The following is a 57671-nucleotide window of genomic DNA, read 5'->3' as shown; positions in this document are numbered from 1 at the left end:
GGAGCGCAGCTATCTTTCCGCCCTGGGCGATGCGCTAAAAATCCCGCAGGATGTGCGTGACGGCATTCAGCAGGATATCCTGCAGCAGAAAGCGGGCTAACCGCACAGGGCCAGCGATATGGCCCTGCACAACCTCACATTACCTTCACTTTACTTGGCATCTCTTTACATTAGTGCCACGCTTAGTGTTCATTACATTCAGCGGGACGGATGACATGAAAGCACCGAGCGCAAAAAAAATCCCTTACGAATTATCGCTGCATGGCGAAACGCGCATCGACAATTATTACTGGCTACGTGACGACAGGCGTGAAAACAGCGAGGTGCTGGACTATTTACGCGCTGAGAACAATTACGGCCAGAAAATCATGGGCTCACAACAGCCCTTACAGAATCGCATTCTGCATGAGATTATCGATCGCCTGCCGCCGCAGGACCACTCAGTACCCTATGTGAAAAATGGTTATCGCTATCAAAGCCGGTATGAAAGCGGCAATGAATATGCCGCCTATTACCGACAGCCCGCTGACAGCGATGAGAGCGACCCGTGGACACTGCTGCTGGATGCGAATCAGCGCGCATCACACAGTGATTTTTATACTATGGGCGCACTGCACATCAGCCCGGATAACCGGGTGCTGGCAGTGGCAGAGGACTTCCTTTCCCGGCGGCAGTACGGCATTCGTTTTCGCAATCTGGACAGTGGGAGTTGGTATCCGGAAGTGCTTAACGATGCCTCGTCCAGCTTTGCGTGGGCGAATGATTCACGCACCCTCTATTACGTTCGTAAACATCCGCAAACCCTGTTGCCTTATCAGCTATGGCGGCATGAGTTGGGTACGCCCCAGCACGACGATCGGCTCGTGTACGAAGAAAAAGACGATACCTATCACCTCAGCATTCATAAAACCACGTCGAAACAGTTCATCCTGATCGTGCTATACAGCACCAGCAGCAGCGAGATTCAGCTGATCGATGCGGATTTCCCGGACGCCCTTCCGCAGGTTTTTTTGCCCCGGCGGCGCGATCATGAATACAGTCTTGATCATTATGATCACACGTTCTTCATCCGCTCGAATCGCGAGGGTAAAAATTTCGGACTCTACCGTAGCCATTATCTGGATGAAGCGCGCTGGCAAACCGTGATCCCCGCGCGCGACCATATCGTAATGGAGGATTTCCAGCTTTTTCGTGACTGGCTGGTGGTAGAGGAGCGCCAGCGTGGGCTGACCAGCCTGCGGCAAATCAACTGGGAGACGGGAGAAACCAGCGGCATTGCGTTTGACGATCCCACTTACGTTACCTGGCTGGCTTACAATCCTACGCCGCGCACCAGTAAGCTGCGCTATGGCTATTCGTCCATGACCACGCCCGCCACGCTGTTTGAACTGGATATGGATACGGGGGAACGTCGCATCTTAAAACAAAGTGCGGTCAAAGACTTCAATCCGGATGAGTACAAAAGCGAGCACCATTGGATCACCGTTTCTGACGGCACAGAAGTGCCGGTCTCGCTGGTGTACCACCGCACCCATTTTCAGAAAGGGCAGAACCCCATGCTGGTGTATGGCTATGGCGCCTATGGCAGTAGCATGGACGCTGACTTTAGCGTCAGTCGGCTCAGCCTGCTGGACCGCGGGTTCATCTATGCGCTGGTGCATGTGCGAGGCGGCGGGGAGATGGGGCAGCAGTGGTATGACGGTGGCCGCCTGCTCAATAAGATGAACAGCTTCACCGATTTTATCGACGTGACAAACGGGCTCGTGGCGCGTGGATTCGGGCACCCGGACCGGCTCTATGCGATGGGAGGAAGTGCAGGGGGATTGCTGATGGGCGCAGTCATGAATCTGGCGCCCACGCGCTATCACGGTGTGGTTGCGCAGGTGCCTTTTGTTGATGTGCTCACCACGATGCTTGATGAGTCTATTCCACTGACGACCGGGGAATATGACGAGTGGGGTAATCCGAATGACGCGGAGTACTATCGCTATATCCGGCAATACAGCCCATATGACAACGTTGCGGCGAAAACCTGCCCCCACCTGCTGGTGACAACCGGCCTGCATGATTCACAGGTACAATACTGGGAACCGGCAAAATGGGTGGCTAAGCTGCGTGAATATAAAACCGATGATAACCTGCTGCTGCTCTGCACCGATATGGACTCGGGGCATGGCGGTAAGTCTGGGCGCTACAAGGCCTATGAAGGCGTTGCCCTGGAGCTCACCTTCATCATCGCCCTTGCTCAGGGCAGTTTGCCTCCGGCCGCGCTTACGGAAGCTGACTAAGACACTTGCGCAGCGCCTGCCGTAACGGTGGGCGCAAATCTTTCACGTTATCCAGCATCCATTTCAGGTAACCCGGATCTTTTCGGGCCACCACGGCCAGCGCCTGACCACGATATTTACCAAACGGCAGCACATCATCACGCTGCGCGGCAGGCTGCGAGCGCAGACTCATTTCGTCCGCACGCCAGCCGGACAGTTCCATAATTCGAATGAGCAGCGCGGCCGTCACGTAGCAGTCGTACAGCGCCCGGTGAGCATGCAAATCCGCTGGCGGCGTCACATCCAGCTTGAGGCTGTGCCGGAGCGCCTGATTACCGTATTTAATGCCGGGCCATAGCTGACGAGCCAGCGTCATGGTACAGATCCACTCGCCGTGCATTTCCGGCAACATCCGGCGGTCAAAGCTGGCGTTGTGGGCCACGTAAAAGGGACTGCCGTGGTAGCGCAGGATGGCCTCTTCAATGGGCGGTTTGCCCATCACCATGGCTTCAGTAATGCGGTGCACGGCCATGGCCTGACGACTGATGGGGCGATCGGGTGAGACAAGATCGCTCATTGGATTGACGATTTGGCCGTCGATCACATCTACCGATGCAACCTCAACCACGCCGCCCTGCAGTCCGCAGGTTTCCGTATCGATAACGCGTAGCATCATTATTTCTGTTTAGGCTCGTAGGGCAGGCGTGACAGGTTGAGAGAGGCCTGGCGGTAATGCATTAAACGCTGACGAAACCAGTCCCGCAGGGCTTCAGGTTGTTCGTTGGCGACCATTTCTGCCACGACAGGCATGTTGTAGCGCTCTTTAAAAGCAACGCCTGCTGCAGCCAGATCGACATTGACTTTGTCTTTCTCTTCCTGCGACAGCAAGGCAAGGTTGTGACTCATGATATTCTCCCGATAAGCGTGACCAAAAGTAATGTTTTCCTCCTCCTGGCGCAAGGGACAGGATAGCATTGCTGGCCTCGACAGTTAAATTTCAGCGGCGTATTCTTGCGCCACGTTCGTGGCCTTTGCCGCCGTTAACAGGATGAAGAGATGAAAAAAACCGCGATTTCACGTGGGGTGCTGGCTCTGATCGCCACCGGCACAATGGTGTTTAGTCAGCTTGCACTGGCGCACGCCCATTTAGCGTCGTCGGTGCCGGCAGCCAACGCGGCGGTAACGCCTACGCCGCAACACATTACGCTGAGCTTCACCGAAGACGTTGAAGCCGCATTCAGTGGCGTTGACGTCATGAATGCACAGCATAAAGCCGTGGGTGAAAAGGCCCGGCTGGATGGCAAGCAGCACGACCGCCTGCGGGTTGATTTTGCCCAGCCGCTGGCGCAGGGCGCTTATCAGGTAAACTGGCACGTGCTGTCCGTTGACGGGCACAAAACGCACGGAAGCTATATCTTCACCGTGAAATAAAACCGTGACCCTGTTGTGGCTGGTGCTGCGCGCACTGCATTTCACGGCATTAATGTTGCTGGTTGGCAGTGCCTTTTACAGCAGGTTGCTGGCACCGGTTGCCTTTCGAACCTCGCTGGCCGCGCGATTATTTCCGCTAATGAAGTGGAGTACATGGCTGGCCCTGCTGTCGGCACTGGCGATGCTGGCCACACAAAATGTGTTGATGAGTGGTGACTGGCACAATTTGTCAGAGACGGCTGTGTGGCTGGCGGTATTTTCAACCCGCTGGGGCTCCGTGTGGCAATGGCAGCTCCTCTTTTCGCTGTGTAGCGTGGCTGCGATTGTCATGCGTGACCGCCCCCGTCAGCAGGTTTGGCTGTTAACTGGCCTGCTACAGACAGGCTGTCTGGCGCTAACGGGCCATGCCGCCATGCGCGAGGGTATCGCCGGGCTCCTGCAACAAAGTAACCAGGCCTTACATCTTCTCTCCGCCGCCTTTTGGGCGGGCGGGTTAGTGCCTGTGTTGGTGTTGATGCGCATGGCGCGTAACATCGAATACCGGACAGCCGCAATCCGCACCATGATGCGTTTTTCCCGTTATGGTCACGTTGCCGTCGCCTTAACGATAATTACCGGTATCGTTAACAGCCTGCTGATTGCCGGGGCGCCAGCAAACTGGCATCTCAACGATTATGTTGTACTGTTGTTGTGCAAGGCAGGGCTGGTCATGCTTATGGTGCTGATTGCGCTCTGGAATCGTTACTGGCTGGTGCCGCGCTTTCACATCGCGGGCCTTGCCGCACAACGACTGTTTATTCGCATGACCCAGCTGGAAATTGTGCTGGCATGCGGCGTAGTGGGGTTGGTCAGCGTGTTTGCTACGTTGTCACCAACCTGAATGATGAAAACCCCATAAAGGTAAGTTATGTTGCTGAAGAAAGCGATCCCCACACTGCTGTTATTAACGCTGGCTGGTCAGGCAGCAGCGGCACAAATCATCACCGTCAGCCGTTTCGAAATTGGTAAAGACAAGTGGCCGTTTAATCGTGAAGAGGTGATGCTGACCTGTGAGAAAGATGGATCGCTGTTTGCCATCAATCCCAGCACGCTGATGCAGTACCCGCTTAATGAGAAGGCGGAGGCTCAGGTCAACGCTAAGCGGGTGAAGGCACAGCCCATCAGCGTGATTCAGGCGCCGGATAAAGCGCATCCGGATCGGATGATGAGTCTGCAACCTGTCGTGGACCGTGCACAGGCGCTGTGCACAAAATAAGACGACGCAGGCAAGAGTGCGCAAATTTGTCTTACGGGTCACAAACCTGTCGGGTTTATGGTCTGAGCCGCGGCGCTGGCTGGAAAATCTGGCGCGTTGTCCTACGCTTTAGAAGCAAGGCGAAAGCCTCTATTAATGCCAACTTTTAGCGCACGGCTCCTTGAGAGCCATTTCCCTGGACCGAATACAGGAATCGTGTTCGGTCTTTTTTTGCCTTTCAACGCTCACCATGACGGCCCAGACAGCGGGGATGGTGTTCACCAGGCCGCACGCTACTGGCCCGGCTCACGCAACAGGATGGCAGAAACGAAACCGGCGCGATCGCGTTTCTCCCTCCTGTGCGAAAGGGCGTTTACACCCGGAACGCTTCTACCATACCGCGCAGCGCGTGTGCCTGCTCAGAAAGGGATTGTGAAGCGGACGATGATTCCTCAACCAGTGCGGCGTTGTTCTGAGTAACGCTGTCCATCTGGCCCACGGCGACGCTCACCTGAGAAATCCCCTGCATCTGTTCGGAAGAGGCCAGCGAGATCTCATCCATAGCCGTTGCCAGTTCACCCACCATGTTAACGATTTTCAGTATACTTTGACCGGTTCCACTCGCGACGGTTACGCCGGTTTCAACCTGCTGAACGGCCTGTTCAATCAAGGTTTTAATTTCCTTCGCGGCGGTAGCACTGCGCTGGGCCAGATTTCTGACTTCGCCAGCCACCACGGCAAACCCGCGCCCTTGCTCACCAGCACGCGCGGCCTCAACGGCAGCATTGAGCGCCAGAATGTTGGTCTGAAAAGCAATGCCTTCAATCACGCCGGTTATATCACGAATCTTCGCAGCACTGTCTGAAATGTCTTTCATGGTTGCCGACATCCGCTGCATATCTGCTTCGCCGCGTTGAGCCAGATTGGCCGTTTCGCGAGCTGATGTGGCTGTATGCTGTGCCCCGGAGGCATTACTCTTCACCGTCGCGGTTAACTGTTCCATGCTGGCAGCGGTTTCCTGAAGCGCGGCAGCCTGCTCTTCAGTACGGGACGATAATTCGGTATTTCCTTGCGCGATTTCATCGGCGGCAAGCGCAACGTTAGCTGAAGAATCTTTGATTTCGACAACCAGGCCGCGAAGTTTAGCCTGCATTCCGTCAAGGGATGCCAGCAGACTTGACGTATCCTTAGGACGCAGGTGCACCGCCGAGGTCAGATCGCCGTTAGCAATGGCCGCCGCAATGGTTTGGGCCTGAGCAGGCTCGCCCCCTAACTGGCGCATCAGTAAACGGGTAATCATCCATCCGGTGGCGACAGAAAAAACGACGGAAAGCAGGCCCAGGATAACCAAAACGAGTGTTGAGGTTCGGGTTGAACGATTATTTTCTTCCACCGCGTTGCGACTGTTATTCAACTGAACGTTGGTCATTTCACCAAGTGAACTGAGTAACGCACGCTGAGCAGGTCGCACCGTCACCATCAGATAATTTGTGGCTTCCTGAGGACGGTTATCCAGGCCAAACTGACCGGCCTTTTCCAGACCGGAAATCACCTGCGCTTCATTGGCTTGAAGTTTTTCCAGCGCAGCACGTCCGGCGGGCGTGGAATCCTTACGCATGATTGTTTCAAGCGCTTCACGATTTTTTAAGTAAGCTGCTTTTTGCAGTTTCAGCCTCTCCCACTCTGGCTGCATGGCTTTCGCATCGCTGAGAAGCGCGAGGTTTCTCGCGGCAATCGCCATGTCTCTCAGTTCATCTCGCATATCAACGGCGAGCTGATATTTTCGCATCTTAACATTGACCGCATCATCCATACCGGTGCTGGCGGAATGCAGTGCTTTAAAAGAAATAGTAATACAGATAATAAAAAGCAGAATTAACAGGCCAAAACCGATTGCCAGACGCGTGGAGATTTTCATCTTAGAATTCCTGAAAGTTAAGTTCAGCGTTCTTATCGGCAAAAGACGTGTAAAAAATTAATAAAATAGACATATTTCTGAAACAGTAAATTCCGCAAGCAGGGTGGAAGTTTCCAGAGTAATGGTCCTTTAAAAGGACTTATAAGTTCAATTAATCAATTGAGTGCAGGTAATCAGGAGAGGGTAATTGATATTTAAAATGCTTTTAGTAAACACAGCAGCGCGCTGGCGCGATATATGAACGGCGAGGGCAGCACTGCGCTGACCTTGATTTGAAATAATTCTTGTCATTTTCCTAATGTGTGGCGTTTTTCGTAAATGCACAGATAAGACGACACGTTCACCTGTCCCCAATAAATATAGCCCCCTGCTGCAGGGTGTGAGCCAGATTCACTCTCACGCAAGGCACCTGTGATTCGAACGGGCGATTATATTACACCTGAGAGGCGCTCTGGCGCATTGATGAAGCGTACTGACATCTCTGATCACTCAACCCGTGCGTCGTAAATGGTAGTTAACCTGATAATCGTGGGTGTTTCTGTACATCACGGCGTAGTTGATAAATGAGCCCGTATTGCTGTATGAAAGCGAATCGACTCTGAGTAGGAGGGTTTTTTCAGCGATATCCATCAGGTGCGACAGGCGCTTATCGGATAAAACCGGTCTTAATGACTCATAATTGCCCTCTAAAACAATGCCACACTCCTGCTCGATATAGTCAAATTTAGATTTTTCCAAATGGGCCAGGCTAAGGTCAGGGAATATTTTCACTGGCATATAACTTTCTTCGAGCATCAGCAGCTTTTCATCAACATAACGTAACCGACGTGAGAAAAAGAGGCGTTCACCACTGTTTATGCGTAACTGATCGGCTATGGCGGGAGGCGCGGCGATTAACTCGAACGCCAGTACCTTACTGATCACCTCTTTTCCCTGCAGACGTAAGACTTCTGCCAGCCCGGTGAGCGAACTGGTTTCATGACTGATATCCTTTGCGGACACGTAGGTTCCGCTGCCATGCCGTCGCTCCAGCAACCCCTCTCTGACCAGTAAATCTATTGCCTTACGCAAGGTCATTCTCGCCACGCCAAACTCTGTGGCGAGCACTTTTTCAGCCGGAATAGCACTCCCGACCGCGACAAAGGGCGAATTTAGCCGGAGACGCAGTTTGTCAGCGATAAATTTATAGATCACTTTTGTACCTCCTGAGAGGGAGACATAACCGTCAACAGGCCTGGCATAAAGTTAATGCGTGCAGGGGGATAAATAAATAGATTTTTTATTTCCTATAGCCGCGCTGTGAGATGTCTAGTTATTGCCATGAAAATAGACGTCATGATGAAAATTAAAACCATGAGGGCGCTCACGAAGTCGTTAATGTCTCACTCTGCCAGAGGCGTGACTGCCTTATTTTGGCTGCGTTTACATTGACTTTAACGATATATCCTTATAATCGTTACGTGAGGAACTTAAATGCTCAGTCAAATACAGCGCTTTGGCGGCGCCATGTTTACGCCGGTATTATTATTTCCCTTCGCCGGTATCATCGTTGGTCTTTCCATTATGTTACGCAACCCTTTATTTGTAGGGGAAGCATTAACGCATCCAGAGAGTTTATTTAATCAAATTGTCTTCATTATTGAAGAGGGCGGATGGACGGTTTTTAGAAACATGCCGTTAATATTCGCGGTTGGCCTCCCGGTGGGGTTGGCAAAACAGGCTCAGGGGCGAGCATGTCTGGCCGTTGTCGTCAGTTTTTTAACCTGGAATTATTTAATTAATGCCATGGGCAGCACCTGGGGCGATTTTTTTGCCGTCGATTTTTCCAAAGGAACAGAAGCCGGAAGCGGACTGGCCATGATCGCGGGGATAAAAACACTGGATACCAGCATCATCGGTGCCATCGTCATTGCCGGTCTGGTGACGGCTCTGCACAATCGTTATTTTGAAAAACCGCTTCCGGTTTTTCTGGGTATTTTTCAGGGCTCATCTTTTGTCGTCATTGTTGCCTTCTTAGCGATGATCCCCTGTGCCTGGTTAACGCTGTTTGGCTGGCCCAAAATTCAAATGGGCATCGAGTCGCTTCAACAGTTTTTACGCGATGCGGGCGCGGTTGGCGTGTGGGTTTATACCTTTCTGGAACGTATCCTGATCCCGACAGGACTGCACCACTTTATTTATGGGCCTTTTATCTTTGGCCCGGCAGTGGTTGAAGGCGGCATCCAGGTTTACTGGGCAGAGCATCTGCAGGCCTTCAGCCAGAGTACGCAACCACTCAAACAACTGTTTCCTGAGGGCGGTTTCGCGCTTCATGGCAACGCAAAAGTCTTCGGCGCAGTGGGGATTGCGTTGGCGCTCTATTCGACAGCCTCAGCGCGTCACCGGGTCAAAGTCGCAGGGTTGTTAATTCCGGCCACGTTGACAGCCGTTCTGGTCGGCATCACTGAACCCCTGGAGTTTACCTTCCTGTTTATTTCGCCTCTGCTGTTTGCGGTGCACGCTGTGCTGGCCGCCAGCATGGCGACAGCAATGTATATGTGCGGTGTGGTGGGGAACTACGGTGGCGGCTTACTGGACCAGTTTCTGCCGCAAAACTGGATCCCAATGTTCCCTAACCATGCCGGCATGATCTTTACCCAAATCGGTATAGGCCTGGTTTTCACGGGGCTCTACTTCGTGGTTTTTCACCAACTCATCCTGCGGCTGAACCTGAAAACACCCGGTCGGGAGGACAGTGACGTCAGGCTTTACAACAAGGCCGACTATCGGGCAGCGCGAGCAGCGCCAGCTTCCCCGGGCGGGCATAACCCGCAACGCGATCAGGCTTGGGGTTTTCTGAATGCGCTGGGTGGGGCCAGCAATATAGCCAGCATCAACAACTGCGCCACGCGCCTGCGGATAACACTGGTCGATGAGGCCAAAACGCAGAACGATGCCGCGTTTATGGCGCTGGGCGCCCACGGTGTCGTCCGGCGTGGCAACAGTATTCAGGTCATTGTGGGCTTACAGGTCCCCCAGGTGCGCGAGCAACTTGAAAGCCAAATGAAAGACCCGGCCCGGTCTGAAGCAACACTTACCATGGAGAAACCTTTATGAAGACATTCTCAGTTTTAATTGCGGGCGGCGGTAGCACCTTTACGCCGGGTATTGTGCTAATGCTCCTGGCGAACCGGCACCGCTTTCCTTTACGCCAGCTGAAGTTTTACGACAATGACGCGGCCCGTCAGGAAACCATTGCCCGGGCCTGTAAGATTATCTTGCAGGAACAGGCAGCTGACATTGTGTTCAGCTATACCACCGATCCGCAGGAAGCATTCAGTGACGTCGATTTTGTCATGGCGCATATTCGGGTGGGTAAATATCCCATGCGTGAGCAAGATGAAAAAATCCCCTTGCGTCATGGTGTTCTGGGCCAGGAAACCTGTGGGCCGGGTGGTATTGCCTATGGCATGCGCTCAATCGGCGGCGTCCTTGAGCTTGTCGATTATATGCAACAGTACTCACCCGACGCCTGGATGCTGAATTATTCCAACCCGGCCGCCATCGTGGCTGAGGCAACGCGACGCCTGCGACCTGAGGCTAAAATCCTGAATATTTGTGACATGCCGATTGGTATTGAAAGTCGGATGGCAAAAATTGTCGGTCTGCAAGACCGCAAGCAAATGCGGGTGCGCTACTACGGGCTCAATCATTTTGGCTGGTGGACCGCTGTTGAAGATTTGAAGGGGAATGATTTAATGCCACAGCTGCGTGAGTACGTGGCAAAGTACGGCTATGTTCCGCCCTCTGGATCGTCATCAGTGGAGTCCAGCTGGAAGGATACTTTCCTGAAGGCGCGCGATGTGCAAGCGCTGGATCCCCAGACGTTGCCCAATACCTATCTGAAATATTATTTGTTCCCAGATTATGTGGTCGCGCATTCCAACCCTGAACGCACCCGCGCTAATGAGGTCATGGAGCATCGTGAAAAGCAGGTGTTCAGCGCCTGCAGGGCAATCACCGATGCCGGGCATTCATCCGCCGGAGAGTTGGAAATAGACGAACATGCTTCCTATATTGTCGATCTGGCGACCGCGATCGCCTTCAATACCCAAGAGCGTATGCTGCTCATTGTGCCTAATCAGGGCGCTATCCCCAACTTTGATGCGGACGCTATGGTGGAAATTCCCTGTCTGGTTGGGCGCAACGGTGCGGAACCCCTTCAGGTTGGCGACATTCCGACTTTCCAGAAGGGGTTAATGAGTCAGCAGGTTGCGGTCGAAAAGCTCGTGGTGGAGGCATGGGACCAGCGCTCCCGGCATAAGTTATGGCAGGCCATTACCTTATCTAAAACGGTACCAAGTGCCACCGTTGCAAAAGCGATTCTCGACGATCTTATCGAGGCAAATAAAGCCTTCTGGCCGCCGTTGAGCTAGAGCGCCCGTCAGCCAGCCTGGGTTCGCGTTCAAGCTGGCTGTCTTTAGCGCAGACAGGGCAAACCAGGAGAATCGAATGCCGTGAGGGATAACCCTGTGGATCGCGCGAGAGAGTCGTCAATATTCTAGTGTGCACTGCCGCGTCATGCCTCTCCACCGTTGCGCGTGCTTGATTTTCAGCGCGCATCCCGCCACATTAGCTCCTCGTATCCTGCCGCTTGCAAAGGAGATGATCGTGTCGACTGTACCCCCACTGACCTTACTGAAGCGTATTGATGAACGCTACCGATCGCTCACCGGACATGGGCTTTACTGTCCTCATGATATCGATGACCGTTATCAGTGGCTGCATGAACAGGCGCCGTTCAGCATTCTTGCCCACAGTACCGCAGCCGATCCCGTGTTTGTCTATGCCAATCGTTGTGCTCTGAACTGCTTCAAATACAGTGCGGAAGAGATACGGCAACTGCCGTCACGACTCAGTGCCGGGCCTTTCGACAGGGAAGCACGACAGCGCCTGCTGGATATTGTCAGACGCGATGGCATTGCCACCGGCTACAGCGGACCGCGTGTCGATAAGCAGGGCAAAAGCTTCATTATCTACGATGGCGAAGTCTGGCAGTCAGACGGACGCGATGAGGCGGGATGGGGCCAGGCCGCACTGTTCTGGCCCAGCCCCCGTCACGCGTTGGCAGCGTTCTGATCGGCGCGACGACGCCTTTCTGCCGTGTGCTGACAGGCTTATACCCGGAACGCTTCTACCATGCCGCGTAATGCGTGCGCCTGTTCAGAAAGAGACTGAGAAGCAGAGGATGACTCTTCAACCAGCGCCGCGTTGTTCTGGGTGACGCTGTCCATCTGGCTGACGGCGACGCTCACCTGAGAAATGCCCTGCATTTGTTCGGAGGAGGCCAGTGAGATCTCATCCATCGCGCTGGCCAGGTCGCCGACCATGCTGACGATTTTGAGGATGCTTTCACCTGTACCGTTGGCGACTTTGACGCCGCTGCCAACCTGTTCAACCGCTTGCTCAATCAGCGACTTAATCTCTTTTGCTGCGGTCGCGCTGCGCTGGGCCAGGGTGCGGACTTCACCTGCGACAACGGCAAAACCCCGGCCCTGTTCGCCAGCACGCGCGGCCTCTACTGCGGCATTGAGGGCCAGGATATTGGTCTGGAAGGCGATGCCCTCAATAACGCCGGTGATATCGCGAATTTTAGACGCGCTCAGCGAAATGTCGTTCATGGTTTCCGACATCCGGTGTACGTCGCTTTCGCCACTGCGCGCCAGCACGGCGGTCTCACGGGCAGTTGATGCAGTGCTTTGCGCACCGGCGGCGTTACTTTTCACCGTGGCGGTGAGCTGTTCCATGCTGGCTGCGGTTTCCTGCAGGGCGGCGGCCTGCTGTTCGGTCCGTGAGGACAGCTCCGTGTTCCCCTGGGCGATCTCTTCCGCTGCCAGCGCAACGTTACCCGAGGTCTGTTTGATCTCTGACACCAGAGCACGCAGTTTAGCCTGCATACCATCCAGTGAAGCCAGCAGGCTGGTGGAATCATTACGGCGGAGCGTGACGCTGGCGGTCAAATCGCCCGAGGCAATCGCGGCCGCCAGTTCCTGGGCCTGGGCAGGCTCACCACCCAACTGGCGCATTAACACCCGGGTGATGACATAGCCGGTGGCGAGGGAGAACAGCACGGAAAGCACGGATAAAAACACCAGCGTCAAGGACGCCCGGCTGGTTGCCACGCTGTTAACTTCCACCGCGTTGCGGCTGTTATGCATGAGAATGTCTGTGGTTTTGTTTAGCGCATCCAGCATATTGCGTTGCAAGGGGCGCAAGGTCTCCATGAGATAACGCGTCGCTTCATCTCGCTCATTCTTCAGCCCCAGTTGCCCGGCAGCTTCGAAAGCGCTCATCACCGTGCCTTCCAGTTCTTTAATGTGGTTTAAGGCAGCCTGTTCTTCAGCCGTGGACTGGCTTTGCATGATCACCTCAAGCGTTTCACGGTTTTCCGCGAACAGTTTTTTTTGCGCTTCAAGACGCTCCCATTCAGGCTGCATTTCCTTAACGTCGCTCAACAAGGCCAGATTTCGCACGGCTATCGCCAAATCCCTGAGTTCGCCGCGCATATCAAGAATCAACTGGTACTTCCGCATTTTGACATTCACGACCTCATCCATTCCGGTTTTAGCGTTATGCAGCGAGTTAAGTGAGACAGAGGTGCAGATAATGGAAAGCAAAATTAACAAACCGAAACCGGTTGCAAGACGAGTGGAGATTTTCATAAATATGTTCCCGATGGATTGCTGTTTTGTTCACTATCGGCACGCGTCAGGAAAATGATTAACAAAAAGGCCAAAATTTACATAAGTATCGTTAATATTATTATTTTGAATTTAAAAAATGATATTAATCAATAGATGACGATATTTTTGTTATGTCTTGAATATCGTAAGGTAATGGCCGAAAAATATGCAATGGGTTGATGTATTGAGTCAGGTTGAGGGGGCGTTTTTTATTAAATCATAAATTTAAATGGTGGTTGCCGCTAACCCGGATCGACGGGCAGCGAAGGGCAGACATGACCTCGTAGCGGGCCTGGATCTGCGCTCGCCACTCTGTTGCTCATCAGTGATCCCGTCACGCTACCCAACAGATCAAACTCTGAAGTGACGGCGTTGGGTAAGGTGTGCCTGTGCGACGAACACAGCGCGTATACGTCCGATAAATATGTGATCGGGGTAACAATCTTGACATGAATTTTAAGTTTATCAGACAGTTCATTACGCCAGTTTCTTCACTATAGCGACTCCATTCACAGCATGGGAAAGCACAATGAGGAAACCGTTAGCAGTGGCCTGGTTGTTTTTGATCATTTCATTCGGCGCAACGGCGCAAAGTCTGACGCACAGCAGGGCCGATCCCGCCCATTATGCGGGATTAAAGACGCACAGCAGCATCGCAGATACGCCGGAATCACCGGATGAGCATGTGAGGGAGAGGCAGCACGACGTGGGTAAAGCATTGTGAAGTAAAAAGATGGCTCGCCAGTGCGAGCCATCTTTTCATCAGCGTGCAGGCCTGGGCGCCAGAAACTTCTTGCCCAGTTTTATTCCCGGTTTTTCCACACAGTTAAACAGTAATGATGCCAGCGCGTAGGTCACCGGAATCGATACGGCACAAACAATCAAAAAACGCGTCAGATCATTTTGATACTCAATGTCCGTTTGATTGAGCAACAGCGCAATGGCCGGGATCACGATCAGCAGATGCAGCAAGTAGACCGAAAACGACACATCGCCCAGCCATGTACTCAGACGGTTGTTTAACACCTTACGCGGAACGCGGATCAGTTTTGCCATCAGGCTGCTTTCCTGATACTGCCAGAGCACGGCCGCCATACCGATAATCATAAAGGCTTCCAGCATCACCTGCAGCTTAATGGCACCCAGCCCAATCAGCACGCTTACGGCCGGTCCGGCAAGGGCAAACAGCACGTACAGCAGGGATTTACGGCGTACCGCTTCAGCCAGCAGCATGCCTGAAATAAACATATTCAGTTTAATCAGAATCATTGACGGCATTTCAAAGGCTTCATAGTAGTCGGGCAGCAGGTAACGGCCTGCGCAACTCAGCGCCATCATGCTTAGCAGGGCGGTCGCGTAACCGAAGCGCATCACCGCCAGCATCATAAACGGAAACAGCAGATAGAACTGCATTTCCAGCCCAATGCTCCAGTCGGGCAGCGTGGTATTGAATCCATAGGCGGGCAGCACGCCAAACAGGAATGACAGATGCGTCAGCACGTTCATGAACGACTGATCCGCATAGCGTGAGGATTCTGTTGCGGTCCCGGAATAAAACTGGGCAATGGTATCGCGCATCTCACCAAACCAGGGGCCATAGATCAGGGCAACCGCCAGCAGCAGATAATAAAGCGGGGCAATGCGGAAAAAACGGCGTAACCAGAATTTTTTAATGGTTTCCGCGCGTTGCCAGGGCTCCTTGTGCTGGCGTTCCACATAGTTTTTTGCCATCAGATAGCCCGAAAGCAGGATAAAGAGATCCACGCCAATGCCGGGTGAGGAGATCAAGGTAATATGGCAATGGATAAGCAGACTTATGTGTCCCAGCAGTACCCAAAGAGAAGCGATGCCGCGTAACCCCTCCAGTTCCGTGGACCAACCTCGTGTCGCAGACATGGTAAAACCCCGTTAATCAGTTAGTTATACTTGCACTAAGGCGGTAACTAAGCCCTAACGTGGTGGTTAAGTCCACCCGTTGAGAAAAAAGTGAGAGGATTCTGACGCTGTGGTTAATAATTAATCGGCGAGATAATGCGCTCGCTGATTATTTATGGCGGTTCAAACGGGAGCACGCAAGATGAATAAGCACGGCAATACATTGTTGATCACCGGTGGGGGAACGGGCATTGGGCGCGCACTGGCGCATCGCTGGCATGACGCCGGGAACAAGGTGATTATTACCGGACGTCGTCAGGACGCGCTGGACGACGCGGCGGCCGGACGAGAAGGCATAGCGACCTGGGTTTTAGATGTCACCGATGCGGATGACGTCAGTCACGCCATTCCTCTGCTGCTCCAGACGTATCCGCACCTGAATGTTTTAGTCAACAATGCTGGCGTCTTTAGCCCTGAGGACATCACTTCACGCCGCGACCTGAGCGATGTTGTGAGAATGACCGAAACCAATTTTATTGCGCCCGTCAGGCTCACTGATGCGCTAATCGATCACCTGAGTGCTCAGCCCGCTGCGGCTATTATTAACGTGTCGTCCGGGCTGGCATTTGTCCCTTTCCCTGCGTCGCCGACCTACAGCGCCACTAAAGCGGCACTTCACTCCTATACCGCAGCCCTTCGGCCGCTGTTAAAAGGGAAGGTTGAGGTGATTGAGATTATCCCGCCACAGGTGCAAACCGAGTTAGCGCCCGGGCAGTCTCAGGATCCTGACAGCATGCCGCTTGATGCCTTCGCCGATGAGGTTATGACCTTATTGCACAGCGGCACAACGCCCACCGAAGTCTGTGTGGAACGCGTGCGCTACTTTCGCGAGGCCGAAGCGAAAGGGCAGTTTGATGAGGCATTGCAGATGCTGGTGCAATACAGCTAAGCCCCGGCCAGGCGCGAGGCGACAACGCGAGCGACGATTACGCTGTTCCACTGATTTCGTGCAGCCAGTCTGTGAGGTCGCGCTCAAGCGTTCCTGCCTTTGCGACCTCAGGCGAGAACAGGCAATACTCTGAGCCATCTTCCACAAACCCCATTGGTGCGGCCAGTATGCCGCTTTGAATATCATCTTTAACGAGCGGCCAGGGTCCAATGGCTACGCCGATCCCGGCTACCGCCGCCTGCAGGCTAAAATAAAAATGTTCGAAACACTGCTGCACGTTAACGGGAGCCGGTATCTGCATCGCCGTCGCCCAGACCTGCCACGCCTCCGGGCGGCTTCTGGAGAGCAGTAAAGGCGCGTCCGGATTCAAACCCGGACGCTCGCTGTCGAACCAGACCGTGACGCGATCGGGGCGGCATACCGGTCCCACCTTTTCCCTGAACAAGTGTTCGATATGGCAGGGCGATACGTGAGTAAAATCATTGCGGCGCAGCGCAAAATCAATCCCCTGATCAAACGAGAATGCGCCACTGGCCGCGACCAGATGGATTTCATTTTTACCGAAGCGCGCCTCAAAATCGCCCCAGCGTGGAATCAGCCAGCGCATTAATAACGTGGGCTCACATGACAGCACGCGCTGGCGCGTTCCCGCGCGTAAGCGGTTTACGCTGCGGGAGATCATGGCGAAGCCGTGACTGACCGCGTCAGCCAGCTGTTCGCCTGCTTCTGTCAGACAGACTTTCCGGTTACGACGCGCAAACAGCGCAACACCTAAATCCTCTTCAAGTACGCGCACCGCCCGGCTGACAGCACCGGGCGTAAGATGCAGTTCGTCTGCTGCACGGGCAAAACTTTCGAAACGCGCCGCCGCTTCAAAACAGCGCAGCGCCATTAACGAGGGCAGGCGGTTGCCTGCTACAGGTGAGTTTAACTCACCGTTTGGCGCAGAAATCATCGTTATATCTCGCGTTTTTTCACCATTAATATCAATCAAACCGAGAAGGGTTGGATATTTATATTACCAGGGGGTCAGTAACGTGGACTATATCATTCGGGAAGAAATACCGTCTGTAGAAACCTATCGCCACATCAGAGTGAGCGCAGGATTAAGTGACAAAACGGAACAGGCCGCAAAGACGGGGTTAAGAAACGGTTTGTACAGCGTGGTGGTTTGCCATCAGGACGCGCCGGTTGGCATGGGAAGAGTGATTGGCGACGGAGGCTGCTTTTTTGTCATTACCGATATTGCTGTGCTGCCACAACATCATAAAAAGGGGGTGGGCGATCGTATTATGACGGCGTTAATGGCCTGGATAGCGCGCCATGCGCCGCCCTCCGCCTACATCAGTTTGATTGCCAGTCATGGCTCGCCGGGTTTTTATGCCCGTTATGGTTTCGAACCGGCATTGCTGCCAGAACGTGCGGGCATGTTTTTGCGAATCCAGGGATAAAGATGAAAAAGGGGACATCAGCGTCCCCCTGTTATCAGGCCAGTTTCAGAATGATCATGCCCAGCAATAACAGCACAAGCCCCGCCCAGCCCTTGAGGTTGAGCCGCTGACCAAACAGTATCCATCCTGCTGCCACGGTCGCGACGATACCAAAGCCGCCCCACAGGGCGTAAGCAACCGACAGATCGATGCCTTTAACCGCCTGAGACAGCGCGCTAAACGCCAGCAGCACGCAGGCCAGAGACAGCATTCCCGGGAGGATTTTTTTAAAGCCGTTGCTGTACTTAAGCAAAATATTTGCGGCTATCTCCAGCAGGACCGCCAGTGCCAGCCAGGCAAAATGGATCACATCAGGCAGGATCATGTTCTGCCTCCTTCACCTCACCGCTGCCGACTTTAATGAGCAGAATGCCCGTCATCAGCGTGATCAAACCGCAGATTTTCATTAACGACAGGGTTTCATCAAAAAGCTGCACGCTAAATAAGGTGATCAGCAGAATGCCAATGCCCTCCCAGAGCGCGTAAGCCACACCCAGCGCAATGCGCTTGATGGCGAAACTCAAAAAAAAATAAGAACAGGCAATCATCCCCAGCATGACCACATAACCCAGCTGACTCTGATTCAGGCTGGACCATTTCATGGTCAGGGTACCTATAATTTCCGTAACAATAGCGAGTACTAATAATCCCCAGGCGCGCATGGGTTTTCTCCATCAATCGACGTCATGATTTACCGTGATGCGTAACGCAACGGCAGAAAAGAAGTTGGCTGGCAGAAAGGGGACTAAAGGGCGCTGCGCCAGTGCTGATCGACGGCGTTAACGCTGACAGGTGCGAGGGTAAAAAGGGGGGTAAAAAGAGTAATGAACATCCTGCTCATAATTAAACAATGCATCCACGTTGTTGCTTCTCTTCAGTGGACGGGGAAAGCCTCCGGTAATGAACACAGTAGCGTTATATCATTAAAACCGCCCCAGGCACAGCCTGTTTGTTCGGGTTTTTGACAAATATCAGGTCAATATTGCTGGGGTTTAGGCACGGTTGCGTTTCGGCAAAAAAAAAGCCGGACAGCAGTCCGGCTTTGATGTCGTAGAAAACCTTACGCTGGGCGCGCGGGTTCCGTACGAACGGGCGCTTCGCCCGCCACATAGTAGTCAGCCGTGCTGCGTGGCAGAGCATCAAGTCCACGAATGCAGTCGGCAATTTTTTCACCGATCATAATGGTGGTCGCATTCAGGTTACCGGTAATGATCAGCGGCATAATTGAGGCATCGACAACGCGTAATCCCTGGAGTCCGTGAACGCGGCCTTCACCGTCAACGACCGACATCTCGTCATTGCCCATTTTACAGGTGCCGCAGGGATGATAGGCCGTTTCGCCGTGATTACGGACAAACTCATCCAGTTCTTCATCGGTCTGGCATTCAATGCCCGGACTGATTTCACGTCCGCGGTATTTATCCAGGGCCGGCTGATTAATGATCTCACGCGTAATGCGGATGGCATCGCGGAATTCGTGCCAGTCCTGCTCATGTGACATATAGTTGAACAGGATCGCAGGATGGCGACGTGGATCGCGCGATTTCAGGCGCACATGACCCCGGCTCGGCGACCGCATAGAGCCAACGTGACACTGGAAACCGTGCGCATCTACCGCATTTGACCCGTTATAGTTAATCGCGACCGGCAGAAAATGGTACTGAATATTCGGCCAGCTAAACTCTTCGCGGCTGCGAATAAATCCGCCTGCCTCAAACTGGTTGCTTGCCCCGACGCCGGTGCCGTTAAACAGCCATTCCGCGCCAATCTTAGGCTGGTTCCACCATTTCAACGCCGGATAGAGCGAGACCGGCTCTTTGCACTCGTACTGCAGGTACATTTCCAGGTGATCCTGCAGATTTTCACCCACGCCTGGCAGGTCATGTACCACCGGAATATCGAACTGGTTCAGCAACTCGGCTGGACCCACGCCGGAACGCTGCAGGATCTGAGGGGAGGCAATGGCCCCTGCACACAGCAAGACTTCACGGCGGGCGTGAACCGTATGCAGCGTATTGCTGTCGCCGATCAGGTACTCGACACCTATTGCACGCTTGCCTTCAAACAAAATGCGATCGGTCGTGGCATGCGTAACGATTTTCAGGTTGGCACGATTTTTCGCCCTGTCCAGATAGCCGCGCGCGGTGCTTGAACGACGACCTTCAGGCGTGACAAAGCGGTCCATTGGACCAAAGCCTTCCTGCTGATAGCCGTTAAGGTCATCGGTACGCGGATAGCCAGCCTGAACGCCTGCCTGAATCATCGCCTCAAACAGAACGTTATTGCCTTTCTTCGGCGTGGTCACGCTGACCGGACCCTCTCCGCCGTGGTAATCGTTGGCGCCCGTATCACGGGTTTCTGATTTACGGTAGTAGGGCAGACAGTCCAGGTAGCTCCAGTTTTCCAGACCGGGCATGGTCGCCCAGTTGTCCAGATCCATGGCGTTACCGCGGATGTAACACATGCCGTTGATCAGTGATGAACCGCCCAGGCCTTTGCCTCGGCCACACTCCATCCGGCGGTTGTTCATGTAAGGCTCAGGTTCCGTTTCGTAGGCCCAGTTGTAACGTTTTCCCTGCAAAGGGTAAGCCAGTGCCGCAGGCATCTGGGTTCGGAAATCAAAACGATAGTCGGGGCCGCCCGCTTCCAGCAGTAAGACATTCACATTGCTGTCTTCGGTCAGTCGGGTAGCCAGGACATTCCCTGCGGATCCGGCTCCAATGATAATGTAATCAAATTCCATTCGTCGCTCCTCAGGTAGGGGGATTAAAATACAGACTGAAAACGCGTCAGTTCTACCTGAACCGACTTCACCTGGGTGTAATTTTGCAGCGTCATCAGGCCGTTTTCACGTCCCACGCCAGAGTGCTTATAGCCACCAACCGGCATTTCGGCGGCAGATTCACCCCAGGTGTTAATCCAGCAAATACCGGCTTCAATCTGATGGATCACGCGGTGCGCGCGGTTAAGGTCTTGCGTGACCAGGCCGGCAGCCAGACCGAATTCGGTGTCATTGGCCCGACATATCACTTCGTCTTCAGAGGTGTAGCTCAGAATTGACATCACAGGACCAAAGATCTCCTCACGGACAATCTTCATCTCGTCACGGCAGTCGCTGAATACGGTGGGTTCAACCCAGGCGCCCTGATCAAAGCCTTCGCCCGTTAAGCGTTTTCCGCCACACAGCACACGTGCGCCTTCTTCAACGCCAGAGGCGATAAAGCGCATGACGTTGTCGCGGTGGCTAAAGCTGACCAACGGACCAAAGTTAGTCTCAGGATCGCGCAGGTCGCCCGCTTTGATGCGCGCAACGCGCTCAAGAATTTTGGCTTCAAACGCCGACTGCAGCGCGGCGGGAATAAACACGCGCGTGCCGTTAGTACACACCTGGCCTGAACTGTAAAAGTTAGCCATCATGGCGATATCCGCGGCGAGATCGAGATCGGCATCATCAAAGATGATCAGCGGTGACTTACCGCCCAGCTCCATCGTAACGTCTTTCAGCGTAGAACCTGCCGCGTTCGCCATTACCTTCTTACCGCTGACGACGCCGCCGGTGAACGAGACTTTATCAATGCCGGGATGTTCGGTCAGCAGCTGACCGGTCACCGCGCCGGTTCCCGGCAGCACGTTGAACACGCCATCCGGCACGCCCGCTTCCGTGTAGATTTCAGCCAGTTTCAGGGCCGTCAGTGGCGTGACTTCACTGGGCTTGAAGATCATGGCGTTGCCGGCGGCCAGAGCAGGCGCTGACTTCCACAGCGCGATCTGGATTGGATAGTTCCAGGCACCGATGCCCGCAACAACGCCCAGCGGTTCGCGGCGGGTATAAACAAACGAGGTATCACGCAGCGGAATTTGCTGGCCTTCCAGCGCAGGGATCAGCCCAGCGTAATATTCCAGTACGTCGGCACCGGTCACGATGTCCACGCTGGAGGTTTCACTGAACGGCTTACCGGTATCAAGCATTTCCAGCTCAGCCAGCTCATCATTGCGCTCGCGCAGGATATCAACCGCACGACGCAGAATGCGTGAACGTTCCATTGCGGTCATCGCTGCCCAGATCTTTTGTCCTTTTCTGGCAGCGGCGACGGCACGATCGACATCCTCGCGTCCGGCGATCTGAACATCAGCCAGAACCTCACCGTTGACCGGATTGATGCTCTGGAAGGTTTCTCCAGAGGTGGCGGCAACGTAGGTACCATTGATGTAGAGTTGTTGCTCGTTGAATCGGGACATAATTTCTCCTGGTTCCGTTACTCGTGTTCGCCAGCTAACTGCTGACGAATGAATTGGGTGGTCAGTGTTCGGGCGGTGGCGGCGTCAAACGGCTTGCCACTCAACGCGGCGCGTAACCACAGACCGTCGATCATGGCCGCCAGCCCGTACGCGGCAAGACGGGCCTTTTCCTTTGGTAACTGGCGGCGAAATTCAACCGCTAAAGAGGAAAACAACCGCCGGTGGCTGACCCGTTCCAGACGTTTGAGCTGCGGCTGATGCATGCTGCTCGACCAGAAATCAAGCCAGGCTTTCATTACCGCACGTTCGATCTGACTTTCGTCGAAGTTGCCGTCAACGATAGCGCGCAGCCGCACCTCTGCTGAGGCCTCTGTCAGGGACGCCAGTCGACTCGCGACCGCCTCACGTAGCTGACGCGTCACATCGCGCATGGTGGCTTCCAGCAGGCCGTTCTTATCCTTGAAGTAATGACTGATGATGCCCGTTGAAACCCCTGCGCGCCGTGCAATCTGGGCAATGGTGGCATCATTAATACCCACCTCATTAATTGTTCCCAGCGTTGCATCGATCAGCTGCCGACGTCGTATTGGCTGCATCCCTACCTTTGGCATGACTCTCACTCCAGCCTGAAACCGAACCCCTATTTAAACTTTTTTTGATTGGATGTTCAATATAAATAGAATCCTTGTTAGGATGATGTGTCCTAAAAGTTGAGTAAGTGAAGCGGTAAGTGTGGCAGATTTGCTAGTTTTGACCAGAATGTAACAGCAGGAAACGAAGCGTAAAAACACACGACGCCGGGACGCCGGATTATCCAAACAGGATGATCCCTTGCAAAATTTACACGCCAACAACCAGAGGTAAACGATGACGAGTCCACCTAGTAGTGAAAAAGACAGAATCAATCCTGTAGTGTTTTATACATCGGCGGGATTGATTCTGACCTTTTCACTCATCACCATTTTGTTCAGTAACGAAGCCGCAGGCTGGATCCTCAAGGCAGTCAACTGGGTATCTTCCGCGTTCGGCTGGTATTACATGCTGGCGGCCACGCTCTACATTGTGTTTGTGATTTACATGGCCTGTTCCCGTTTCGGCTCAATCAAGCTGGGGCCGGAGCAGTCAAAGCCAGAGTTTAGTGTACTGAGCTGGTCGGCGATGCTGTTTGCTGCCGGTATCGGTATCGACCTGATGTTTTTCTCGGTAGCCGAACCTGTTTCGCAATATATGCAGCCGCCGGAAGGTGCAGGGCAGACCATGGAGGCGGCCCGCCAGGCGATGGTCTGGACGCTTTTCCATTACGGCTTAACCGGGTGGTCAATGTATGCCCTGATGGGGATTGCGCTCGGCTACTTCAGCTACCGGTATAATCTGCCGCTCACCATTCGTTCGGCGCTGTATCCCATTTTTGGCAAGCGCATCAACGGGCCGATTGGGCACACGGTTGATATCGCCGCCGTTATCGGCACGATTTTCGGTATCGCCACCACGCTTGGCATCGGTGTTGTGCAGCTCAATTACGGGCTGAAAGTGTTGTTTGATATTCCGGAAGGGTTAACTGCCCAGACCGCGCTGATCATTTTATCGGTGGTTATCGCCACCATTTCAGTGACCTCCGGTGTGGACAAAGGTATCCGTATTCTGTCGGAACTGAATGTCGCCCTGGCGCTCTGCCTGATTCTGTTTGTTCTGTTTGCAGGCAACACCAGTTTCCTGCTGAATGCGCTGGTGCTTAACGTGGGAGACTACATCAACCGCTTTATGGGCATGACGCTGAACACCTTTGCCTTTGACCGGCCAACGCAGTGGATGAACAGCTGGACGCTGTTTTTCTGGGCCTGGTGGGTTGCCTGGTCTCCGTTCGTCGGCCTGTTCCTGGCGCGTATCTCTCGCGGCCGTACCATCCGTGAATTCGTTCTGGGTACGCTGGTGATTCCTTTTACCTTTACGCTGCTGTGGCTGTCCGTATTCGGTAACGCGGCCCTGTATGAAATTATTCACGGCGACGCCGGTTTTGCACAGGAAGTCATGACGCACGCCGAACGTGGCTTCTACAGCCTGCTGGCGCAGTATCCGGCGTTTAAGCTGAGCGCATCGGTCGCCACCATTACCGGCATGTTGTTCTACGTCACCTCTGCGGATTCCGGATCGCTGGTGTTAGGTAACTTCACCTCAAAGTTGAAAGACATTAACAGTGATGCCCCCAACTGGCTGCGTATTTTCTGGTCGGTAGCCATCGGTGTCCTGACGTTAAGTATGCTGATGACCAACGGCATTACCGCGTTGCAAAACACGACGGTTATCATGGGGCTGCCATTTAGCTTCGTGATCTTCTTTGTGATGGCGGGGTTGTATAAATCACTTAAGGTTGAAGATTACCGCCGCGCCAGTGCTTCACGGGAAACTGCACCCTATCTGGCCCATGCGACCGATCGTCTGACCTGGAAAAAACGCCTGTCGCGCCTGATGAACTATCCTGGCTCGCGTTACACGCTGAAGATGATGGAAGAAACTCTCTTCCCCGCCATGCAGGAAGTGGCGAAAGAGCTGGAGCTGCGCGGGGCTAAGGTTACGCTGGACAGGGTTGCGGCCAATGACGAACATCCCCTGGGTTATCTGGACCTGCGGGTGCAGCTGGGCGAGGAGCAGGATTTCCTCTATCAGGTCTGGCCTCAGCAGTACTCTATACCGGGCTTTACCTACCGCGCGCGTAGCGGAAAATCGACCTATTACCGGCTGGAAACCTTCCTGCTGGAAGGCAGTCAGGGCAATGACCTGATGGACTACAGCAAAGAACAGGTGATTATTGATATCCTCGATCAATACGAACGCCATCTTAACTTTATCCATCTTCATCGTGAGGCACCGGGAAACAGTATTACCTTCCCCAACGCCTGAGTCAGCAGCCCGTAAGCCAGGTGGTTTACGGGCTTTTTTTATAGTCGGAATTGTCCCGACCTAAACCGTGGCAAAATCAACTATGGTTAACTCTGACAGGACACCGACCAACGGGGTAGACAGGGAGTCGTATGCGAAAAATACTCAGAACATTTCTGCCGCTTTATACCACGACGCTGTTAATGCTGCTGGGTTCGGGCCTGCTGACCACCTATGTGTCACTTCGCCTGGCGCATGAAGCGGTAAACGGAGCCCTAATCGGCGCGATTATTGCCGCCTATTACATTGGCCTGGTGATTGGTGGAAAAGTGGGACACAACCTGATTGCCCGCGTCGGCCATATTCGCGCTTACGTCGCCTGCGCCGGGATTATCACCGCCTCGGTAATAGGGCACGGGCTGACGGACTTTATACCGCTGTGGGTTTTCCTGCGTCTGATTATTGGCCTGTGCATGATGTGTCAGTACATGGTGCTGGAGAGCTGGCTCAATGACCAGGCGGAATCTTCCCAGCGCGGCCTGATTTTTGGCTTCTATATGGTGGCGACCTACCTTGGCTTAAGCAGCGGTCAGGTGGTGCTGACGCTGCAAAGCGGGTTTGGTATTAACACGCTCCTGATCGTGGCGCTCTGCTTTGCGCTTTGTCTGGTGCCCATTGCGCTGACGACGCGCACGCACGTCCGGCCCATGTCGCCTGCACCGATGGAGCTGGGCTATTTTATTCGCACCATTCCTAAGTTGCTCAGTACCACCCTGTTAACCGGCATGGTTGTCGGCGCGTTCTATGGTCTGGCGCCGGTCTATGCCAGCAGCAAAGGGTTCAGCGACGCGCAGACCGGTATCTTTATGAGCCTGACCATCTTCGCCGGACTCGTCTCGCAGTTTCCGCTCAGTTGGCTGTCCGATCGCTATGACCGCCAGCGGCTGCTGTTTTATATCTCACTGGTTTTGATGCTGGCCTGTTTGCCGCTGGTCTTGCTGCCAAATCTTCCCTTTAACTGGGTACTGGGTATCGCGTTTGTCGCCAGCATGGTGCAGTTTGCGCTTTATCCTTTACAGGTTGCCCTGGCTAACGATCAGGTGGCTGCCGAGCAGCGCGTTTCCCTGACGGCCTGTTTGCTGATGGCATTTGGCATCGGGGCCAGCATCGGTCCCTTGTTGGTGGGTACATTGATGCAGCCCTTCGGCAGCAACCTGCTCTATCTGTTCTTCACCCTGTGTACGCTGCTGATTGCCGCACTGAGCTTCATGAAAACGCCGCAGCCGTTACCCACCACCGAAGTACCCCTGCCGCACGTGGTGTTGCCAGACAGCCTGGCGACATCGCCCTTAGGCGCGGCGCTTAATCCGGTGCTGGAAGACGAGGCGATTCAGGCGGCGATGGTCAACAGTGATGAGATAAACGAGGACGAGGAAGGCGGCGAAGATGATGGCGGGGACGAGAATGATGACGACCCTGGCACGAATAAGACGCTGACTCAGTCATCTCCGCCCCGATGAACAACGGCCCTGAACGTGCCGCTGGCACGATGAAAATCCTCGACAAGGTGCGCGGGTTTTGTCACGCTGAAAGCCGAAATCGCCGAGGAAGATGCCATGCTGGAACTGCGCCCTAACTGTGAACGCTGTGATATTGATTTGCCTGCGGCATCCCACGATGCGCGCATCTGTTCGTTCGAGTGCACGTTTTGCGCCGCCTGCGCTGAGCAGCACCTTAAAGGGCGGTGTCCGAACTGTGGCGGTGAACTGGTCCGGCGTCCTGTCCGGCCTGCCGCTAAGCTGCTGACGCACCCGGCCAAAACGCGTCCCGCCTGAGGTCGTGACATCACAACGCCGGCTTCTGCCGGCGTTCTTCCGTTCTCATTACCGGCTGTCTTGCCCGCTAACCTCCCCGAATCACCCCCTTTGCAAGGTGAAAATGGGATCATTTGGTGACAGTGTCACAAAAGGCGAGTGGGGCGATTACCGGAACAGCCTGCCGTCGCGTACCAGCTCGCGGGGATAGCTGTTTTTAATACGGCTGCCAACACGTTTAGCCAGCCCGAGCGGCTGATCCTGATAGGTCACTATCATTTCATCCCGCGAGGGGGCGCTTTCAGGATAAATATCGCGACCGCGATACCACTCTTCGGCTTCAGCTTCGTTTAGCGCAAACGTCTGGTCGGGGCGCGGGGACGCAAGGGCAATGACGGCCTCGTGTTGCCAGCGATAGCCTTTTGCAAAGGTTTCGGCCAGCTTCAGGCCAATCCGCGAAAAACGGACCTTACCTAACAGCGGTGTCACACCAGCCGGGAACAGCCAGATCTCCTTATCGCGCTGCCAGAGCTGAAGGTTGTCATCCCACTGAATCGCCACCTGCGCCGCCGACTGTACAATCTCGCTTTCCAGTTTGCGACTGACGTGGCTGAACGGCAGCTTACCGACTTTATAGGTCGGTTCAGGTAGCCGTGTGACAGAGGCCGTTTTACGCAAGCAGGCGACAAAGAACCCTTCGCTGTCGAACAGGTGCGGGAAAACGTGAAGATAACCTTCAGGCGTCGCGGCCCGCTCCGCCCCGGCAAACAACCCATTCAACGGGGCGATTTCAACGGCGTCCGGATAGCGCGCCAGCAGCCAGGCGACAACCTGTTGGTTCTCAATCTGATTAAGCGTACAGGTAGAGTAAACCAGCGTACCGCCGGGCTTGAGTGCGTGGAACGCGCTTTCGATAAGGTCGCGCTGAGTCTGCGCGATAGTCTGCGTGCTGGTCAGCGACCAGTTTTTCAGGGCATCAGCATCTTTACGCATGACGCCTTCACCCGAGCAGGGCGCGTCCAGCAAAATGGCATCAAACTGTTCCGGCAGCGCAGGCCCAAAGACGCGGGCATCAAAGTGGGTCAGGGCGCTGTTGGTTACGCCGCAACGGGTTATGTTGGCATGAAGCACTTTGACCCGGCTGGCGGAAAACTCGTTGGCCAGAATAACGCCCCGGTTGTGCATGCAGGCGGCAATCTGGGTGGTCTTGGAACCGGGGGCAGCAGCCATATCCATGACGCTCATGGCATCGGGCTGGGCCGCAAACAGTGCTGTCACCGGCAGCATTGAGCTGGCTTCCTGGATATAAAACAGGCCGCTCAGATGCTCCGCAACGCTGCCCAGCGGCAGGCTTTCGTCCTCGCGATTTATCCAGAATCCTTCCGCACACCAGGGAACCGGCGTCAACTGCCAGCCGTAATGCGCGGTTTGTGTCAGAAAGTCACTAACGCCGATCTTTAAGGTGTTAACGCGCAGGCTGCGACGTAATGGCTGCAGGCTGATGTCAATAAACTGCTGCAGGTCAGTATCATCGGGCAAGCTCTGGCGTATCAGATCGAGGAATTCGGCAGGGAAGCGTGAGGCGGAGTCGGACACGGATAAGTTCTCTTTGAGGCAAAGGCGGCAGTGTAGCACGCCAAAAGAAAACGGGCAGCCTGGGCTGCCCGTATGGCTTAAGGTTGATTCGGGTCGGGGATCGCCGTTCCCCAGTTACGCCAGTCTTTAGGCGGTTCATCCTGCAGCAGGAAGTGTTTGTTTGACGTTGCCTGAGGTGCCAGCGGCACGGTCGGCGGCGTAGCAAACTGAATACCGCCACGGATAAACTGCTGGAAGGTGCCGGTTTTCACCACGCCGCCAATCAGGCCAAAGTCCAGGTTATAGCCCGAGGCCAGCCAGAACACCGAATTGTTGCGGACCAGATGCTGGTATTTCTTACTGATACGCAGCGCGATTTGTACACGGTCTGCCATATTCCCCAGCGATGTACCGGTCACCGTGCCCACTTCTACCCCGCGGAACAGCACCGGCGTACCCAGCGACAGGGAACCCGCTTCGGTCGCATCCACATAGATGTTCAGGCCGTTAAGGTAACGTGAATCCGTGATGGTGCTTTCCTGCAGCTCAAAGGTGCGCGCGCCACGGCCTTTGCCCGGATCGACGTTGACATAAGGCTGGAGGATCGTTTCCAGATGATTTACACCTGCGGCAGAAATTTCTGGCGATACCACCGAGAAACGGCTGTCGACGCGGGCAAAACTCTGCACATATTCAGGGTAAAGTACGGCCTTCGCCACCACCTGATTGTTGTCATCGCTCAGCGACAGCGACTCGATTTGTCCCACATTGATACCGAGGTAACGAATTGGCATGCCGGCGGACAGCTTGCTGGCGTCATAGGTATGTAACGTAATCTGGCTGCCCACGGCCCGTGCAGCCGTTTCAGACGGATAAAGCACGCGCTTCGCGCCTTTATCAATTTTCGCGCCCGTCAGGTTGTCGAAGCTAATGGCGCCTTTCAACGCCCGGTTTAGCGGCGAGGCCTGCACGGTTAACCCACTGCCGTTAAGCTGAACGCGTGCGCCGCCTTCTGCCCAGAACACACTTTCAGCAGAGAGCAGTTTGCGGTATTCCGGTTTGATGTGGACCGCGATATCAAACGCATCAGCGCGCGGGGTGACTTGCGTAATTTCACCGACCTGGAATTTACGATAGAGCACAATTGAGCCGGCCTGAACGTCTGGCAGGCTTTTCGCCGTCAGCATCAGCGTGGTGGATGGGCCATCGCCGGTAATGCCTTCTTCCGCGCGTTCAGCATCGGCAAAGAGGGGATAGGCCGTCTTAGGTGCGCCTTGTTTACCCGGCTCCAGACGAATACCGCCATCGACCCACTCGCGGGCGCTGGCGCCCAGCACCTGCATGCCATCCAGGCCGAATTTCACGTCAAGGCGACTGTTCACAATGAATTTACTGTCGCCGTGGACCAGTTGGCGCTGGTCAGGATTGACCGCGACAACAAAATTAACGCCGTTTGCATCCAGATCCCGGGAAATTACCTGACCAATTTTTAGTCCGTGCAACATCAGGGGTTGGCCGGCATCGATGCCGTAGCTTTCGGGGGCGCTCAGTTTCACGGTGAGAACATTGGGTTGCTGCAGCAGCGTTTTATTGGGTGCGACCACCGTAAAATGCTGCTGCGGTGCACCATCGCCAGGCACCAGCTCAAAGGTGTTACCGGTCAGCAGGCTGCTCAGGCTGGTATCCGTGAGGCTGAGTTTGGGGCTGCGCATCTCAATACGCGTGCCTTCACGCATCAGTCCCACGACAGAGGGATCGATCGTCATCTCACCGGTCACTTTACCGCCATCCTGCAGATTCAGTTTGGTCAGGGTGCCGACTTCTAAGCCCTGATACATCAGCGGCGTACGGTTGGCTGAGAGATTATTCCCGCTGGGCAGATCCAGCGATATCAGCACGCCACGCTGGCTGTGAGCCAGGTCGGGATAGAGCTGATAGTTCTGATCGGTTTTGGCGGCTTCCGCGCCCTCAGGCGAGTCAAAGGCGATAGCGCCGTTGACTAAGGCTGACAGGCTTTCTAGCTGTACTCTGGCCCCGCTCAGGCTGACGTCTGCATTCATTCCTGACACATTCCAGAAGCGGCTGCTGGTTTTCACCAGGTTCACGAAGCGCCGCTCAATCAGGACGTCAATCGACACGCCGTTGTTCTGATTGTTAATGCTGTAATCGTAGACACGGCCCACCGGGATTTTGCGGTAATACACTAACGAGCCAGTGTTCAGCGAGCCGAGGTCGGATGAATGCAGGTGAATCATGAGCTCACCGGTATTCACGCGGTATTTCGGTTGGGTATCCAGCGCGGTAAAGGTGTCACTTTCTTTACCATCGCCTGGCATCATGCCGATGTAGTTCCCCCCCACCAGCGCATCCAGACCGGAAACCCCCGCCAGTGAGGCTTTTGGCGTGACCAGCCAGAACTGCGTATTTTCACGCAGCGCATCGCGCATGTCGCTCTTAATGCTGGCCTTGATCTGAATCTTTTTGTAGTCGTCGCTAAGATTGATGCCCTGCACAGTACCGACTTCCACGCCCTGATAGCGGATAGGCGTGCGGCCGGGCACGATGCCATCGGCCGTCTGGAAATTGATGGTGATGGTCGTGCCGCGCTCTTGAAAATTGGTCCAAAGCAGCCAGCCCGCAATCAGCATTGCGATAATGGGCAGAAGCCAAAAAGGTGAAATTTTACGCTTGTTGCGCAGCGTAGCATTAGTCGGTGTAGTCGGCGTTTCCTGTTGCATGTGCATCCCAGAGCAGGCGGCTATCCAGCCACTCAACGGCCATAATGGTCAGGATCACTGCCGCGCCAAAATAAAACGCAGCGGGTCCCATGGTAAAAGCCAGTAGTTGATCGCGATTGACCAACGACATGGTTAGTGAAATGACAAACAGATCCAGCATAGACCAGCGTCCAACCCAAGTCACAAAACGTAGCAGACGAATGCGGGTTTTCAGGCCTTGTTCGCAGCGGAAATGGATACTGAGCAGGAGCGCCAGCATCACCAGCACTTTGGTGAAGGGAACCAGAATACTGGCGATAAACACCACGGCTGCGACGGGCACGTTACCGGATGCCAGAGACAGGATGCCGGAGAAGATCGTGTCTTCACGGCGCGATCCGTTCAGGTACACCACCGAAATCGGCAACAGATTGGCGGGAATCAGCAGCACAATTGACGCGATAAGGGCGGCCCAGGACTTTTGTAAGCTGTGGCGGCGTCGAAAATCAAGCGGCGTATGACAGCGCGCGCAGCGGCCGCGGGCGTCAGGAATATCGGTGTAGTGGCAGTTAAGGCAGACCTGAAGATCGTCACGCCGCGTCACCTGGTGCGACTGGGGATAAAAGTGCTCCCAAAGCTGCTCCATGTTCAGATGAATCAACGTAATGACGCTCAGCACGGTTAGCGCCACATAGGCGACCAGCCCATAGCCTAATTCGAGGTCGGCGTAATCCTGGACTTTTATGGAGGCGACGGCGATGCCAATCAAAAAAATATCCAGCATCACCCACTCTTTGAGCTTATCGAGCATCAGCAGCACCGGGCGCAGATTCATCCCTAAACGCTCACCCAGGGCCAGATAGCCAATGCCTGCCACCAGCGTCACCGGCGCGCCGATAGTACAGAACGCCACCATCGAGGCGGTCAGGACATTGCCCTGTAGCGTCATCTGAACGATACCTTCCAGTACGCTGGCGTCAATGCGCATGCCCAGCAGGCGAATGTCGATAAGCGGCATGCTAAAAGCAAAAGGCATCAGCACCAGCATCGTGGCCGCCATCGCCAGCAGACGTGTCATTGACCAGTCGCGGCCGCTCACAATTTGCGCGTTGCAGCGGGGACAGTGGGCTGACTGATACGATTTCACATCTGGTAAGGAAAAAAGGGTATCGCATTGCGGACAACGCTGATAACGTGCCTGAGGCAATGTCTGGCTGATAGCGTGAATTTTCATAAATTAGTGCATGTTTCGCTTATTGTGATTAACGCAAAGGGTCAGTAAGACATCGCCTGGGTACCTGTCTCGGGTATCACGCTTCGATCCACAGAATGTTAAGGTTATAGTAACTAACGCTATGATTCACCTTATGGCTATGGATTTTTAGTGCTTATTTTTAACAAGCGGAGTGGTTAGCCGCTCGGATGTCACTGGTAACGGTTGAATAATGAACAAAACTGCCTTTTACGCCGATTTAGATCGCGATATGCGCGCCTTACTGGCGGGAGAAACGGCGTTCCTCGCTGCAATGGGTAATTTTAGCGCGCTGTTGTATGAACGTCTCGAAGGCGTGAACTGGGCAGGTTTCTACCTGCTAACGGAAGCCGATACGCTAGTTCTGGGCCCTTTCCAGGGGAAAATCGCCTGCGTGCGCATTCCCGTGGGCAAAGGGGTTTGCGGCACCGCACTGGCGCAACAACAGGTGCAGCGTGTTGATGATGTCCATGCTTTCCCTGGCCATATCGCCTGCGATGCCGCCAGTAATGCAGAAATTGTGATTCCTCTGAAAATAAACGGTCAGGTTGTCGGCGTACTGGATATCGACAGTGTGGAATACAATCGCTTTGATAGTGAAGATGAAAAAGGGCTGGTCGCCTTGACTAACGGGCTTTGCGACGTGCTCGCGAACAGTGACTTAGAAAAATATTTGCAGCTGACGCGTAGCTAATCGACTGGATTGCATGGCATTTGGCGATGTTGTCATTATAATGTCGCCTGTTCATGCCTGCTCTGGTCGGCAAACCCGTAGTAATCAGGAAATTTCATGGAAAATCAACCTAAGTTGAATAGCAGTAAAGAAGTCATTAGCTTTCTGGCGGAGCGCTTTCCGCACTGCTTTAGCGCTGAAGGCGAAGCGCGTCCGCTCAAAATCGGTATCTTTCAGGATCTGGTAGAGCGCGTTCAGGGCGAAATGAACCTGAGCAAGACGCAGTTGCGTTCGGCCTTGCGTCTTTATACCTCTAGCTGGCGCTATCTGTACGGTATCAAAGCGGGTGCCACCCGTGTGGATCTCGATGGAAACCCCTGTGGTGTTCTTGATGAGCAGCACGTGGAGCATGCCCGTAAGCAACTCGAAGATGCCAAAGCGCGTGTTCAGGCACAGCGCGACCAGCAGCGAGCCGCTCGTCGCGAAGCCGGTGAAGGCGAAGAGGGTGCCAGCGCACCACGTCGCCCACGCAAGCCTGCTCCGCGTAAACCGGCAGAAGGTGAGGCCGCGCGTAAGCCGCGTCCACAGTCTGCTGAGCGTCCTACTGCATCGCAGAATCGCAAACCGGCACCACGCCCGGAGCAGCAGGCTAAACCCATCACTGATACCTCAACTTTGCAACCCGGCCAGAGTATTAAAGTTAAAGCAGGCAAAAGTGCGATGGACGCAACCGTTCTGGAAGTGTCGAAAGACGGCGTCCGGGTACAGCTCGCTTCCGGCATGGCAATGATTGTGCGCGCAGAACATTTGCAGTTCTGAAACGGAGGCTGACCCCGGCATGAACACCCTTTTAAAAGTTGGATTGATTGCGGGCCTGCTGTTGTCAGGCCCTTCCTTTGCGGCCGAGAACATTACACGTGCCGATCAAATTCCACAGCTGCATGAAGATCCGCAGGATGCGACGGTAAGCGAGCGCGTGACGTCGCGTTTTACCCGTTCTCACTATCGTCAGTTCGATCTTGACGGCGCCTTCTCGGCCAAGATTTTTGACCGCTATCTCAATATGCTCGACTACAGCCACAACGTGTTGCTGGCGTCGGACGTTGCACAGTTTGCCAGCAAGAAGACCCAACTGGGTGATGAGCTGCGTAGCGGTAAGCTGGATATTTTTTACGATCTTTATAATCTGGCGCAAAAACGCCGCTTTGAGCGCTATCAGTATGCGCTTACGGTGCTGGCGCGTCCGATGAACTTTACCGGCAATGACACCATCGATATTGACCGTTCTAAAGCGCCCTGGCCGAAAGACCAGAGTGAGTTGAATGCGCTGTGGGACGCCAAGGTCAAATACGATGAGCTGAGCCTTAAACTCGCCGGTAAAGACGAAAAAGAAATCCGTGAAGTGCTGACCAAACGTTATAACTTTGCCATCCGTCGTCTGGCGCAAAGCAACAGTGAAGATGTATTCCAGCTGGCAATGAACGCTTTTGCCCACGAAATCGATCCGCACACCAACTACCTTTCACCGCGTAATACGGAGCAGTTCAACACCGAAATGAGCCTGTCGCTCGAAGGGATTGGTGCCGTGTTGCAGATGGATGATGACTATACCGTTATCAACTCTATGGTGGCCGGTGGTCCGGCGGCGAAAAGTAAAGCGATCACCGTTGGCGACCGCATCGTCGGCGTCGGTGAGCCTGGCAAGCCAATGGAAGACGTTATCGGCTGGCGCCTGGATGATGTGGTCGCCAAAATCAAAGGGCCGAAAGGCAGCAAGGTTCGCCTTGAGATTCTGCCTGCTGGCAAAGGCACTAAGACCCGTATTGTGACCTTAACGCGTGAGAAAATCCGTCTGGAAGATCGCGCGGTTAAAATGAGTATTCACACTGTCGGTAAAGAAAAAGTCGGCGTGCTCGATATTCCTGGCTTCTACGTTGGCCTGACCGATGATGTCAAAGTGCAGTTGCAGAAGCTGCAAAAGCAGAACGTTGACAGCATCGTCATCGATCTGCGCACCAACGGCGGCGGCGCACTGACCGAGGCGGTTTCGCTTTCTGGCTTGTTTATTCCAAGTGGCCCGGTTGTTCAGGTCCGTGATAACAATGGCCACGTGCGTCAGGATAGCGACAACGACGGCATCGTTTATTATAAAGGCCCGCTGGTAGTGCTGGTTGACCGCTTCAGTGCTTCTGCATCAGAAATTTTTGCAGCGGCAATGCAGGATTATGGTCGTGCGCTGATCGTCGGCGAGCCCACCTTTGGTAAAGGCACCGTTCAACAGTACCGGTCACTGAACCGCATTTACGATCAGATGCTGCGTCCGGAATGGCCTGCGCTGGGTTCGGTGCAGTATACGATTCAGAAGTTTTATCGTATCAATGGCGGCAGTACGCAGCGCAAAGGCGTGACGCCGGACCTGTTGATGCCAACTGGTGTTGAAGCGGCGGAAACGGGCGAGAAGTTCGAGGACAATGCGTTACCGTGGGACAGCATTACGGCCGCGACGTACACCCGCACAGGTGATGTCAAGGCGCTGGCACCACAGCTGACCAAAGAGCACGATGAGCGCATCGCTAAGGATCGCGAGTTCCAGTACATCATGAAGGACATCGCCCGCTTTAACGCCATGAAAGACAAGCGCAACATTGTGTCGCTCAATCTTGCCCAGCGCGAGAAAGAGAACCACGAGGAAGATGCGCTACGTCTGGAACGCATTAACGCGCGCTATCAGGCTGAAGGTAAAAAGCCGCTGAAGAGCCTTGATGATTTGCCGAAAGACTATAAAGAGCCCGATCCTTATCTGGATGAAACGGTAAAAATTGCCAATGACCTGGCGCAGCTGGAAAAATCCTCACCTGAGGCACCGGCAGCCAAAACTAACTAACGGCATAACCCGGGTTACCCAAGCACCGCCCAGCGCGGTGCTTTTTTTTATCATTAATTTGGCAGTGATAAGCGTCGTTAATGTGTTCGTCTGAGCGGTTTCCGACAGGTTGCGCGAAAGGTTGTGTCATATTGTAAAGTTATGTCTTTTTAGACACTTAAACGTTAAGGTCGCTTGAAAACCCGCACAATGCTCATAGGATATGTATCCGCGCATGAGCGCATGAACTACTGAGGAAGATTAACCGTTATGATGCGTATTGCTCTTTTCCTGCTGACCAACCTGGCTGTGATGTTGGTATTCGGGCTGATTCTCAGCCTGACAGGAATCCAGTCAAGCAGTGTTCAGGGCCTGATGATAATGGCAGGCTTGTTTGGCTTCGGCGGTGCGTTTGTCTCACTGTTGATGTCGAAGTGGATGGCGCTACGTTCAGTTGGCGGTGAAGTGATTGAGCAACCGCGCAACGAAACCGAGCGCTGGTTAATTGACACGATTGGCCGACAGGCACAGCAGGTCGGTATTGCTATGCCCCAGGTCGCTATCTATCACGCGCCGGATATCAACGCGTTTGCAACCGGTGCGCGACGTAATGCCTCGCTGGTGGCGGTTTCTACTGGCCTGCTACAAAACATGAGTCGTGATGAAGCGGAGGCGGTGCTGGCGCACGAGGTGGCGCACATTGCGAATGGCGACATGATCACCATGACGCTGATTCAGGGTGTGGTGAACACCTTTGTTATCTTTGTGTCGCGTATCCTGGCACAGATTGCGGCGGGCTTTATGTCCGGCAACCGTGATGGCGAGGAGAGCAGCAACGGAAATCCGCTGGTCTACTTTGCTGTCTCGATGGTGCTTGAACTGGTATTCGGTATTCTGGCCAGCATCATCACGATGTGGTTTTCACGTCATCGTGAATTCCATGCCGATGCCGGCTCGGCCAAACTGGTGGGCCGCGAAAAAATGATTGCGGCTTTGCAGCGTCTGAAAACCAGCTATGAGCCGCAGGAACCCAGCAGCATGATGGCGTTTTGTATTAACGGAAAAGGAAAATCATTTAGCGAACTCTTTATGTCGCATCCACCGTTAGATAAACGTATCGAAGCGCTGCGCAGCGGTGAATACCTGAAGTAACCCTCACGAAAAAGGCGACGGCAACGTCGCCTTTTTTTATCGCTGAACTCAGGCTTTCATTCGTGACAGGCTGAGAAGGGCAGCGACGGTAGAGAATCCTCCCGCTAATAACAGCGAGGCATGGGTTCCACCATTTCCCATCAGATTGAACATCAGCGCGACCAGCGCCGCGCCGCTGCTCTGGCCCAGTAATCGCGCCGTGCCTAACATACCGCTGGCACCGCCGCTGCGGTTGCGCGGCGCAGCAGTGACGATTGTATGGTTGTTTGGCGACTGAAACAGGCCAAAACCGGCTCCGCACAGCATCATGCGCCAGATAATATCCATGTCGTCAGGTTGGGCAGGCAGCCGGGCCAGCAGTAACAGCCCGCTGGCAAACAGTGCCAGACCAATGCCGCCGAGCAGACCGGCATGGACCCGCTCAATCAAACGGCCCGCAATGGGTGAAAGCAGCATGGTAGCAAGAGGCCAGGGCGTCAGCAGCAGCCCTGTTGCGACTTCATCGCGACCCAGTACGCTTTGCAGATAAAAAGGCAGAGAGACCATCGCCAGCATTTGTGCACAGAAAGAGCAGACGGAAGTGCAGATCGACAGCGCGAAAATGGGAATACGCAGCAAGTCAACCGGCAGCAGCGGCACCTCCATCCTTAACTGACGACGGATAAAGAAATAACCGACCAGGATGATCACCACAATTTCGCTGGCGATCAGCCAGTGGGGCTGTCCCTGCGCAAATCCCCCCAGAGCCGAAATCAACAGCCCGAAAAAAAGCGCATTCATCACCGCACTGGTGATATCGAACTTCTGGGTTTTTGCCCGTTGTGGGTTATCGGGCAGATAACGCAACGCCAACCAGAGTGTCACTGCACCCAGCGGCAGGTTAATCAGAAATAACCAACGCCAGCTGGCAACAGAAAGAATGGCTGCCGCGACGGTGGGACCGGCAGCGGTTGAGATCGCCACCAGCAGTGCATTGATGGCAATGCCCCGACCCAGATAGCGAGGAGGATAGATAATGCGTATCAGCGCTGTATTAACGCTCATGACCGCAGCACCGCCAAGCCCCTGCAAGACACGCGCAACGGTCAGCATCGTCAGCGTGGATGACAGCGCGCAGAACACCGATGTCGCGGCAAAGACCACCAGGCCGAACTGATAAACGCGGCGGTATCCAACGATATCGCCCAAAAAGGACAGCGACAGCAGTGAAGCCACAATCGCGATTTGATAGGCGTTAATGACCCAGACCGACTGGGCCGGGCTGGCCTGCAGCTCACGTGAAATGGTTGGGAGAGCCACATTGGCAATTGAGCCGTCTAACACCGCCATGATGAGGCCAATGGCGATTGTCAGAATAGCCCAGTACCGTTGTGGCACAGGAAGTCCGCCGTCAGAAGAAGAGAGTGACATAGAGGCTAATATTAAAGAGTGTGAATATCATCATGCTAATCAATTGGCGGACAAAATGCACCGCGCCGGAATGAAAAATATATTTTACAGATGTTACAGACCTTGAAAGTTTGCCGGAGCGAGGCGCCGCAATCTATACTGCAACCCCGTTCCGTTTTTTTTGAAACACGTATTCAAGGTGAGCAATGGTTCCTGATTCAAAGGACAAACAACCTGATTCTGTCTCTTCGGTGCAAAAGGTGTTTGGCATTTTGCAGGCCTTAAGCGAAGAGCGCGATCACGGTATTACCGAACTGGCTCAGCGGCTGATGATGTCTAAAAGCACCGTTTACCGTTTCCTGCAAACCATGAAATCACTGGGCTATGTCGCCCAGGAAGGGGAAAGCGAAAAATACTCACTGACGTTAAAACTGTTTGAGGTGGGATCGAAAGCGCTGCAGAACATTGACCTGATCCGCAGTGCCGATGTGCAGATGCGTGAACTGTCCCGGTTAACCAAAGAAACGATCCATCTGGGCGCGCTGGACGAGGACAGTATTGTCTATGTCCATAAGATCGATTCGCTGTATAACCTGCGCATGTCGTCACGTATTGGCCGCCGCAATCCGCTGCACTCAACCGCGCTGGGTAAAGTGTTACTGGCGTGGCGCAGTCGGGAAGACATTAACGACATTTTGCAGCGGATAACCTTTACCATTAATACCGCGAATACGCTTTCTGACGCCGGCGCGCTTATTGACGTCCTGAGTCAGGTCAGGAAGCAGGGTTATGGTGAGGATAATGAAGAGCAGGAAGAGGGCGTTTGCTGCATCGCCGTGCCCATTTTCGATCGTTTCGGCGTGGCCGTCGCGGGGCTGAGTATCTCTTTTCCTACGCTGCGCTTCCCGGCATCGAACAAGCACACTTACGTGGCAATGCTGCATGAGGCGGGACGCCGTCTTTCCGCTGAGCTTGGTTACCACGATTACCCTTTAAACTGAAAAAGCGGGCCGTGGCCCGCTTCAGTGCGATCAGTTATCAATCACGTCGCCACTCTTTTTCAACAGCGGGCAGTCGGTAACGCCCACGACGCCGCTGTCGGTGTGCAGATATTGTGCCGTGATCATGCCCCGTGCGGTCAGGTAGTTACACTTCAGGCCCAGACCTGCGGCATTCTTGTTACTTCCGGCCAGCACGCCATATCCGGTAAACAGCATGGCCAGCCAGATGATTCCCACAACAACAATTGCCCGAATGAACAGTTTCATTGTATCTCCTTATGATACCCAACGCAGTGTTCCAGTGACTGCTGCTTAACATGATGTACAGGGGCAGCATGCCTCGCTTTTAAAAGGGATGCGATCAGAGATAACTGAAAGAAGCAGATTGATACACATCATTTACGTCACCATTATCTTTTACTGCGCCACAGGGTAGAATGGCGGGTCGTCCCCTTTATTGTGATTTCACCTGGTATCTTGAGGCAGTTATGAATGAGTTAGCCGCTAATGCGGGTCCTGTGGTCAGCTTTGGCGTGATGGGAATCGTGCTGATTGTGGCATTGATGCTATGGTTCTATGTTAACCGCGCCAGCGTTCGGGCAAATGAACAGATTGCGTTGCTGGCGTCACTGTTAGAAGAGCAAAAGAAACAAAACGCGCTGCTTAAGCGGCTGATCGAGAAGCAAACGGGTGCCGCCGAGCAAAAAGCGGAAGAGCAGGCGGAAAGCAATGATTTTATTCGCCTGATCCCGGAACGTTAAATCCTGCATGGAGGCCGGATGGCCTGGAAAAATCCCTGGTATGACAGCAGTAAACCCCATCATACGCCGGAGGGGTTTCGCAACCCTGAACCTGATATGCGCCAACAGGGTGACCTGAAGCGCTGGCGTAAGGAACGTAAAGCGCAGGGATTACCGCATCCGCCTCAGCAGGGCTATGATGGTTTTAGGGCGCAGTGGTGGCAACCCGCCGACCTGAGCGGTGACGACGATCGCATCTGGTGGCTGGGCCATGCTGCGCTGCTGTTGCGGCTGAATCAACGCTATATTCTGATTGACCCCGCACTTTCCCGGCGGGCATCGCCATTGCCGTTTCTGGGGCCGGAACGCAAAACCCCTTCGCCGCTGACGATCGACCAGTTGCCACATCTGGATTACGTGTTGATCTCCCACAGCCATTACGATCATCTGGATAAGCCGACCATCAAGCAGATCGTACGCCACTTTCCAGAGGCGGTTTTTGTGGTTCCGCTGGGTCTGGCTGACTGGTGTCAACGCCGTGGCGTGAAGCAGGTACATCAGCTTGACTGGTGGCAGCAGAAAGCCTTCGAGGGTATTCAGTTTCATGCGGTTCCGGCCCGCCACTGGAGTATGCGCACGTTAACTGACCGCAACCGGTCATTGTGGTGCGGCTGGGTCATCCACACTGCGTCGCTGCGCTTTTGGTTCTCGGGGGACAGTGGCTACACTGAAAACCTTCATGCCATTGCCGCGCGTCTCGGGCCGTTTAATCTTGCCGCGCTGCCCGTCGGTGCCTATGAACCCCGCTGGTTTATGGCGGGGCAACATATGGATCCTCAACAGGCGGTGTCGCTCTGGCATGCAATAGGGCAGCCTCTCACGATCCCTGTTCACTGGGGCGTCTTTGAACTTGCTGATGAATCGCTCGATGCGCCCCCGGCAGAATTGCTGCGGGTCTTACAACAACGTGGGGAAGCAAGCAGGCATTTTACGCCCTGGCAGATAGGCGAGAGCCGCAGCCTGAGCTATATCGACCAGGCGTAGTCAGAGGTAATAACCTTTCCTTCTGACGTCACGGGATTCTGGCTGAAATCAATATTCCTTCACGGCCCCCGGCAGGCGTAATTCAAAAAACGCCTGCATGCAAGCTGTAAGTGATTGCGTTAACGCTCAACTTATGATTTTACTGGAAATAAAATTTATATTTGTACGAAATAGAATTTATTGTACAAGCCTGCTGCAATAGTTTACCCGCGCTTCACTTATCGGCTCCTTTATTTGGTGCAACTTTGCCATATTAGTGCAATGTTATTTTTTTAATGTTATCCCTCTGGCTGGACGGCCGAGACGGCGTCAGATATCACCCTGTCTGGGCAGAAAAGCATTATATTATAGGGTTGTTGTGACTATTAGTGGCGTTCAGTACACAGGCTTATGTACCAGAAAGTACATTCTCTGGGAGCTGTCTTGCAAATATGTGAAAAGCGCCGACCGTGTTTATAAAAATGGCTTGCCATTATTTAGCGGATATGTGATAACAATTCGTGGGTTAAACGAGGTACAGTTCTGTTTATGTATGGCATCTTCAGTAAAGAAGTTACGAGTAAAGACGTTGACGTTGAATACCGCTTCCTTGCCGAACTTTAATCAGTGCCTCATTCAGTAATGTCTCTGTTTTATCTGTAGGTTAGCCTCCGGGCAAAATAAACACTTTAAGGAATTAGTAAAATGGCAAAGATTAAAGGTCAGGTTAAGTGGTTCAACGAGTCTAAAGGCTTCGGTTTTATCACTCCAGCTGACGGTAGCAAAGATGTATTCGTACACTTCTCTGCTATTCAGGGCAACGGCTTCAAAACGCTGGCCGAAGGCCAAAACGTTGAGTTCGAAATCCAGGACGGCCAGAAAGGCCCAGCAGCGGTTAACGTTACTGCTATCTGATTTCGCCTCAGACGGGTGCCATGCACCACAGTCTCAGATATTAAAGCCTTGGCCAACTGGCCGAGGCTTTTTTTACGCTTTCGCTATTGTTTCCCGTCAAGTACACTTCCGCGCGTTAATCTTTGCCGGAGCGCCTGATGTCTTTGAACTGCCCACTTTGTCACTTCCCCCTGACCCTGACTGACCGCAGCTGGCGCTGTGAAAATCGCCATCAGTTCGATCAGGCGAAAGAGGGCTACGTCAATTTGCTGCCCGTTCAACATAAAGGTTCACGTGAACCGGGCGACAGTGCAGACATGATGCAGGCGCGACGTGCGTTTCTGCAGGCCGGTCACTACCAGCCTTTGCGGGACAACGTGGTTGCTGTCCTTAACCAGCATCTGAACCAACCGGCTGCGCAGATTCTGGATATCGGCTGTGGAGAAGGCTACTACACGGGCGCACTGGCCAGCGAGCTCGCGCCTGAGGGTCAGGTTTATGGTCTGGATGTGGCGAAGATGGCCGTCAGGCTGGCGGCAAAGCGTTACGCCCAGGTTTTATTTTGCGTGGCATCAAGCCACCGCCTGCCGTTTGGTGATGCTTCGCTGGATGCGGTGGTCCGCATTTATGCGCCCTGTAACGAGACTGAGCTCAGCCGGGTCATTAAACCGGGAGGCTTTTTACTCACGGTCACGCCCGGGCCTCATCATCTTCAGCAGCTTAAGGCGCTGATATACCGCGACGTTCAACTCCACGCCTCGGAAGAGAAAAGCTACCAGGGATTTCGTCAACTCGCCCAGCATCGTTTAACGTATCCAATGGCGTTGAGCGGGCAGTCTGCCACCACCTTGTTGCAGATGACGCCCTTTGCCTGGCGCGCGCGACCTGATGTGTGGCAGAGCTTAGCGGAACGTACGCAGTTTCCCTGCGACGCAGACTTTATGATCACCCTGTGGCAACGCGATTAGCGTGCCTCCACCAGGGTCTGGTAAATGCGTTCCAGATCGTCAAGCTGTTGCACGGCGATAAGCAACCGCCGCTGCTCAAGCTGCATCACCAAAATACCGTCCTCGGAAAGATTGATGCTCTGTATCTGTGGATACGTTGTCCATCTGCCGGCATAAAACAGCCCCTGACTTTTCATCAGCAATTTGGGGCGGCGCACCCAGAAAAGCCAGAACGATAAAAAGCACAGCACCATCAAAAGCGTGGTTGTGAGTTTCGGCCCCTGATGGGTCAGATTGTTCCACAACAGAATGAGCAGTAAGCCAATAAAAATCAGGCTGTCTGCTTTGTGTTGGCGTTGGAGCGGGACACGTAAAAGCGCAGGGCCATGACGACGTGGCAGCACGGCTTCAACGTAAATAGCCAATAACAGAAGGGCAGCGATGCAGAGGGCGATGACGATGTCGGTCAATGACATTCTTCTTCCTTTACTGATTAAAGCCGGGCGTGAGTCACGCGACCACAATCTGAAAACATCGGGAGCCGCAGCTCCCGATGTGATGCCGGTTACAGCCCGAGCAAACCAATCCAGTAGCCAAAAATACCGATAGCAAAAAAGCCCACAATGATCCACAGGGCATTGACCTTACGGCGCAGCAGCCACATACAGGCGAAGGTCAGCAGGAGCGGTACGATCCCCGGCATCAGCTGATCCAGAATCGACTGCACGGTTGTCACCGTGGTTTTTCCGGTTTGATCGGTGATGCGTGAAACCACCAACGGAATGTTGACGTGCGTCCACTTATTGACCAGCGCCCCCATGACAAACAGGCCGAGTATGGATGCCCCCTCGGTCAGTTTTTGCAGGAAGCCACCGCCCATATCGCTGACGATATCAATCCCCTTACGGTAACCATAAGCGACGCCGTAATAACGGGTTAACAGACGCGCCAGGTTAAACAGGATAAAGAACAGCAGCGGACCGAGCAGACTGCCGCTCATTGCAATCCCCGCGCCTAATGCCGCAAATACGGGACGAACGGTTCCCCAGAAAATCGGGTCACCTACGCCAGCCAGCGGGCCCATCAGGCCCACTTTGATGCCGTTGATGGCACCGTCATCAATCGCGGCACCGTTGGCGCGCTGCTCTTCCATTGCCATCGTCACGCCCAGCACAGGCGCGGCGACGTAAGGATGTGTATTAAAAAACTCCAGATGGCGTTTGATCGCCTGCTTACGATCGTCATTGTTTTCAGGATAAAGACGGCGAATGACCGGCACCATTGAGAAACAGAACCCCAGCGCCTGCATACGTTCAAAGTTCCAGGAGCCCTGAAACAGGTTTGAGCGTAAAAACACAGCGCGTACGTCACCCGGCGTCAGTTTCTTTTCGACTTTTGTTATATCAACCATGTTGTCACCTGTTCCTTAATCGAGTTCGTTGTCGAGGTCGTTAGCTGACGGTGATGCCGCAGGCGCACCGGCTGCGCGGTTATATTTCGGGCTGAGCTGGATATAGAGCACCGCCATCACCACGCCAATCACGCCCAGTGCCACCAGGTTAAAGCTGGTAAACGCGGCAGTAACGAAACCCAGATAGAAGAACGGCATCAGGTAGCCTGCGCGCATCATGTTAATAACCATGGCATAACCCACCACCACGATCATGCCACCCGCGATGTTCAGGCCGTTGGTGACCACCTCCGGAATAGAGCTGAGCAGGGAGTGAACCGCATCCGTTCCTACCGAGATAGCCACAATCAGCGCCGGAATCGCGATGCGCATGGCCTGAAGCAGTAAGGCGGAAACGTGGATCCATGAGATGGCCGTGAGGTTGCCTTTCTCCGCCGCTTTGTCAGCGGCATGCTGGAAGGCTACGGTCAGCGTACGCACGATGATAGTCAGCACCTGACCGGCTGCCGCCAGCGGAATAGCCAGGGCGATACCGGCACCGACGCTCTGTCCACCGGCAATAACCAGAATGGTGGAGATAATCGAGGCCAGCGCAGCGTCCGGGGCAACCGCAGCACCGATGTTCATCCAGCCCAGCGCAATCATCTCCAGCGTACCGCCGATGATGATGCCCGTTTTCATATCACCCAGCACAATGCCAATCAGCGTACAGGCGACTAACGGACGGTGAAACTGGAACTCATCCAGGATCGAACCCATCCCGGCAATACAGGCAATGATAAAGATTAATACAATTTGAAGTGTGGTTATTTCCATCATACTGCTTGTCCTCTACAGGATAGAAAAAGACGGCTGGCGCGTTATGCGCTCACCTTTGCCACCAGATCCATCATTTTTAGTTTTGGATCGCCCGAAACTTTACGCACCTCAAGTTCGATGTTGCGTGCGTTAAGTTGGCGAAATGCGGCGATATCTTTTTCATCGACCGAGACGGCATTGTTGACCTGGGTTTTACCCTGGCGAAAAGCCATGCCGCCAATGTTAACGCTCTTGATATCAACCCCTTGCTCAACAATCCGCAGGACATCCGTCGGGTTGGTAAACAGCAGCATGACCCGATCCCGGGCATATTTGGGGTTATTCCAGACGCGCACCATCTTATCGACGCCCACCACATGCGCGGTGACGCCCGGCGGTGCCACCTGGGTTAACAGCGTTTTGCGCACGTTGTCGTTGGCCACTTCGTCGCTGACAACGATGATGCGGCTGACGTTGGTTTCCTTGGTCCAGCGTGTAGCGACCTGCCCATGAATCAGGCGGTCGTCGATGCGCGCCAGGCAAATATTCATATGGTCGTCGGGGGTGAGAGGGCGACTGGCATGCGGGGCGCTGGCCGGGGCGGAGGGCGAGGCGGCAACCGCTGCGGGTTTTTCTTCAGGTTGTGCTTTTAAGGCTCTGACGCCTTCGCGACCGGTTTCTACCGCAATGGCCACCAGTTCGTCAAAAGAGGGGTTATCATCCCGCGCCATCAGGGTTTCCACCAACATGGGAATGTTTACCCCGGCGACCACCTCATAATGTGTTTTATCAACGACCAGCCGGCTGGCTGCATTGAAAGGGCTGCCGCCCCAGGTATCAACCAGAAAAAGCACGCCCTGTGAGGTGTCCAGTTCTGTCAGTCTTGCCTGATATTTCTCAATCAGCGTGTCCGCGTTTTCTCCCGGGACAAAATCAATCCATCCCACATTTTCCTGTTCGCCTAAAAGCATCTCTGCCGTTTTTAGCAGCTGCTCCGCTGCCCAGCCGTGTGTACCAATTACAAGAGCAATGGTCACGTGCTACCTCCGTTCGCTTGTTAGTTCCTCAGAACCTGAGGAACCGTTAAGAATTATCGCGTTAACAATATCCAAATCTTGTTAATGTGATTTAACCTGACTTCAACATTGCAGGGATAACTAACTCACTACGTGATGCCGGATTTATTTTAGTGCCCGAAAAAATAAATTTTGTGACATTGGTTGGTTATTTGCAGCATGAAAGAGGGAAGTTGAGTTTTAAGTCACTCAATGCCGTCTGGCGTAAATGTAAAAACAGGAAAATTTTTTGACCTCGTTGTACGAACTGATACATTAGCGATCTGTTTATTATTCAGGAGTAGCGGGCAGCAGCCCACCCTTATGGATCGTCACCGACGTTGCTTAACCTTGTCTCTGCGCTCTTCAGCGCGCCAATTTACGCCAGACCGCGTTTTCTCTGCTTTTCCGGGCTTCTCTCTGTCACGTCCTTCGACGCGGGCATGCGTTAGCGTAATCACATCCTTTTTCTGGAGTCACTAATGGAATTTCTGTTCGACCCCTCAATTTGGGCGGGATTGCTCACGCTCATCGTGCTGGAAATCGTACTCGGCATTGATAACCTGGTCTTTATTGCCATTCTTGCGGATAAGCTGCCTCCTAAGCAGCGGGATAAAGCGCGGTTAATTGGTCTTTCTCTGGCACTGGTGATGCGCCTGGGGCTGTTGTCACTTATCTCCTGGATGGTAACCCTGACACGCCCTCTGTTCAGCGTGGGGGATTTTAGCTTTGCCGGACGCGATCTGATTTTGCTGGCGGGCGGGATATTCCTGTTGTTTAAGGCCACCATGGAACTGCATGAGCGGCTGGAAAACCGTCAGCTGGAAAACAGCGGTAACCGTAGCTACGCCAGCTTTTGGGCGGTGGTGACCCAGATTGTCATACTGGATGCGGTATTCTCACTGGATGCCGTGATAACGGCGGTAGGGATGGTGAATAACCTGCCGGTCATGATGACTGCGGTCGTGATTGCGATGGTGGTGATGCTGCTGGCTTCCAAGCCGCTAACCAAATTCGTTAACGCGCATCCTACTGTTGTGGTGCTGTGTCTGAGTTTCCTGTTGATGATCGGCCTGTCACTGGTGGCTGAAGGCTTTGGCTTTCATATTCCGAAAGGCTATCTGTATGCGGCGATTGGTTTCTCGATTCTTATCGAGTTGTTCAATCAGATTGCCCGTCGCAACTTCATTCGTCATCAGTCCCATCGTCCGATGCGTGAGCGCACCGCCGAGGCCATTCTGCGGTTGATGGGGGGACGTAACCGGGTGCAGAGCGCACCTGCGAGCACTGAAGAGCAGGCGATTGCCGTCGCGATGCCGCAGGAAGCGTTTAAAGATGAAGAGCGCTACATGATTAACGGCGTACTGACGCTGGCGTCACGTTCCATCCGCAGCATTATGACACCGCGCGGCGATATTTCGTGGGTGGATGCCAACCGTCCTGTGGATGAAATTCGTATTCAACTTCTGGATACGCCGCACAGCCTGTTCCCGGTGTGTCGGGGGGAACTGGATGAGATCATCGGCGTGGTCAGGGCCAAAGAGCTGCTGGTGGCGCTGGATCACGGCGTTGACGTTGCGACCTTTGCCGCCAGCACACCGACGATTATTGTGCCGGAAACGCTTGACCCGATTAACCTGCTCGGCGTGCTGCGTCGTGCCAAAGGTAGCTTCGTGATCGTGACTAACGAGTTTGGTGTGGTGCAGGGCTTAATTACGCCGCTGGACGTGCTGGAAGCGATTGCCGGTGAATTCCCGGATGAAGATGAAACGCCGGATATCATCATGGATGGCGACGGCTGGTTAGTAAAAGGCGGCACTGACCTGCATTCTCTGCAGCAGCTTCTGGACTTCCATGAGCTGGTGAAGCCGGAGGAAGATCATGCTTCGCTGGCTGGCTTGTTGATTGCGCAAAAAGGGCAGTTACCTAAGCCCGGCGACGTGATCGATATCGAACCGCTGCACTTCCAGATTATTGACGCGACGGAGTACCGCATTGATCTGGTCCGGGTAACCAAAGATCAGCGTGACGACGACGAAGAAGAAGGTTAAGGCCACGCCTGAAGATAAAACGCATCACGGAGTGATGCGTTTTTTTTGCGCGGAATAAACGCGATGGCACACTTTTAACGCATTACAGACCGAGGGTAAGCTGGTGCTGACGCAACCATTCCGGAAAGTCCTCCAGCGGCATGGGGCGGGCAAAGTAATAGCCCTGTAAATGTTCCACGCCCCGATCCCGCAGGTAGTGGGCCTGTTCCTCGGTTTCAACGCCTTCCGCAACCAGACTGATGTTCAGGCGCTGTGCCAGAGAAATCACCATATCCGTCACGGTGGCGTTGATGGCATCTGTGCCAATTGACGCGGTAAAAATTTTATCCAGCTTTAACACGTCCGGCTGCAAATCTTTCAGGTAGGACAACGAGCTGTGCCCGGTGCCGAAATCATCAATCGCCAGACGCACCCCAATGTCGTGCAGTTGAGAAATTACGGCCTGATCGACGACGGGCAGTGCATCACGTTCAGTTAATTCAACAACCAGCGTGGGAACGGGCTCGGCGGGCCACCAAAGCGTTTGCAGGTCTTCCAGAATGGCGCGGTCGCGGAAGTGGCTGGCAGCCACGTTAATGGCAATGTGAAAATGAGGGCTATGCGGAAGGTCGGGTAAGGCTTCGACAACGCGGTTCAGTACAAAGCGGGTTAACGGCTTAATCAGGTTCTGACGCTCAACAAGAGGGATAAAGACGTCAGGCGGAATCCAGCCCTGTCGAGGATTGTGCCAACGCAACAGTAGCTCAATGCCTTCACACTCAGACGTACGGGCATTGATCAACGGCTGGCAGTAAACCATAAACTCCCTGGCCGTAATGCCGTAACTAATCTGCCAGCTCAGACTCATACGATTGGCGGTCGCCAGCCAGACCACGTAGCCAATCAGTAAACTCAGCATCAGCGCCAGCGGCAACTGCGAGGGTAAAGATTCCAGCGCCAGGCGGGAAGGTGACGGACCATAGAGCGTCACGGTGTAAGGATAACGCAGTGAAGCCTCGGTATAGGTGACTTCATCCTCAGAAGGCTGCGTGGACTCAATCAACGGATTACCGTATTCCAGGCTTTTACCGTTGACGTTGAAAATGGCCCGTTCAACCCAGGGTGCCTGCGGCTCCAGCAGGTAGCTGCTCATTAATTCAATATTAATGGCCTGAAGAATGCCAGAACGATTATCCAGCGTCGTTGGCGTCCACAGTAATAAAACGGGTGAACCTTTAAGCAGATACTCATCCGTGGATAACACCATGCGCCGATCGTTAAGGGCCAGTTCGGGGTAGGTCTGACTAAATGAGATGTCCCGGGTGCCAAAAATACTGGAACAGTAGAGCGTGTCCCCATCGACCAACAGAACAGCGCGCACCGTTTGTAGTGACGAAATCTTTTCAATTAATGGAAAACGGGCATCCTGGCAGGGCATACCCACCAGGCCCAGCATGTTGTTCGCTGAGACGTCGAGAGGAGAAAATATGCGATCGAAACGCGTGATCGCCGTGTCGGCAAAGCTAATTGCTCGCTTTTGAATACGTGATTTTTCTTCAAAATAGCGAAAAGCCAGCGTTAATGTAAGAACAATCGAAGCAATCACCAGCGCAATAAGCAATCGCTTACGTCTGTATTGTCCACCATATTGCTGGGCCATGAACATCAAGAATCACCTTCCCAAAACCAGAAAATAGATATAGCTGGGTTGTTATCGGCACGGCCCGAAGCAAATTTAGGACCTGAGCGTAAAATGAAAGGTCATAAAAAAAGGAGAGCGACCCGAAGGTCGCTTTAACATTGTTAATATTTATAGCAGGCAGGACTGACTAATGCACTGGTTAAAAAGCAGAAAGTTAGAAACAAATCTCAAAAAATATTAGTCACACTGAACTTTTATCGCCAGTCCGCCGCGGGAGGTCTCGCGATATTTGGCATTCATGTCTTTTCCTGTCTCGTACATGGTTTCAATGACCTTATCCAGCGAAACGCGCGGCTCGCTGGTGCGGCGCAGGGCCATACGTGCAGCGTTGATGGCCTTCACGGAGGCAATGGCATTGCGTTCAATGCAGGGCACCTGGACCTGACCCGCCACGGGATCGCAGGTCAGACCCAGATTGTGCTCCATGCCGATCTCCGCAGCGACACAGACCTGCTCTGGACTGGCACCTAACAGTTCCGCCAGACCGGCTGCAGCCATAGAACAGGCAACGCCCACTTCGCCCTGACAGCCCACTTCGGCACCGGAGATAGAGGCATTCATTTTATAAAGAATGCCGATCGCGCCGGAGGCGAGAAAATAGCGAATAAAGATATCGGGCGTGACCGGTTCGATAAAGTGGTCGTAGTAGGCCAGCACGGCTGGCACGATGCCGCAGGCACCGTTGGTTGGTGCGGTGACCACGCGCCCCCCGGCGGCATTCTCTTCATTTACCGCCAGAGCAAACATGTTAATCCAGTCAATAACGACCATGGGATCGTTAGAGTGCTTGGCAGAGGAGATCAGCAGGCGGCGCAGTGACGCGGCGCGGCGCGGCACGCGCAAGGGACCGGGCAGCACGCCTTCGGTATTCAGGCCGCGATCGATACAGGCCTGCATGGTTTGCCAGATTGTTGCGAAATAGGCGTTAATGTCGTCACGCGAATGCAGTGCCAGTTCATTTTTCATCACCAGCCCTGACAGGGAAAGCCCGGTTTCACGGCAGTGTGACAACAACTCTTTTGCCGAGTGGAAAGGCCAGGGAACCGAAACTTCATCCAGCGCAGACTGACCAAAATGCTCTTCATCGACAATGAAGCCGCCGCCAACGGAGTAATAGGTCTTTGACAACACCAGCAGATCGCCCGAAAACGCCAGCAGGCGCAGGCCATTTTCATGCAGAGAAAGGTTCTCGCTGCGGAAGACCATGCCGCCTTCGCGAGGAAAATCGACTTCATGCGCGCCTTTCGCAACCAGCAGACGTTCCCGCTGCTGCACGTCTTTGATAAAGGCAGGAATGGAATCAATGTCTACGCTGTCAGGTGACTCACCCGCCAGGCCCATGATGATAGCGATATCGGTATGGTGACCTTTACCGGTCAATGACAGGGAACCATAGACATCGACGGCGATGCGTGTCACCTCATGCAGTTTGCCCTGTTCAGACAACAGATCCACAAACTGCTTACCCGCTTTCATCGGACCGACCGTATGAGAACTGGATGGGCCAATGCCCACTTTAAACATGTCAAAAACCGAAATCATGGGTGACACTCCTCACAAAAAAAACTTACCCTGCCGTGGCAGTTTATGGCGCTAATAGTAAACGGCGAAGCAGGATGAACGCGCTGCTTTTCGCATGAAATAAACTAATTAAAACCACGAAAAAAAATTATAGTGTGAGATCGCGCGGAAGCCCGTAAACAGGGTTAAAAATGAAAGCTGCGTCAACTAAAACGCAATTTGCTGACTCAGTGAACGAATAATGCCTGCTGTCATGCCCCAGACCAGGTAATCCTGATAGCGCGACAGCCACACAGGATGGCGAATACCGGCGCGGTAGTAGTCAAGCTCTGCGTAGCGGCTGAGGCGCAACGCTTCGGTCAGGGGCATTTCAAAAGTACTCACCACTTCATCGGGGTTGATGCGCAGCGCCAGGCGGTCCGGGATGATGCCTAACACAGGCGTGACCTGAAATCCTGTGCTGCTGGTCACCGCAGGCAGGCAGCCCAAAACCTCCACCTGAGCGGGTGAAATGCCCACCTCTTCCTGCGCCTCCCGCAAAGCGGTAGCGACCAGCGAACCATCTTCGGGGTCCTGCATGCCACCGGGAAAGGCCACCTGACCGGCGTGCTTACGCAGCCCGTGTGAACGCTGGGTCAGTAGAAGACCGGGCTGCTGACGTGCAACAATGGGAATTAACACCGCCGCATGGCGCCCAGAAAGCGGCTGCGTAGGTTGCTGAGGGGGCTGCAGCAGAAAGCGGGTGCGGAAATCCGCCAGGGTCAACGCCATTCAGGCCCCTTTTTCCAGCGCGGGCAAAATGCGGCTGACCTTATCCAGGGTTTCCTGATATTCCGATTCCAGCTCGCTGTCGGCCACTAAACCGCCGCCAGCCGAACAGTAGAGGTGATGATCTTCGGCAATCAACGTACGAATCGTAATACTGGTGTCCATCCGACCACACACACTCAGATATCCGATGCTGCCACACCAGGCGTTACGGCGTTGCGGTTCCAGTTCATCGATAATTTCCATTGCACGAATTTTCGGCGCACCCGTAATCGAACCGCCGGGAAAGCAGGCGCGTAACAGATCGCAGGCCTGCAGATTTTCGGGCAGCGTGGCGCGAACGGTGCTGACCAGATGATGCACTGCCGGAAAGGGCTCCACCACAAACAGTTCGGGTACGCTTACGGAACCGGCCACGGCGACCCGGCCTATATCATTACGCAGCAGATCGACAATCATCAGATTCTCTGCCCGGTCTTTGGCGGACGTCCGCAGACTTTCGGCCTGGGCGGCGTCCCGCAGCGGATCGCTGTCACGCGGGCGCGTACCTTTAATCGGGCGGGTCGTAATGACGTGTTGATCCAGCGCCATAAAGCGCTCGGGGGAAAGGCTGAGAATGGCGCTCTCCGGCAGGCGTAAAAAAGCGCTGAAAGGCGCGCGATTAGCCTGATTCAGCAAGCAGAACGCACGCCATTCGTCACCCTGATAACCGGCCTTGAAGCGCTGTGACAGGTTGACCTGATAGCAGTCACCCGCCTGGATATAGGCCTGGACCTTGCGAAAACGTTCCGCGTAGTCATCAACGCTGAGGTTAGCGGACCATTCGCTGGTCAGTGAAAACGGCGCGCTTTCGCGTGTGGGCCAGCCTTCCAGCCAACTGAGCCGCTGCGCAACATCCTCTACAGCAACCAGGGTCAATGTCTGACGATGATGATCGGCAATTAACGCCCAGTTGTAGATGCCCACCGCCATATCCGGCGTCTGCAGATCGGCGGTGGCGATCTGAGGTAACTGCTCAAAGCGCCGTCCCAGGTCATAGCCAAACAGCCCCAGCGCGCCGCCCACAAAGGGTAAATCCGGATGGCGTGTTGGGGAGATGCCCAACGCGTTGCAGTAGTGCTGCACGAGAGAGAGAGGATCGTCCTCACTGTTTTCATGGCCATGTGCATGGCGAATTTCTGTTATCCTGCCACGCGTCGTCAGTGTGGTAAGGGGATCGGCGGTCAGGATATCAAAACGGTTATCGCTGTGATCGGCGTGCCCTGACGACAGCAGCATCGCCCATGGCAGATGCGCAATACGGGAAAAATAGTGCGTAAGGGCGTCAGGAGAATAACGTAGGTTATGAGTTTGAACGTTCATTGAGCACAAAATCTGACATCAGAAATGCCGTTAGACTGACATATTTTTTCCTGACTGGCACCTGTTTGTTCCCCATGAAATAATGGCAGCCCTAAAGCAGGAGTGAAACATGATTACAGGATTACCCGCACTTTCACACGACCAGCAGCAACGCGCGGTAGAACGCATTCAACAGTTAATGGCAGAGGGCATGTCCAGCGGCGAGGCGATAACCCTGGTGGCGCAGGAAATTCGTGAAAGTCACACCGGAGAACTGATTCGGGCGCGCTTCGAAGATGAAGACGACGAAGGCTGACGCCCGGAACCGGGGTTAACGCGCGGCGATAATTTTTATTTCGACTTTATACTTCGGATTCATTAAGGCTGCCTGAACCGTGCAGCGCACTGGGGCATTGCCGGGTGAAACCCAGGCGTCCCAGGCGCGGTTCATTGCCGCAAAATCAGCTTTATCGACCAGAAAAATGGTGGCATCCAGGATTTTGCTTTTGTCACTGCCCACGCGTGTAAGCAGGGCGTCAATCACCGCCAGCGCATTGGCGGTTTGCGCTTCGGCATCCGCATCAAGGTTTTCAGGCACGCTGGTATAATAAATCGTGTCGTTATGAACAACCGCTTCGGACATACGATGTTCGGGATCAATGCGCGTAATGCTCATCATCTTCTCCTTATTTTTTGGACGCCTAGCCTGACATATTCCCGATGCCATTGTCATCCATTGCAAATGCCTGCGGGCGTCGGTCGCGCATCGTGGCCGGAAAAATGGTATAAAACGTCGCTTATCAGTTCAGGACTCCTAGGAAGAAGGCATGGCGAATACGCAATATCTGTTTTGGGTGATGTTTGGCGCACTGGCGCTGCTGTCTGTGGTGGTGTCAACTTTTGTGGGCATGTCGCGTACGGCCAGACAGGGGTTTATCACGCTGGCGGTTTTATGGGTGATCCTGGCGGCGGGTGCGCTTTATATCAGTCATTAGCGGCATTCCCTGCATCCAGCTAGCATAATGGAGACGCCCGCGTCAGCAATTTCCTTAAGGCGGGAAAGACTGACATAATATACAGTGTTTTTTGCCGGAATTGAGAGGATACGTGGCAGACGATTTTGCATCAGATGGCGCGCTGGCAAAGCGTATTACGGGGTTCAAACCGCGTGAAGCACAGCGTGAAATGGCCCAGGCTGTCACCGAGGCCGTGCAGAGCAGCGGTGAGCTGGTTGTTGAAGCGGGCACGGGGACGGGCAAGACCTATGCCTACCTGGCACCGGCGTTACGCGCCAATAAAAAAGTGATTGTTTCCACGGGCTCAAAAGCCTTGCAGGATCAGCTTTATGCTCGCGATTTGCCCACCATCGCTAACGCGCTAAAATTTACCGGTAAAACGGCGCTGCTTAAAGGGCGATCTAACTACCTGTGCCTGGAGCGGATGGATCAGCAGTCTGCCACCGGCGGCGATCTGAGCGTTCAGTCGCTTACCGACCTGGTGACGCTGCGCGCCTGGGCCTCACATACCGTCGACGGCGATATCAGCGCCTGTGCAGACGTGACGGAAGACAGTCCGATATGGCCGCTGGTGACCAGTACCAACGACAACTGTCTGGGAAGCGATTGCCCGCAGTATAAAGCGTGTTTTGTCGTCAAAGCGCGCAAGAAAGCTATGGATGCCGATGTCGTCGTCGTCAATCATCATCTTTTTCTTGCCGATCTGGTGGTGAAAGAGGGGGGCTTCGGTGAGCTGATCCCTGAAGCGGACGTCATGATTTTTGACGAAGCCCATCAGTTACCGGATATCGCCAGCCAGTATTTCGGTCAGCAGATCTCCAGCCGTCAGTTAGCCGATCTGGCGAAAGACATCATTATTGCCTATCGCACCGAAGTGCGTGACGTTCAGCAGCTGCAAAAATCGGCCGACAGGCTGGCTCAGTGCGCTCAGGATTTTCGGCTGGCGCTGGGCGAACCCGGCTATCGCGGAAATCTGCGGGACTTGCTCAGTGATAACAACATCATGCGCATGTTCACGCTGCTCGATGATGCCCTGGAACTGTGCTATGACGTCATTAAACTCTCACTCGGGCGTTCTGCGCTGCTTGATGCGGCCTTTGAACGCGCAGCGCTTTACCGTACGCGACTGAAGCGCATACGATCCATCAGCGAACCGGGATTCAGTTACTGGTATGAATGCACATCGCGGCACTTTGTGCTGGCGCTAACGCCGTTATCCGTGGCCGAACGCTTCCGGGAAATGATGGATGACCGCAAAGCGGCATGGATTTTCACCTCAGCGACCCTGGCCGTCGATGAAAAGATGGACCATTTCGCCGAACGGTTAGGCGTGAGCAAGGCGAAGAGTTTGATTCTCAGCAGTCCGTTTGACTACTCACAGCAGGCATTACTGTGCGTTCCCCGCAATCTGCCGGAACCGAATCGTCCTGGCGGCGCACGTCAGCTGGCTAAAATGATGAAGCCCTTGATCGATGCAAATAAAGGCCGCTGCTTCTTCTTATGTACCTCACATCTGATGATGCGTGAGCTGGCGGCCGAGTTCCGCGCCTCCATGACGTTGCCGGTGTTGGTGCAGGGCGAAACCAGTAAAGGGCAACTGCTGAAACAGTTTATCGAAAAGGGCAATGCTCTGCTGGTGGCTACCAGCAGCTTCTGGGAAGGGGTGGACGTACGTGGCGATGCGCTGTCGCTGGTCATCATCGACAAGCTGCCGTTTACCTCACCGGAGGATCCGCTGTTAAAAGCCCGCATGGAAGACTGCCGTTTGCGGGGAGGCGATCCCTTCAGTGACGTGCAACTGCCCGACGCCGTGATTACGTTGAAACAAGGCGTTGGCCGTTTGATTCGCGATACTGACGATCGTGGCGTGCTGGTGATTTGCGACCAGCGTCTGGTATCCCGGCCTTATGGCGCGCTGTTTCTTAACAGCCTGCCGCCCACTCCACGCACGCGGGATATCGCGCAGGCTATTGCCTTTATTCGTCAGCAACCTGACGCGTAATTTTATGCTAAGATGCGCGCCGTTTTTGAATCCTCTGAGGTCGTTATGTCGGTCCGAATTTTAGCGCTGGATACAGCGACAGAAGCCTGTTCTGCAGCCCTGCTCAACGGGCAGCAGATTGATGCGCGCTTTGAGATCGCGCCGCGCGATCACACCCAACGAATTTTACCCTTAGTGGCAGAACTGCTGCAGTCTCAGCAGTTGGAACTAACACAACTTGATGCGCTGGCATTTGGCCGCGGTCCGGGCAGCTTCACCGGCGTGCGTATTGGTATCGGGATCGCTCAGGGGCTGGCACTGGGCGCTGCGTTGCCCATGGCGGGCATCTCTACGCTGGCCACGCTGGCGCAGGGCGCCTGGCGGCTGCACGGCGCCACGCGGGTATTAACCGCGATAGATGCTCGTATGGGCGAAGTCTACTGGGCCGAGTATCAGCGTGATGAGCAGGGTCACTGGCAGGGTGAAGCGAGCGAGAGCGTACTGTCGCCCGCCGCGGCCTTGACGCGGATGCAGGCGCTGGAGGGAGAATGGTTTACTGCCGGAACCGGCTGGCAGGCCTGGCCAGATCTGCAGCAGGGCCATGCCCTTCAGCTGGTTAACAGCCATGTGGAACTGCCTGCGGCAGAAGATATGTTGCCGCTGGCCGTCGCCGCTTTGCAGCAGGGCGCGACGGTATTGCCTGAAAACGCAGAACCCACCTATCTGAGAAACGAGGTGGCCTGGAAAAAACTGCCTGGACGCTGAAACGAGACGCAACTTATTGTTATCGGAGCACTCTAAACAGCAACTTTCAGGAGAATACCCATGTCAATTCGTCGTCACGGTGTTGCCGGTCTGCTACTGGCCTGCGCCTTGGTTTTAAGTGGTTGTGTTTCAGTGCCGGATAATATTAAGGGCAATTCCGCCATGCCCCAGCAGGACTTATTGCGGGTGATGAAAGATCCGGCCATCTATGTCGGTCAGGAATCGCGCTTTGGCGGCAAGG

At 54.1% G+C, this 57671-nt stretch carries 55 protein-coding genes and 1 pseudogene (2 of these 56 cut by a window edge); 30 read left to right on the top strand and 26 right to left on the bottom strand.

Translation table 11 applies throughout. The annotated features are described in order from the left end of the window. A protein-coding gene (locus tag EL29_RS08750) for a tellurite resistance TerB family protein (RefSeq protein WP_015700169.1) crosses the window boundary here: on the top strand, nt 1-100 show its 3' end. The gene continues 545 nt to the left of window position 1, outside the view; only the last 100 of its 645 coding nucleotides appear in the window; its start codon lies beyond the left edge, outside the window; it ends in the stop codon at nt 98-100. 115 nt (nt 101-215) lie between these two features. Further along, the gene (locus EL29_RS08745; RefSeq protein WP_014605680.1) at nt 216-2288 is read left to right on the top strand and encodes a prolyl oligopeptidase family serine peptidase; all 2073 of its coding nucleotides are present in this window, start codon (nt 216-218) and stop codon (nt 2286-2288) included. On the opposite strand, the gene exoX is transcribed toward EL29_RS08745, so the two are convergent. Together exoX and EL29_RS08735 are read right to left on the bottom strand one after the other, a co-directional pair. Further along, nucleotides 2272-2943 (bottom strand): exodeoxyribonuclease X, encoded by a 672-nt coding sequence (gene exoX / locus EL29_RS08740; protein ID WP_015700171.1) that lies wholly within the window; start codon nt 2941-2943, stop codon nt 2272-2274. The two genes, EL29_RS08745 and exoX, sit on opposite strands and share 17 nt — an antisense overlap. Further along, complete coding sequence (locus tag EL29_RS08735) at nt 2943-3173, bottom strand: DNA polymerase III subunit theta (RefSeq protein WP_019105100.1); 231 nt, start codon at nt 3171-3173, stop codon at nt 2943-2945. Before EL29_RS08735 ends, exoX begins: the two co-directional genes overlap by 1 nt. A 150-nt stretch (nt 3174-3323) precedes the next feature. Here EL29_RS08735 and copC point away from each other — a divergent pair, with 150 nt between their 5' ends. From copC to EL29_RS08720, 3 genes are read left to right on the top strand one after another with little or no spacing between them, the layout of a single operon-like run. Then, the gene (gene copC / locus EL29_RS08730) at nt 3324-3698 is read left to right on the top strand and encodes a copper homeostasis periplasmic binding protein CopC (RefSeq protein WP_019105101.1); all 375 of its coding nucleotides are present in this window, start codon (nt 3324-3326) and stop codon (nt 3696-3698) included. A gap of 4 nt (nt 3699-3702) precedes the next feature. Then, nucleotides 3703-4578, top strand: a complete 876-nt coding sequence (gene copD, locus EL29_RS08725) for a copper homeostasis membrane protein CopD (RefSeq protein WP_019105102.1) — start codon at nt 3703-3705, stop codon at nt 4576-4578. Nucleotides 4579-4605: 27 nt separating this feature from the next. Then, nucleotides 4606-4953, top strand: a complete 348-nt coding sequence (locus EL29_RS08720; protein WP_014593872.1) for a YebY family protein — start codon at nt 4606-4608, stop codon at nt 4951-4953. Nucleotides 4954-5305: 352 nt separating this feature from the next. Here EL29_RS08720 and EL29_RS08715 read toward each other — a convergent pair whose 3' ends face one another. Both EL29_RS08715 and EL29_RS08710 read right to left on the bottom strand, forming a co-directional pair. Next, the gene (locus tag EL29_RS08715) at nt 5306-6850 is read right to left on the bottom strand and encodes a methyl-accepting chemotaxis protein (RefSeq protein WP_019105103.1); all 1545 of its coding nucleotides are present in this window, start codon (nt 6848-6850) and stop codon (nt 5306-5308) included. A gap of 489 nt (nt 6851-7339) precedes the next feature. Next, on the bottom strand, nt 7340-8044 hold the full coding sequence (locus tag EL29_RS08710) for a GntR family transcriptional regulator (RefSeq protein ID WP_013026057.1): 705 nt from the start codon (nt 8042-8044) through the stop codon (nt 7340-7342). A 279-nt stretch (nt 8045-8323) separates the two neighbouring features. Between EL29_RS08710 and EL29_RS08705 the strand changes: the two genes are divergently transcribed. The 3 genes from EL29_RS08705 (at nt 8324) to EL29_RS08695 (ending at nt 11968) form a co-directional block, all read left to right on the top strand. Then, on the top strand, nt 8324-9946 hold the full coding sequence (locus tag EL29_RS08705; protein WP_013026056.1) for an alpha-glucoside-specific PTS transporter subunit IIBC: 1623 nt from the start codon (nt 8324-8326) through the stop codon (nt 9944-9946). After that, entirely contained in the window at nt 9943-11265 is a 1323-nt protein-coding gene (locus EL29_RS08700; protein ID WP_019105104.1) for a 6-phospho-alpha-glucosidase, read from the top strand. The genes EL29_RS08705 and EL29_RS08700 overlap by 4 nt, the downstream gene beginning before the upstream one ends. 229 nt (nt 11266-11494) lie before the next feature. Beyond that, nucleotides 11495-11968 carry an MEKHLA domain-containing protein gene (locus tag EL29_RS08695; RefSeq protein ID WP_019105105.1) on the top strand — a complete coding sequence of 158 codons (474 nt, stop codon included), beginning with the start codon at nt 11495-11497 and terminating at the stop codon, nt 11966-11968. A gap of 38 nt (nt 11969-12006) precedes the next feature. On the opposite strand, the gene EL29_RS08690 is transcribed toward EL29_RS08695, so the two are convergent. Further along, on the bottom strand, nt 12007-13551 hold the full coding sequence (locus tag EL29_RS08690) for a methyl-accepting chemotaxis protein (RefSeq protein ID WP_014605686.1): 1545 nt from the start codon (nt 13549-13551) through the stop codon (nt 12007-12009). Between the two features lie 550 nt (nt 13552-14101). On the opposite strand from EL29_RS08690, the gene EL29_RS08685 reads away from it, so the two are divergent. Then, the gene (locus EL29_RS08685) at nt 14102-14296 is read left to right on the top strand and encodes a hypothetical protein (protein ID WP_014605687.1); all 195 of its coding nucleotides are present in this window, start codon (nt 14102-14104) and stop codon (nt 14294-14296) included. 38 nt (nt 14297-14334) lie between these two features. Here EL29_RS08685 and EL29_RS08680 read toward each other — a convergent pair whose 3' ends face one another. Then, nucleotides 14335-15468 carry an acyltransferase family protein gene (locus tag EL29_RS08680; protein ID WP_019105107.1) on the bottom strand — a complete coding sequence of 378 codons (1134 nt, stop codon included), beginning with the start codon at nt 15466-15468 and terminating at the stop codon, nt 14335-14337. 181 nt (nt 15469-15649) lie between these two features. Here EL29_RS08680 and EL29_RS08675 point away from each other — a divergent pair, with 181 nt between their 5' ends. Beyond that, nucleotides 15650-16396 carry an SDR family oxidoreductase gene (locus EL29_RS08675; protein WP_028715235.1) on the top strand — a complete coding sequence of 249 codons (747 nt, stop codon included), beginning with the start codon at nt 15650-15652 and terminating at the stop codon, nt 16394-16396. Nucleotides 16397-16433: 37 nt separating this feature from the next. On the opposite strand, the gene EL29_RS08670 is transcribed toward EL29_RS08675, so the two are convergent. Continuing rightward, nucleotides 16434-17351 (bottom strand): LysR family transcriptional regulator, encoded by a 918-nt coding sequence (locus EL29_RS08670; RefSeq protein WP_028715234.1) that lies wholly within the window; start codon nt 17349-17351, stop codon nt 16434-16436. Between the two features lie 82 nt (nt 17352-17433). On the opposite strand from EL29_RS08670, the gene EL29_RS08665 reads away from it, so the two are divergent. Beyond that, the gene (locus EL29_RS08665) at nt 17434-17847 is read left to right on the top strand and encodes a GNAT family N-acetyltransferase (protein WP_013026048.1); all 414 of its coding nucleotides are present in this window, start codon (nt 17434-17436) and stop codon (nt 17845-17847) included. A gap of 34 nt (nt 17848-17881) precedes the next feature. Here the strand turns inward: EL29_RS08665 and mdtI are convergent, their stop codons facing one another. From mdtI to betI, 5 genes are all read right to left on the bottom strand, one after another. Further along, nucleotides 17882-18211 (bottom strand): multidrug/spermidine efflux SMR transporter subunit MdtI, encoded by a 330-nt coding sequence (gene mdtI, locus EL29_RS08660; RefSeq protein WP_014605691.1) that lies wholly within the window; start codon nt 18209-18211, stop codon nt 17882-17884. After that, nucleotides 18198-18548 (bottom strand): multidrug/spermidine efflux SMR transporter subunit MdtJ, encoded by a 351-nt coding sequence (mdtJ, locus tag EL29_RS08655; protein WP_014593863.1) that lies wholly within the window; start codon nt 18546-18548, stop codon nt 18198-18200. Before mdtJ ends, mdtI begins: the two co-directional genes overlap by 14 nt. 398 nt (nt 18549-18946) lie before the next feature. After that, entirely contained in the window at nt 18947-20629 is a 1683-nt protein-coding gene (gene betA, locus EL29_RS08650; protein ID WP_019105110.1) for a choline dehydrogenase, read from the bottom strand. A gap of 23 nt (nt 20630-20652) precedes the next feature. Beyond that, nucleotides 20653-22125 (bottom strand): betaine-aldehyde dehydrogenase, encoded by a 1473-nt coding sequence (gene betB / locus EL29_RS08645; RefSeq protein WP_019105111.1) that lies wholly within the window; start codon nt 22123-22125, stop codon nt 20653-20655. 17 nt (nt 22126-22142) lie between these two features. Further along, a complete protein-coding gene (gene betI / locus EL29_RS08640; protein WP_014593862.1) occupies nt 22143-22736 on the bottom strand; it encodes a transcriptional regulator BetI in 594 nt (197 codons plus the stop codon). Between the two features lie 256 nt (nt 22737-22992). Between betI and EL29_RS08635 the strand changes: the two genes are divergently transcribed. From EL29_RS08635 to EL29_RS08625, 3 genes are all read left to right on the top strand, one after another. Continuing rightward, complete coding sequence (locus tag EL29_RS08635; protein WP_013026042.1) at nt 22993-25023, top strand: choline transporter; 2031 nt, start codon at nt 22993-22995, stop codon at nt 25021-25023. Between the two features lie 131 nt (nt 25024-25154). After that, entirely contained in the window at nt 25155-26522 is a 1368-nt protein-coding gene (locus tag EL29_RS08630; protein ID WP_019105112.1) for an MFS transporter, read from the top strand. 96 nt (nt 26523-26618) lie between these two features. Continuing rightward, nucleotides 26619-26837, top strand: coding sequence for a DUF1272 domain-containing protein (locus EL29_RS08625; protein ID WP_013026040.1), 219 nt, complete (start codon nt 26619-26621; stop codon nt 26835-26837). Nucleotides 26838-26984: 147 nt separating this feature from the next. Here EL29_RS08625 and rsmF read toward each other — a convergent pair whose 3' ends face one another. The 3 genes from rsmF to yebS all read right to left on the bottom strand — a co-directional run bounded on the left by rsmF (nt 26985) and on the right by yebS (nt 32342). Continuing rightward, nucleotides 26985-28412, bottom strand: coding sequence for a 16S rRNA (cytosine(1407)-C(5))-methyltransferase RsmF (gene rsmF / locus EL29_RS08620; protein WP_028715233.1), 1428 nt, complete (start codon nt 28410-28412; stop codon nt 26985-26987). A gap of 77 nt (nt 28413-28489) precedes the next feature. Next, on the bottom strand, nt 28490-31129 hold the full coding sequence (locus EL29_RS08615; RefSeq protein ID WP_028715232.1) for a PqiB family protein: 2640 nt from the start codon (nt 31127-31129) through the stop codon (nt 28490-28492). Next, complete coding sequence (gene yebS, locus EL29_RS08610) at nt 31098-32342, bottom strand: membrane integrity lipid transport subunit YebS (protein WP_013026037.1); 1245 nt, start codon at nt 32340-32342, stop codon at nt 31098-31100. Before yebS ends, EL29_RS08615 begins: the two co-directional genes overlap by 32 nt. A gap of 211 nt (nt 32343-32553) precedes the next feature. Here yebS and msrC point away from each other — a divergent pair, with 211 nt between their 5' ends. The 4 genes from msrC to htpX all read left to right on the top strand — a co-directional run bounded on the left by msrC (nt 32554) and on the right by htpX (nt 37048). After that, a complete protein-coding gene (gene msrC / locus EL29_RS08605) occupies nt 32554-33054 on the top strand; it encodes a free L-methionine (R)-S-oxide reductase MsrC (RefSeq protein ID WP_013026036.1) in 501 nt (166 codons plus the stop codon). A 96-nt stretch (nt 33055-33150) separates the two neighbouring features. Next, nucleotides 33151-33852, top strand: a complete 702-nt coding sequence (gene proQ / locus EL29_RS08600) for an RNA chaperone ProQ (RefSeq protein ID WP_013026035.1) — start codon at nt 33151-33153, stop codon at nt 33850-33852. 19 nt (nt 33853-33871) lie between these two features. Then, the gene (prc, locus tag EL29_RS08595) at nt 33872-35917 is read left to right on the top strand and encodes a carboxy terminal-processing peptidase (RefSeq protein ID WP_014605697.1); all 2046 of its coding nucleotides are present in this window, start codon (nt 33872-33874) and stop codon (nt 35915-35917) included. A 249-nt stretch (nt 35918-36166) separates the two neighbouring features. Then, nucleotides 36167-37048 (top strand): protease HtpX, encoded by an 882-nt coding sequence (gene htpX / locus EL29_RS08590; protein ID WP_013026033.1) that lies wholly within the window; start codon nt 36167-36169, stop codon nt 37046-37048. Between the two features lie 48 nt (nt 37049-37096). Here htpX and EL29_RS08585 read toward each other — a convergent pair whose 3' ends face one another. Further along, complete coding sequence (locus EL29_RS08585) at nt 37097-38458, bottom strand: MFS transporter (protein ID WP_015700193.1); 1362 nt, start codon at nt 38456-38458, stop codon at nt 37097-37099. Nucleotides 38459-38643: 185 nt separating this feature from the next. Here EL29_RS08585 and kdgR point away from each other — a divergent pair, with 185 nt between their 5' ends. Then, nucleotides 38644-39438: a DNA-binding transcriptional regulator KdgR gene (gene kdgR, locus EL29_RS08580; protein ID WP_013026031.1), complete on the top strand. Its 795-nt coding sequence runs from the start codon at nt 38644-38646 to the stop codon at nt 39436-39438. 30 nt (nt 39439-39468) lie between these two features. Here kdgR and EL29_RS08575 read toward each other — a convergent pair whose 3' ends face one another. Beyond that, nucleotides 39469-39705, bottom strand: a complete 237-nt coding sequence (locus EL29_RS08575) for a YobH family protein (RefSeq protein WP_013026030.1) — start codon at nt 39703-39705, stop codon at nt 39469-39471. Nucleotides 39706-39926: 221 nt separating this feature from the next. Here EL29_RS08575 and EL29_RS08570 point away from each other — a divergent pair, with 221 nt between their 5' ends. The 5 genes and pseudogenes from EL29_RS08570 to rlmA all read left to right on the top strand — a co-directional run bounded on the left by EL29_RS08570 (nt 39927) and on the right by rlmA (nt 43063). After that, nucleotides 39927-40199, top strand: a complete 273-nt coding sequence (locus EL29_RS08570) for a YebO family protein (protein WP_033765958.1) — start codon at nt 39927-39929, stop codon at nt 40197-40199. 18 nt (nt 40200-40217) lie between these two features. Then, the gene (locus tag EL29_RS08565; protein WP_028715231.1) at nt 40218-41222 is read left to right on the top strand and encodes an MBL fold metallo-hydrolase; all 1005 of its coding nucleotides are present in this window, start codon (nt 40218-40220) and stop codon (nt 41220-41222) included. A gap of 528 nt (nt 41223-41750) precedes the next feature. Beyond that, nucleotides 41751-41869: pseudogene (locus EL29_RS08560) on the top strand (DUF2627 domain-containing protein). Nucleotides 41870-41906: 37 nt separating this feature from the next. Then, on the top strand, nt 41907-42116 hold the full coding sequence (gene cspE / locus EL29_RS08555) for a transcription antiterminator/RNA stability regulator CspE (RefSeq protein WP_001062678.1): 210 nt from the start codon (nt 41907-41909) through the stop codon (nt 42114-42116). 137 nt (nt 42117-42253) lie between these two features. Beyond that, nucleotides 42254-43063 (top strand): 23S rRNA (guanine(745)-N(1))-methyltransferase, encoded by an 810-nt coding sequence (rlmA, locus tag EL29_RS08550; RefSeq protein ID WP_014605700.1) that lies wholly within the window; start codon nt 42254-42256, stop codon nt 43061-43063. On the opposite strand, the gene EL29_RS08545 is transcribed toward rlmA, so the two are convergent. The 4 genes from EL29_RS08545 to manX form a co-directional block, all read right to left on the bottom strand. Further along, nucleotides 43060-43518, bottom strand: coding sequence for a DUF986 family protein (locus EL29_RS08545; protein WP_014593854.1), 459 nt, complete (start codon nt 43516-43518; stop codon nt 43060-43062). The genes rlmA and EL29_RS08545 overlap by 4 nt on opposite strands. Before the next feature lie 89 nt (nt 43519-43607). Continuing rightward, a complete protein-coding gene (locus EL29_RS08540) occupies nt 43608-44453 on the bottom strand; it encodes a PTS mannose transporter subunit IID (RefSeq protein ID WP_013026024.1) in 846 nt (281 codons plus the stop codon). Nucleotides 44454-44468: 15 nt separating this feature from the next. Then, nucleotides 44469-45269 (bottom strand): PTS mannose/fructose/sorbose transporter subunit IIC, encoded by an 801-nt coding sequence (locus EL29_RS08535; RefSeq protein ID WP_026020938.1) that lies wholly within the window; start codon nt 45267-45269, stop codon nt 44469-44471. A gap of 44 nt (nt 45270-45313) precedes the next feature. Next, the gene (gene manX / locus EL29_RS08530; protein ID WP_014605701.1) at nt 45314-46288 is read right to left on the bottom strand and encodes a PTS mannose transporter subunit IIAB; all 975 of its coding nucleotides are present in this window, start codon (nt 46286-46288) and stop codon (nt 45314-45316) included. A 500-nt stretch (nt 46289-46788) separates the two neighbouring features. Here manX and EL29_RS08525 point away from each other — a divergent pair, with 500 nt between their 5' ends. Continuing rightward, nucleotides 46789-48357 (top strand): TerC family protein, encoded by a 1569-nt coding sequence (locus tag EL29_RS08525; RefSeq protein WP_014593852.1) that lies wholly within the window; start codon nt 46789-46791, stop codon nt 48355-48357. Between the two features lie 82 nt (nt 48358-48439). Here the strand turns inward: EL29_RS08525 and pdeD are convergent, their stop codons facing one another. The 4 genes from pdeD to pabB all read right to left on the bottom strand — a co-directional run bounded on the left by pdeD (nt 48440) and on the right by pabB (nt 53689). Continuing rightward, nucleotides 48440-50002, bottom strand: coding sequence for a cyclic di-3',5'-guanosine monophosphate phosphodiesterase PdeD (gene pdeD, locus EL29_RS08520; RefSeq protein ID WP_028715230.1), 1563 nt, complete (start codon nt 50000-50002; stop codon nt 48440-48442). Nucleotides 50003-50215: 213 nt separating this feature from the next. After that, the gene (locus tag EL29_RS08515; protein WP_014593850.1) at nt 50216-51580 is read right to left on the bottom strand and encodes an L-serine ammonia-lyase; all 1365 of its coding nucleotides are present in this window, start codon (nt 51578-51580) and stop codon (nt 50216-50218) included. Between the two features lie 186 nt (nt 51581-51766). Then, nucleotides 51767-52330 carry a CoA pyrophosphatase gene (locus EL29_RS08510; protein WP_013026018.1) on the bottom strand — a complete coding sequence of 188 codons (564 nt, stop codon included), beginning with the start codon at nt 52328-52330 and terminating at the stop codon, nt 51767-51769. Next, nucleotides 52331-53689: an aminodeoxychorismate synthase component 1 gene (gene pabB / locus EL29_RS08505; RefSeq protein ID WP_019105118.1), complete on the bottom strand. Its 1359-nt coding sequence runs from the start codon at nt 53687-53689 to the stop codon at nt 52331-52333. Nucleotides 53690-53798: 109 nt separating this feature from the next. On the opposite strand from pabB, the gene EL29_RS08500 reads away from it, so the two are divergent. Further along, a complete protein-coding gene (locus tag EL29_RS08500) occupies nt 53799-53984 on the top strand; it encodes a YoaH family protein (protein WP_013026016.1) in 186 nt (61 codons plus the stop codon). Nucleotides 53985-53999: 15 nt separating this feature from the next. Here EL29_RS08500 and EL29_RS08495 read toward each other — a convergent pair whose 3' ends face one another. Further along, nucleotides 54000-54344: a RidA family protein gene (locus tag EL29_RS08495; protein WP_014605705.1), complete on the bottom strand. Its 345-nt coding sequence runs from the start codon at nt 54342-54344 to the stop codon at nt 54000-54002. Nucleotides 54345-54495: 151 nt separating this feature from the next. Between EL29_RS08495 and EL29_RS08490 the strand changes: the two genes are divergently transcribed. From EL29_RS08490 to EL29_RS08475, 4 genes are all read left to right on the top strand, one after another. Then, on the top strand, nt 54496-54663 hold the full coding sequence (locus tag EL29_RS08490) for a hypothetical protein (RefSeq protein WP_013026014.1): 168 nt from the start codon (nt 54496-54498) through the stop codon (nt 54661-54663). 112 nt (nt 54664-54775) lie between these two features. Continuing rightward, on the top strand, nt 54776-56686 hold the full coding sequence (gene yoaA / locus EL29_RS08485; RefSeq protein WP_028715229.1) for a DNA repair helicase YoaA: 1911 nt from the start codon (nt 54776-54778) through the stop codon (nt 56684-56686). A 45-nt stretch (nt 56687-56731) separates the two neighbouring features. Continuing rightward, nucleotides 56732-57430, top strand: coding sequence for a tRNA (adenosine(37)-N6)-threonylcarbamoyltransferase complex dimerization subunit type 1 TsaB (tsaB, locus tag EL29_RS08480; RefSeq protein ID WP_015700197.1), 699 nt, complete (start codon nt 56732-56734; stop codon nt 57428-57430). Between the two features lie 60 nt (nt 57431-57490). Continuing rightward, nucleotides 57491-57671, top strand: the 5' end (the start) of a protein-coding gene (locus tag EL29_RS08475; protein WP_013026011.1) for a Slp family lipoprotein. It continues 413 nt past the right edge of the window; 181 of the gene's 594 nt are visible here — the first part of the coding sequence; the start codon lies at nt 57491-57493; its stop codon lies beyond the right edge, outside the window.

This window comes from Pantoea ananatis LMG 2665 (assembly GCF_000710035.2).
Taxonomy (GTDB): Bacteria; Pseudomonadota; Gammaproteobacteria; order Enterobacterales; family Enterobacteriaceae; genus Pantoea; species Pantoea ananatis.
Note: the sequence above shows the minus strand (reverse complement) of the source record. Positions and strands in the feature narration are given on the sequence as shown.

Coding starts and splice junctions, on each gene's coding strand:
- EL29_RS08745 (WP_014605680.1), top strand. CDS start 216: ATGAAAGCACCGAGCGCAAAAAAAATCCCTTACGAATTATCGCTGCAT.
- exoX (WP_015700171.1), bottom strand. CDS start 2,943: ATGATGCTACGCGTTATCGATACGGAAACCTGCGGACTGCAGGGCGGC.
- EL29_RS08735 (WP_019105100.1), bottom strand. CDS start 3,173: ATGAGTCACAACCTTGCCTTGCTGTCGCAGGAAGAGAAAGACAAAGTC.
- copC (WP_019105101.1), top strand. CDS start 3,324: ATGAAAAAAACCGCGATTTCACGTGGGGTGCTGGCTCTGATCGCCACC.
- EL29_RS08720 (WP_014593872.1), top strand. CDS start 4,606: ATGTTGCTGAAGAAAGCGATCCCCACACTGCTGTTATTAACGCTGGCT.
- EL29_RS08715 (WP_019105103.1), bottom strand. CDS start 6,850: ATGAAAATCTCCACGCGTCTGGCAATCGGTTTTGGCCTGTTAATTCTG.
- EL29_RS08705 (WP_013026056.1), top strand. CDS start 8,324: ATGCTCAGTCAAATACAGCGCTTTGGCGGCGCCATGTTTACGCCGGTA.
- EL29_RS08700 (WP_019105104.1), top strand. CDS start 9,943: ATGAAGACATTCTCAGTTTTAATTGCGGGCGGCGGTAGCACCTTTACG.
- EL29_RS08695 (WP_019105105.1), top strand. CDS start 11,495: ATGATCGTGTCGACTGTACCCCCACTGACCTTACTGAAGCGTATTGAT.
- EL29_RS08690 (WP_014605686.1), bottom strand. CDS start 13,551: ATGAAAATCTCCACTCGTCTTGCAACCGGTTTCGGTTTGTTAATTTTG.
- EL29_RS08685 (WP_014605687.1), top strand. CDS start 14,102: ATGAGGAAACCGTTAGCAGTGGCCTGGTTGTTTTTGATCATTTCATTC.
- EL29_RS08680 (WP_019105107.1), bottom strand. CDS start 15,468: ATGTCTGCGACACGAGGTTGGTCCACGGAACTGGAGGGGTTACGCGGC.
- EL29_RS08675 (WP_028715235.1), top strand. CDS start 15,650: ATGAATAAGCACGGCAATACATTGTTGATCACCGGTGGGGGAACGGGC.
- EL29_RS08670 (WP_028715234.1), bottom strand. CDS start 17,351: ATGATTTCTGCGCCAAACGGTGAGTTAAACTCACCTGTAGCAGGCAAC.
- mdtI (WP_014605691.1), bottom strand. CDS start 18,211: ATGATCCTGCCTGATGTGATCCATTTTGCCTGGCTGGCACTGGCGGTC.
- mdtJ (WP_014593863.1), bottom strand. CDS start 18,548: ATGCGCGCCTGGGGATTATTAGTACTCGCTATTGTTACGGAAATTATA.
- betA (WP_019105110.1), bottom strand. CDS start 20,629: ATGGAATTTGATTACATTATCATTGGAGCCGGATCCGCAGGGAATGTC.
- betB (WP_019105111.1), bottom strand. CDS start 22,125: ATGTCCCGATTCAACGAGCAACAACTCTACATCAATGGTACCTACGTT.
- betI (WP_014593862.1), bottom strand. CDS start 22,736: ATGCCAAAGGTAGGGATGCAGCCAATACGACGTCGGCAGCTGATCGAT.
- EL29_RS08635 (WP_013026042.1), top strand. CDS start 22,993: ATGACGAGTCCACCTAGTAGTGAAAAAGACAGAATCAATCCTGTAGTG.
- EL29_RS08630 (WP_019105112.1), top strand. CDS start 25,155: ATGCGAAAAATACTCAGAACATTTCTGCCGCTTTATACCACGACGCTG.
- EL29_RS08625 (WP_013026040.1), top strand. CDS start 26,619: ATGCTGGAACTGCGCCCTAACTGTGAACGCTGTGATATTGATTTGCCT.
- EL29_RS08615 (WP_028715232.1), bottom strand. CDS start 31,129: ATGCAACAGGAAACGCCGACTACACCGACTAATGCTACGCTGCGCAAC.
- yebS (WP_013026037.1), bottom strand. CDS start 32,342: ATGAAAATTCACGCTATCAGCCAGACATTGCCTCAGGCACGTTATCAG.
- msrC (WP_013026036.1), top strand. CDS start 32,554: ATGAACAAAACTGCCTTTTACGCCGATTTAGATCGCGATATGCGCGCC.
- proQ (WP_013026035.1), top strand. CDS start 33,151: ATGGAAAATCAACCTAAGTTGAATAGCAGTAAAGAAGTCATTAGCTTT.
- prc (WP_014605697.1), top strand. CDS start 33,872: ATGAACACCCTTTTAAAAGTTGGATTGATTGCGGGCCTGCTGTTGTCA.
- htpX (WP_013026033.1), top strand. CDS start 36,167: ATGATGCGTATTGCTCTTTTCCTGCTGACCAACCTGGCTGTGATGTTG.
- EL29_RS08585 (WP_015700193.1), bottom strand. CDS start 38,458: ATGTCACTCTCTTCTTCTGACGGCGGACTTCCTGTGCCACAACGGTAC.
- kdgR (WP_013026031.1), top strand. CDS start 38,644: ATGGTTCCTGATTCAAAGGACAAACAACCTGATTCTGTCTCTTCGGTG.
- EL29_RS08575 (WP_013026030.1), bottom strand. CDS start 39,705: ATGAAACTGTTCATTCGGGCAATTGTTGTTGTGGGAATCATCTGGCTG.
- EL29_RS08570 (WP_033765958.1), top strand. CDS start 39,927: ATGAATGAGTTAGCCGCTAATGCGGGTCCTGTGGTCAGCTTTGGCGTG.
- EL29_RS08565 (WP_028715231.1), top strand. CDS start 40,218: ATGGCCTGGAAAAATCCCTGGTATGACAGCAGTAAACCCCATCATACG.
- cspE (WP_001062678.1), top strand. CDS start 41,907: ATGGCAAAGATTAAAGGTCAGGTTAAGTGGTTCAACGAGTCTAAAGGC.
- rlmA (WP_014605700.1), top strand. CDS start 42,254: ATGTCTTTGAACTGCCCACTTTGTCACTTCCCCCTGACCCTGACTGAC.
- EL29_RS08545 (WP_014593854.1), bottom strand. CDS start 43,518: ATGTCATTGACCGACATCGTCATCGCCCTCTGCATCGCTGCCCTTCTG.
- EL29_RS08540 (WP_013026024.1), bottom strand. CDS start 44,453: ATGGTTGATATAACAAAAGTCGAAAAGAAACTGACGCCGGGTGACGTA.
- EL29_RS08535 (WP_026020938.1), bottom strand. CDS start 45,269: ATGGAAATAACCACACTTCAAATTGTATTAATCTTTATCATTGCCTGT.
- EL29_RS08525 (WP_014593852.1), top strand. CDS start 46,789: ATGGAATTTCTGTTCGACCCCTCAATTTGGGCGGGATTGCTCACGCTC.
- pdeD (WP_028715230.1), bottom strand. CDS start 50,002: ATGTTCATGGCCCAGCAATATGGTGGACAATACAGACGTAAGCGATTG.
- EL29_RS08515 (WP_014593850.1), bottom strand. CDS start 51,580: ATGATTTCGGTTTTTGACATGTTTAAAGTGGGCATTGGCCCATCCAGT.
- EL29_RS08510 (WP_013026018.1), bottom strand. CDS start 52,330: ATGGCGTTGACCCTGGCGGATTTCCGCACCCGCTTTCTGCTGCAGCCC.
- pabB (WP_019105118.1), bottom strand. CDS start 53,689: ATGAACGTTCAAACTCATAACCTACGTTATTCTCCTGACGCCCTTACG.
- EL29_RS08500 (WP_013026016.1), top strand. CDS start 53,799: ATGATTACAGGATTACCCGCACTTTCACACGACCAGCAGCAACGCGCG.
- EL29_RS08495 (WP_014605705.1), bottom strand. CDS start 54,344: ATGAGCATTACGCGCATTGATCCCGAACATCGTATGTCCGAAGCGGTT.
- EL29_RS08490 (WP_013026014.1), top strand. CDS start 54,496: ATGGCGAATACGCAATATCTGTTTTGGGTGATGTTTGGCGCACTGGCG.
- tsaB (WP_015700197.1), top strand. CDS start 56,732: ATGTCGGTCCGAATTTTAGCGCTGGATACAGCGACAGAAGCCTGTTCT.